Origin of the sequence: Actinomyces bowdenii (genome assembly GCF_017592395.1) — a bacterium.
In the GTDB taxonomy this organism is placed as follows: Bacteria; Actinomycetota; Actinomycetes; order Actinomycetales; family Actinomycetaceae; genus Actinomyces; species Actinomyces bowdenii.
In genome coordinates, this window is the sequence record NZ_JAGFOU010000003.1 from 1 (window position 1) to 57,671 (window position 57,671).

General features: G+C 70.7%; 42 protein-coding genes and 1 pseudogene (1 of these 43 running past the window's edge). 27 read left to right on the forward strand and 16 right to left on the reverse strand.

Features of this window, described 5'->3' with window-relative positions:
* Positions 1-231 precede the first annotated feature (231 nt).
* Positions 232-552, forward strand: a complete 321-nt coding sequence (locus J5X07_RS01875) for an IS3 family transposase (RefSeq protein ID WP_279596004.1) — start codon at positions 232-234, stop codon at positions 550-552.
* Positions 553-1,021: 469 nt separating this feature from the next.
* On the opposite strand, the gene J5X07_RS01885 is transcribed toward J5X07_RS01875, so the two are convergent.
* Both J5X07_RS01885 and J5X07_RS01890 read right to left on the reverse strand, forming a co-directional pair.
* Positions 1,022-2,239, reverse strand: a complete 1,218-nt coding sequence (locus tag J5X07_RS01885) for an MFS transporter (protein WP_208478487.1) — start codon at positions 2,237-2,239, stop codon at positions 1,022-1,024.
* Between the two features lie 27 nt (positions 2,240-2,266).
* On the reverse strand, positions 2,267-2,857 hold the full coding sequence (locus tag J5X07_RS01890; protein ID WP_243896330.1) for a transposase: 591 nt from the start codon (positions 2,855-2,857) through the stop codon (positions 2,267-2,269).
* A 194-nt stretch (positions 2,858-3,051) separates the two neighbouring features.
* On the opposite strand from J5X07_RS01890, the pseudogene J5X07_RS13455 reads away from it, so the two are divergent.
* From J5X07_RS13455 to J5X07_RS01905, 4 genes and pseudogenes are all read left to right on the forward strand, one after another.
* Positions 3,052-3,381 (forward strand): annotated as a pseudogene (locus J5X07_RS13455) (hypothetical protein); the annotation flags it as partial.
* Between the two features lie 175 nt (positions 3,382-3,556).
* Complete coding sequence (locus J5X07_RS01895) at positions 3,557-3,856, forward strand: FMN-dependent dehydrogenase (RefSeq protein WP_124933256.1); 300 nt, start codon at positions 3,557-3,559, stop codon at positions 3,854-3,856.
* A gap of 189 nt (positions 3,857-4,045) precedes the next feature.
* On the forward strand, positions 4,046-5,449 hold the full coding sequence (tig, locus tag J5X07_RS01900) for a trigger factor (RefSeq protein WP_208478489.1): 1,404 nt from the start codon (positions 4,046-4,048) through the stop codon (positions 5,447-5,449).
* 312 nt (positions 5,450-5,761) lie between these two features.
* On the forward strand, positions 5,762-6,469 hold the full coding sequence (locus J5X07_RS01905; protein ID WP_208478490.1) for a histidine phosphatase family protein: 708 nt from the start codon (positions 5,762-5,764) through the stop codon (positions 6,467-6,469).
* 84 nt (positions 6,470-6,553) lie between these two features.
* On the opposite strand, the gene J5X07_RS01910 is transcribed toward J5X07_RS01905, so the two are convergent.
* Entirely contained in the window at positions 6,554-6,907 is a 354-nt protein-coding gene (locus J5X07_RS01910; protein WP_124933259.1) for a cupin domain-containing protein, read from the reverse strand.
* 279 nt (positions 6,908-7,186) lie between these two features.
* Here J5X07_RS01910 and J5X07_RS01915 point away from each other — a divergent pair, with 279 nt between their 5' ends.
* The 5 genes from J5X07_RS01915 (at position 7,187) to J5X07_RS01935 (ending at position 11,548) form a co-directional block, all read left to right on the forward strand.
* A complete protein-coding gene (locus tag J5X07_RS01915) occupies positions 7,187-8,134 on the forward strand; it encodes a hypothetical protein (RefSeq protein WP_243896324.1) in 948 nt (315 codons plus the stop codon).
* 196 nt (positions 8,135-8,330) lie between these two features.
* The gene (locus J5X07_RS01920) at positions 8,331-8,960 is read left to right on the forward strand and encodes an ATP-dependent Clp protease proteolytic subunit (RefSeq protein ID WP_124933260.1); all 630 of its coding nucleotides are present in this window, start codon (positions 8,331-8,333) and stop codon (positions 8,958-8,960) included.
* Between the two features lie 3 nt (positions 8,961-8,963).
* On the forward strand, positions 8,964-9,653 hold the full coding sequence (locus J5X07_RS01925; RefSeq protein WP_124933261.1) for an ATP-dependent Clp protease proteolytic subunit: 690 nt from the start codon (positions 8,964-8,966) through the stop codon (positions 9,651-9,653).
* A gap of 231 nt (positions 9,654-9,884) precedes the next feature.
* Positions 9,885-11,183, forward strand: coding sequence for an ATP-dependent Clp protease ATP-binding subunit ClpX (gene clpX, locus J5X07_RS01930; protein ID WP_124933262.1), 1,299 nt, complete (start codon positions 9,885-9,887; stop codon positions 11,181-11,183).
* Positions 11,180-11,548, forward strand: a complete 369-nt coding sequence (locus J5X07_RS01935) for a chorismate mutase (protein WP_124933263.1) — start codon at positions 11,180-11,182, stop codon at positions 11,546-11,548. Before clpX ends, J5X07_RS01935 begins: the two co-directional genes overlap by 4 nt.
* A 49-nt stretch (positions 11,549-11,597) precedes the next feature.
* Here the strand turns inward: J5X07_RS01935 and J5X07_RS01940 are convergent, their stop codons facing one another.
* Together J5X07_RS01940 and J5X07_RS01945 are read right to left on the reverse strand one after the other, a co-directional pair.
* Entirely contained in the window at positions 11,598-13,487 is a 1,890-nt protein-coding gene (locus J5X07_RS01940) for an AMP-dependent synthetase/ligase (protein ID WP_208478491.1), read from the reverse strand.
* Between the two features lie 204 nt (positions 13,488-13,691).
* Positions 13,692-15,539 carry an AMP-dependent synthetase/ligase gene (locus J5X07_RS01945; RefSeq protein WP_243896333.1) on the reverse strand — a complete coding sequence of 616 codons (1,848 nt, stop codon included), beginning with the start codon at positions 15,537-15,539 and terminating at the stop codon, positions 13,692-13,694.
* Positions 15,540-15,939: 400 nt separating this feature from the next.
* Between J5X07_RS01945 and J5X07_RS01950 the strand changes: the two genes are divergently transcribed.
* The 5 genes from J5X07_RS01950 (at position 15,940) to J5X07_RS01970 (ending at position 22,344) form a co-directional block, all read left to right on the forward strand.
* On the forward strand, positions 15,940-17,229 hold the full coding sequence (locus J5X07_RS01950) for an ABC transporter substrate-binding protein (protein WP_124933266.1): 1,290 nt from the start codon (positions 15,940-15,942) through the stop codon (positions 17,227-17,229).
* 165 nt (positions 17,230-17,394) lie between these two features.
* On the forward strand, positions 17,395-18,435 hold the full coding sequence (locus tag J5X07_RS01955; RefSeq protein ID WP_208478492.1) for a carbohydrate ABC transporter permease: 1,041 nt from the start codon (positions 17,395-17,397) through the stop codon (positions 18,433-18,435).
* Entirely contained in the window at positions 18,432-19,325 is an 894-nt protein-coding gene (locus J5X07_RS01960; RefSeq protein WP_124933268.1) for a carbohydrate ABC transporter permease, read from the forward strand. The genes J5X07_RS01955 and J5X07_RS01960 overlap by 4 nt, the downstream gene beginning before the upstream one ends.
* 169 nt (positions 19,326-19,494) lie before the next feature.
* Positions 19,495-21,294 carry a glycoside hydrolase family 13 protein gene (locus J5X07_RS01965; protein WP_208478493.1) on the forward strand — a complete coding sequence of 600 codons (1,800 nt, stop codon included), beginning with the start codon at positions 19,495-19,497 and terminating at the stop codon, positions 21,292-21,294.
* 45 nt (positions 21,295-21,339) lie between these two features.
* A complete protein-coding gene (locus J5X07_RS01970; RefSeq protein WP_208478494.1) occupies positions 21,340-22,344 on the forward strand; it encodes a LacI family DNA-binding transcriptional regulator in 1,005 nt (334 codons plus the stop codon).
* 106 nt (positions 22,345-22,450) lie between these two features.
* Here J5X07_RS01970 and valS read toward each other — a convergent pair whose 3' ends face one another.
* Positions 22,451-25,264, reverse strand: a complete 2,814-nt coding sequence (gene valS / locus J5X07_RS01975; protein ID WP_208478495.1) for a valine--tRNA ligase — start codon at positions 25,262-25,264, stop codon at positions 22,451-22,453.
* A 223-nt stretch (positions 25,265-25,487) separates the two neighbouring features.
* On the opposite strand from valS, the gene arc reads away from it, so the two are divergent.
* The 8 genes from arc (at position 25,488) to J5X07_RS02015 (ending at position 37,968) form a co-directional block, all read left to right on the forward strand.
* Positions 25,488-27,149, forward strand: coding sequence for a proteasome ATPase (gene arc, locus J5X07_RS01980; protein ID WP_208478496.1), 1,662 nt, complete (start codon positions 25,488-25,490; stop codon positions 27,147-27,149).
* Positions 27,150-27,155: 6 nt separating this feature from the next.
* Positions 27,156-29,003, forward strand: coding sequence for a proteasome accessory factor PafA2 family protein (locus tag J5X07_RS01985; RefSeq protein WP_243896325.1), 1,848 nt, complete (start codon positions 27,156-27,158; stop codon positions 29,001-29,003).
* On the forward strand, positions 28,996-29,184 hold the full coding sequence (locus tag J5X07_RS01990; protein WP_124933273.1) for a ubiquitin-like protein Pup: 189 nt from the start codon (positions 28,996-28,998) through the stop codon (positions 29,182-29,184). Before J5X07_RS01985 ends, J5X07_RS01990 begins: the two co-directional genes overlap by 8 nt.
* Entirely contained in the window at positions 29,181-30,698 is a 1,518-nt protein-coding gene (locus J5X07_RS01995) for a proteasome accessory factor PafA2 family protein (protein WP_208478497.1), read from the forward strand. Before J5X07_RS01990 ends, J5X07_RS01995 begins: the two co-directional genes overlap by 4 nt.
* 474 nt (positions 30,699-31,172) lie before the next feature.
* Positions 31,173-31,799 (forward strand): ECF transporter S component, encoded by a 627-nt coding sequence (locus J5X07_RS02000; RefSeq protein ID WP_208478498.1) that lies wholly within the window; start codon positions 31,173-31,175, stop codon positions 31,797-31,799.
* Complete coding sequence (locus J5X07_RS02005; RefSeq protein ID WP_341769374.1) at positions 31,792-34,233, forward strand: ATP-binding cassette domain-containing protein; 2,442 nt, start codon at positions 31,792-31,794, stop codon at positions 34,231-34,233. The genes J5X07_RS02000 and J5X07_RS02005 overlap by 8 nt, the downstream gene beginning before the upstream one ends.
* Before the next feature lie 148 nt (positions 34,234-34,381).
* On the forward strand, positions 34,382-36,214 hold the full coding sequence (locus J5X07_RS02010) for an ABC transporter ATP-binding protein (RefSeq protein ID WP_424924073.1): 1,833 nt from the start codon (positions 34,382-34,384) through the stop codon (positions 36,212-36,214).
* Positions 36,214-37,968 (forward strand): ABC transporter ATP-binding protein, encoded by a 1,755-nt coding sequence (locus J5X07_RS02015; protein ID WP_481736481.1) that lies wholly within the window; start codon positions 36,214-36,216, stop codon positions 37,966-37,968. The genes J5X07_RS02010 and J5X07_RS02015 overlap by 1 nt, the downstream gene beginning before the upstream one ends.
* A gap of 74 nt (positions 37,969-38,042) precedes the next feature.
* Here the strand turns inward: J5X07_RS02015 and proC are convergent, their stop codons facing one another.
* From proC to J5X07_RS02030, 3 genes are all read right to left on the reverse strand, one after another.
* Positions 38,043-38,870 (reverse strand): pyrroline-5-carboxylate reductase, encoded by an 828-nt coding sequence (gene proC, locus J5X07_RS02020; protein WP_208478559.1) that lies wholly within the window; start codon positions 38,868-38,870, stop codon positions 38,043-38,045.
* Between the two features lie 1,199 nt (positions 38,871-40,069).
* Positions 40,070-41,419 carry a Na+/H+ antiporter family protein gene (locus J5X07_RS02025; RefSeq protein WP_208478499.1) on the reverse strand — a complete coding sequence of 450 codons (1,350 nt, stop codon included), beginning with the start codon at positions 41,417-41,419 and terminating at the stop codon, positions 40,070-40,072.
* Positions 41,420-41,571: 152 nt separating this feature from the next.
* On the reverse strand, positions 41,572-42,012 hold the full coding sequence (locus tag J5X07_RS02030; RefSeq protein WP_124933276.1) for an Lrp/AsnC family transcriptional regulator: 441 nt from the start codon (positions 42,010-42,012) through the stop codon (positions 41,572-41,574).
* Positions 42,013-42,208: 196 nt separating this feature from the next.
* On the opposite strand from J5X07_RS02030, the gene J5X07_RS02035 reads away from it, so the two are divergent.
* From J5X07_RS02035 to ileS, 3 genes are all read left to right on the forward strand, one after another.
* The gene (locus tag J5X07_RS02035; RefSeq protein ID WP_124933277.1) at positions 42,209-43,288 is read left to right on the forward strand and encodes an ornithine cyclodeaminase; all 1,080 of its coding nucleotides are present in this window, start codon (positions 42,209-42,211) and stop codon (positions 43,286-43,288) included.
* A gap of 74 nt (positions 43,289-43,362) precedes the next feature.
* The gene (locus J5X07_RS02040) at positions 43,363-44,127 is read left to right on the forward strand and encodes an SDR family NAD(P)-dependent oxidoreductase (protein ID WP_124933278.1); all 765 of its coding nucleotides are present in this window, start codon (positions 43,363-43,365) and stop codon (positions 44,125-44,127) included.
* A 517-nt stretch (positions 44,128-44,644) separates the two neighbouring features.
* Positions 44,645-47,986, forward strand: coding sequence for an isoleucine--tRNA ligase (ileS, locus tag J5X07_RS02045; protein ID WP_124933279.1), 3,342 nt, complete (start codon positions 44,645-44,647; stop codon positions 47,984-47,986).
* Between the two features lie 193 nt (positions 47,987-48,179).
* Here the strand turns inward: ileS and J5X07_RS02050 are convergent, their stop codons facing one another.
* Together J5X07_RS02050 and J5X07_RS02055 are read right to left on the reverse strand one after the other, a co-directional pair.
* Positions 48,180-49,487, reverse strand: coding sequence for a tyrosine-protein kinase domain-containing protein (locus J5X07_RS02050; protein ID WP_208478500.1), 1,308 nt, complete (start codon positions 49,485-49,487; stop codon positions 48,180-48,182).
* A gap of 204 nt (positions 49,488-49,691) precedes the next feature.
* The gene (locus tag J5X07_RS02055; protein WP_243896326.1) at positions 49,692-50,459 is read right to left on the reverse strand and encodes an ATP-grasp fold amidoligase family protein; all 768 of its coding nucleotides are present in this window, start codon (positions 50,457-50,459) and stop codon (positions 49,692-49,694) included.
* A 385-nt stretch (positions 50,460-50,844) separates the two neighbouring features.
* On the opposite strand from J5X07_RS02055, the gene J5X07_RS02060 reads away from it, so the two are divergent.
* Positions 50,845-52,167, forward strand: coding sequence for a UDP-glucose dehydrogenase family protein (locus J5X07_RS02060; protein WP_124933282.1), 1,323 nt, complete (start codon positions 50,845-50,847; stop codon positions 52,165-52,167).
* Positions 52,168-52,225: 58 nt separating this feature from the next.
* On the opposite strand, the gene J5X07_RS02065 is transcribed toward J5X07_RS02060, so the two are convergent.
* The 5 genes from J5X07_RS02065 to J5X07_RS02085 all read right to left on the reverse strand — a co-directional run.
* Entirely contained in the window at positions 52,226-53,641 is a 1,416-nt protein-coding gene (locus J5X07_RS02065; RefSeq protein WP_124933283.1) for a lipopolysaccharide biosynthesis protein, read from the reverse strand.
* Complete coding sequence (locus J5X07_RS02070; RefSeq protein ID WP_124933284.1) at positions 53,628-54,611, reverse strand: polysaccharide pyruvyl transferase family protein; 984 nt, start codon at positions 54,609-54,611, stop codon at positions 53,628-53,630. The genes J5X07_RS02065 and J5X07_RS02070 overlap by 14 nt, the downstream gene beginning before the upstream one ends.
* Before the next feature lie 64 nt (positions 54,612-54,675).
* Positions 54,676-55,782 (reverse strand): EpsG family protein, encoded by a 1,107-nt coding sequence (locus tag J5X07_RS02075; RefSeq protein ID WP_124933285.1) that lies wholly within the window; start codon positions 55,780-55,782, stop codon positions 54,676-54,678.
* Between the two features lie 9 nt (positions 55,783-55,791).
* The gene (locus J5X07_RS02080; protein WP_208478502.1) at positions 55,792-56,844 is read right to left on the reverse strand and encodes a glycosyltransferase; all 1,053 of its coding nucleotides are present in this window, start codon (positions 56,842-56,844) and stop codon (positions 55,792-55,794) included.
* An 81-nt stretch (positions 56,845-56,925) separates the two neighbouring features.
* A protein-coding gene (locus J5X07_RS02085) for a glycosyltransferase family 2 protein (protein ID WP_208478503.1) crosses the window boundary here: on the reverse strand, positions 56,926-57,671 show its 3' portion. Its footprint extends 13 nt past the window's final position; the window shows 746 of its 759 coding nt (coding positions 14-759); the start codon falls outside the window, past its right edge; its stop codon occupies positions 56,926-56,928.

A 57,671-nucleotide genomic window follows, 5' to 3' on the forward strand; every position in this document is an offset into this window, starting at 1 on the left:
TAACCAAGCAGTACCCCTACCTCATGGCGCACTGGGCCTGGGTCCACTCCTTTTGGTGACCAGGAATGACAAGAGCCGTGTAACGGGAGACTGTTACGCACGGTTCCGTGGGAGCCCGGGGGTGAGACTCCCCCGGGCCACCCGACCGACGGCCTTCTTCGCGAAGGAACAGCAGTGACCCAGAAGTATGAGCTCATCAATCGCGAGGAAGGCAACTATCCCATCTCCTCGATGTGCCGCTGGTCGAAGGTATCCCGATCGGGCTACTACTCCTGGAGGGATAGGCCTCAGTCCCGCCGGGATATCAGGAGGCAGGAACTAGCCTCCATGATCGAGACCGAGTTCAAGGCCTCCGATGGAACCTACGGCTACCGCCGTATCACCGCCCGGCTGGGGCGCCGGGGAGTGAGCACCTCAGGCGACACCGTGCGCGGCCTCATGCGGCGGGCCGGCCTGGTGGCCACCTGTCCGCGCCGAAAGGTCCTTACCACCACCCCGGCCGCCGACCTGGGAGTCAGACCCGACCTGGTGGAGCGCGACTACCGCCGCTAAGACACCGGGAAGGAAATGGGTGGGAGACATCACCCTGTATCCGCACCTGAGAGGGATTCGTCTACCTGGCCACCGTCCGAGGTCGAACGCGAGCTCCTGGGAGACCAGAAAGCAGCCTGACCAATACAACAACCACAGTCCGAAAACACCCATCACTCCAAGGGCCAACGCCCTTCTCAAAGGATTCAAAGCCCCGAGAAAAGAAAGTCAGCCCGGACCCTTCCGCGACAACATCCATAGCCCTCGCAGCCCTAGTCATCCTCCACCTCCACAACCAACCCCGATGAGAAAGGCTCATGTGACAGGTTCCACAAGTTGCGAACCCGCCCCCACATCGACCCAGAATTCCCGGGATGTTGGCATCGCGCGCGAAAGCTATGACGCTGTCCGGGTGATCCACCTGAACGATAACAGGCTCGTCTGCCGAGAGGCTAAAGGTTATGGTTGGAAGGCGCCCACAAAAGTATCTTCATGAATTGCCGCCAGCCATTACCTGTTTCCTAGATGAAATGAAAGAACCGAAGATGATGAGCCCGCCGGCGGCCGCACTGAATATCACGGCTACCTGTGTGCCCATAAGGGACCCCAGAATCCCGGCGCGAAAGTTTCCCAACTGCGGACCGGCCATGGAAATGATGTTCTGAACGCTTCCCACTCGACCGAGCGAGGCGGCTGGTGTCTGCACCTGCACTACCGTCTGTTGAATAATTACGGACCACACATCCAGTGCGCCCATCGCAAGTATCGCTGCTAGGGCCACCGAGAGAGTGGAGGTCATTCCGAGAATCGCGACTACTGCACACCAGAGGCAGGCGATAGTCACGACCGCCTTGACTGGCTGGCGAATTCGCTCAAGTTGGCCGGAAAAAATTGTCCCTAAGAGCCCTCCAACACTTAGTGTCGTCAATAGTGAACCGTAACTTGTGGCATCTCCTTCTAATATCTCTTCGTTCAGAGCGGGAAGTAAAGCCGTAGGTAGGGCGATGGACGTGGCCAAGAGATCTGTGAGCAACACTGTGCGAACATCATGCATATTCCAGGTAATTTTGAGGCCGGAAACAATAACTGAGATGCCCGGTCTTTCTTGAGATGCTGCCTCAATGTTTGGTAGGGTTGCAATAGATAGGAAATACGGGATGAGTGCTGTTGCGTGGATGGCAAATATTAACCCTATTGCACTTTTATCAAGCAGTAAACCGCCCAGGATTGGGCCAATAATTTGCCCCATGTTCATGCTTAACATGTAGAGACTCATCGCAGCCGGGATAGAAGAGTTGGCTAATAGGTGGCTGATGTATGGACGCCGAGTGGGGGATGTAATTGCGCCGAATGCTGACTGAGCAAAAAGTGCGGTATAGAACAGTATTAGCGAGAAGCCTATGAGGACTGTTGTCACCAAGAGAGCCGAGGCCACCACGACCTGCCCGCCGGCACCGACCAGGCCAAGTCTGCGAGGGCGACAGGTATCGGTTAGTGCTCCGCCGACCAACCCGAATACCAGCGTAGGAAGGCCGATAGCCAATCCAAGGCCGCCGACCGCGAGAGATGACTTTGTCTCATCGTAGACGGTCCAGGCGATCGCCATCTGCATCATTTGAGCAGATACGCTCAAGAGCACCCCAGCTGACCATAGCCGCGCGAATGGGCCCGACTCGTGCAGGGGGCCGGTGTTGATCAGAAGACCCATTCAACCAGTATAAGGGGTAGATCGACGTCAAGCCGCGTCACGCGTAAAGGGTCTCTTCTGTGTTTGGGGGCGCGGTAGGTGGGGCTTATCGGTTGGTTTAGGTGGTTGCTTTGAGTTGGTCCTTGAGGTGTTCGGCGTGGATGAGGTTGCGGGTGGTGTAGTGGGGCAGGTTCCTGAATCCCAGGACGATGCTCGCAGGTGCTCCAGGCGCCCGCCCACGGCCTGGATGGGGCCGTTGGGTGTGTGGGGGCGCTCGAAGTGGGCCAGGATGCCTTGGCTGCGGCTGGTCAGGGTCTTGGCCAGTGCCGTGATCTCCTCCAATCCGGCCGGGATGGGCCGAGCCAGGGAATCGATGGCGCGTTGCATCAGGAATCGTCCCAGGCCGCGGTCCTGGTGTCGGTAGGCTTGGATCGGGCGCTGGTCGATGCCCCAGGTGGCCTGCACAGCCGCGTGGCGCTCGTGGGTGAACAGCTCCTCGAGGCGCTGCGCCTGGGGGTCGATGGACAGGCAGGCCCCGGTGCGCAGAGCGCGCCTGGCCCGGTAGAGCGGGTCGCTCTTGCGGCCCCGGCCCCCGGTGGTCTGGCGCTGGATGCGGCGCCTGCTGCCCTTCGTGTTCATTGTGGTCACCGCAACCTCCATTGAGGGCGTCGCCGGCGTCTACTACCTCCAGCGCGTGGCCCGGGGGCCTGTGGGGTGCTCCCTCCTCCTGGTGTGCTGGGCTGCGGGGACACTTGCGGGTGCCTCGCTGGGGGCGTGGCGCGGACTGAGCCCGGTTCCGTGGCCTGCGTGATCCACGGGGGACGGGGGCCTCGGTGGCGATCCTCATTGAAGGCGCGATCGCCGTGCCCGCGATCATCGCCGTTGTCCTCCTCGCCGGCGGCTTCGCCAATGCCATTCACAACATCGGTGTCCGGGACATGGTCTTTAGCAATGTGCCTGCCCGGCACCTCGGGCAGGCCTGGGCGACGGTGGGGGCCGGATTCTCCGCCTTCTCCGTGATCGGCAACCTGCTGGGAACACTGGACATCTGGGGCGGGGCGCGGCCCGCTGTGCTCATCGCCGGCGCGGCCGGCGCCCTTGCGGCTATTGCCACGATGCTGGTCCACCGCTACCGCCGGTACCCGGCCACTTCACGACGCTCAGGCCGCACGGAGGCCTCGATGATGTGGGGTCGCGAACGGACGCGCCTCCCGGCCTGTCCTGCTGCGCCACGTGATGTCCTTGCCTGCGGGAGAGGTGGGATCCGACCTGCGCCGCGGACGGGGAGGCCAGCGGAGGACGAGGGGCTGACTGGGGCCGGGGACTATCCTCGCCAGCATGCCCTCCTACCGCTCGATCCTCACCGTGACGGCTCTGCACCCCGGCCGCGACCCGCGCGATGTCGAGGCCGCGGCCCGTGGCGCCGTGGCGGCCACCACCATCGTGGAGTCCTTCGACGTCGGCGTCGTGGCCGGGCAGCCGCGCGTGACTGCCCGCTTCACCGCTGACGACGACGCCGAGGCGCGCGAGGTCCACGAGCGCGTCCTGGCCGCGGTGCGCCAGGGCGCCACCGCCCCGCAGGCCGTCCTGGCCCGGGTCAGCGGCGGGCGCAGCGTGCCGGTGCCCGCCGGCCCGTGATCCCGCGGCGCGCCCCGCGAGGCCGCCCCGGGCCGGAGGACGCGCTGCCGAGGCCCTGTGTCTAGGCTCATGAAAGCGCTGTCGCTGTGACGGTTCCCGTGCCCTAAGATGGCACGGATCGACGCCGGCAACGGGCGTCCGCCGGTGCCCGGCGTTTCCACCGACTCAGAACCTATGGGAGCAGCCCCCGTGAAGACCACTGTCGAGAACCTCGATCCCAGCCGCATCAAGCTGACCGTTGAGGTCCCCTACGAGGAGCTCCAGCCCAGCATCAATGCCGCCTACAAGGAGATCGGCTCTCAGATCCAGGTCCCCGGCTTCCGCCCCGGGCACGTGCCCGCCCGGATCATCGACCAGCGCGTGGGCCGCGGCGTCGTCATCCAGGAGGCCGTCAACAACTCGCTGTCCGATCTCTACCGCGACGCCATCACCGAGGCCGAGCGCATCCCCATGCTCCAGCCCGAGGTGGAGATCACCGAGCTGCCCAACGTCGAGGGCGCCCAGGGCGGCGAGCTGGTCTTCACCGCCGAGGTCACCGTCCGCCCCGAGATCGAGATCCCGTCCCTGGAGGGCATCGAGTTGTCCGTGGACGCCATCGAGGTCAGCGACGAGGAGCTGGCTGAGGAGATGGACAACCTGCGGGCCCGCTTCGGCTCCCTGAAGTCGGTGGGCCGCAAGGCCAAGACCGGCGACTTCGTCACCATCGACCTCAAGGCCGTCATCGACGGCGAGGAGGTCGACTCCGTCTCGGGCGTGTCCTACGAGATCGGCAAGGGCAATATGCTCAAGGGCCTGGACACCGCCCTGCGCGGCCTGAAGACCGATGAGTCCGCCACCTTCACCACCGAGCTGGCCGGCGGCGAGCACGCCGGGGAGAAGGCGGAGGTCACCGTGACCGCCACCGCCGTCAAGCAGCGCGAGCTGCCCGAGGTCGACGACGAGTTCGCGGAGATGGCCTCCGAGTTCGACACTGTCGAGGAGCTGCGCGAGGACCAGCGCCGCCAGATCACCGAGCGCAAGACCAGCGAGCAGGCCGTGGCCGCGCGTGACGCGCTTCTGGAGCACCTGCGCGAGTCGATCGACTTCGAGGTCCCCCAGGCCGTCGTCGAGCACGAGGTCGCCCAGCACCTCCAGGCCGAGGGCAAGGAGGGCGACGACGAGCACGGCAAGGAGATCCGTGACGACGTCGCCAACGGCGTGCGCGAGCAGATCATCCTCGATGTCCTGGCCGAGCAGACCGAGGTGGGCGTGAGCCAGGAGGAGCTGTGGGACTTCCTGTTCCAGACCTCCCAGCAGTACGGCATCGAGCCCGCCCAGTTCATCCAGGGCGCCCAGCAGGCCGGCCAGATCCCCGCCTTCGTCTCCGAGATCGCCCGCAACAAGTCCCTGGCCATCGCCCTGCGCCGGGTCAGCGTCAAGGACTCCGAGGGCAAGGACGTGGACCTGAGCGCCTTCATCGGCTCCGATGAGGCCGATGCCGCCGAGGCCGTCTCCGAGGTCGCCTCGCCCACCGACGCCGAGGCCTCCGGCTCGGGCTCCTCGGCGTCCTCCGCCTCCTCGGCCAGTGCCGCCAGCGCGGCCTCCGCCGGCTGAGCCCCACCGCTCCTATCGCCTCGGGCCCCCGCACCGCCTCCGGTGCGGGGGCCCGACGGTGTCCTGTGGGCCGGCCCTCCCGGGGAGCGGCGGGGGCGGGGCGAGCTGCCGGGAAAGGCGGTCCCGGATCTGGGACTAAGGGCTTCACCGGGGGCGGATGCCAACTATGGCATTCTCCACCTTCGCCGGGACGCCGAGGCGCCCGAGGAGGCGGTCATCGGCGGCATGGCGGGGATAGGTGCTCATGGGCGGCGCTGCCGCCGCTGGTGGACGTCCCAGGACGGCGCTCGCGCTCCTTGGAACAATGCCGCTATGGCACGTGTGCTTGTTGTGACACCTCCCCAGGACGTGCAGCCGGTCGAGATCCTTGGCGCCACGGCGGAGGAGGACGATTCCGGCCTGTCGCCCCAGGCGGTCCGCGACGCCCAGCTCATCGCCGACCGCCTGCAGATGCTCATCCCCTTCGATGCCACCCCCGCCCTCTACACCTCGGATCGATCCCCGGACTCCCAGGCCATGGGCCTCATCGCGGAGGCCTTCGGGGCCTGCCCCACCTATCTCAGCGACCTGCGCGCTGCCGGCCCCCTGCACGCGCGGATCGAGGCGCAGGACGGCGCCGCCGTCGTGGGAGGGGGCTCCGTGGGGCTCCCGGGTCCTGCGACGCCACCGGAGGGCCTGCCCCTGGAGCCCGCGCAGGAGGGCATGGGCCCGGCCCATGACGGCGGCGCCCTCGGCGGCCAGGAGGGCCCTGCGCAGGCCCTGTCCTCCCGGAGGGAATGGATGGAGCAGGTCTACCGCGCCACGGCGGTCATCGAGTCCGATCCCGCCGAGCAGCGGATCGTCGTCACCCACGGGGGCGCGTTCAACGGGGTCGTGGCCGCCTGGCTGCGGATCCCGATCGAGGTGTGCTGCCACATGCTCTTCCACGCCCCGCATGGCAGCATCACCGTGCTGGAGGAGGACGGGGCGCAGGACCGGGTGCTGCGCGTCCTGGGCGATACCGCCCACCTCATGGTCTAGGCGCGCCCGGCCGGGCCGGCCCGCTGCGGGCGCGAGGGGACGCTCGGGCCGGCGCCCTCCCGCACGCCCCTACCGGCTGATCCCTCAGCCCTCGTGGCTCCGATCCCCGACCTCCACCATGACCAGCTGCATCCGGCAGGCGGTCACCGCCCTCAGGGCGTGGCGGTCGCCCGGCGCCAGGTAGAGGACGTCCCCGGTGCTCATGCGCTCGGTGCGCTCACCCACGGAGAAGTCCATCTCGCCCTCCAGCAGCGTGACGACCACCGCCCTGGGGGAGGCGTGCTCGGTCAGCTCCTGACCGGCGTCGAAGGTGAACACCACTGTGCGCAGGACATCGTTGTTGACCACCACGCGCGAGGTCGTGGCGTCCCGGCTGACGGGCAGGGCCCCGCTCAGCCCGAGGGCGAACAGAGACTCGGAGACGGGGGTGGTGGGCATGCTGGCTCCTTGCTCGTGGTGGCGCATGACGCGTCCCACTCTAGAGGGCGTTACGGAGAGCGGTGGCCGCCTCCGCCCGGTGCGCCGCATTTCGCTGGGTCAGCCGCATCCCGCCCGGTCAGATCGGGTGCTCTGAGCCAGCATGATGCGTGTGAGCCAGCGGGGATCGTGTGATCGCGCGGGAGGCCGGTCTCCACAATCGAGGCGGTGGCGGGGCCGATCCACAGGGCCGGACGGGTCACCTGCAACCGACCCGTGGACAGGCGCACCGTGGGAGCCATGAACCGCCGGATCGCCTGCCCCCTCGATCTCATCACCCGCCAGGACGCCGTCATGCGGGGAGCACCGGCCGACTCCCTGAGCCGGCGCAGCCGCGGCTCCCAGGCCGACCTCATCTGCCTGCGCCGAGGCGTCTACGCGCGCAGGGACCAGTGGAGGGGCCTGCGCCCCGAGCTCCAGCACCTGGCCCGCATCTGCGCCAGCCGGGCCTCCGGACGGTCGCGGGGCGACGGCGCCGCGCTCGCCCGGGAGTCCGCGGCCATCATTCACGGGCTGCCCATGATCGGCCCCCTGCCCGATCGCCTGCAGTACGCCTCGCCGGGCGCCAGTGGGGGAGAGTCCAACACGATCTCCCGCCTCCTTCCCGCCCCGAAGGGAACCCCGGTGGAGGTGGTGGACGGACTGGTGGTGGTCGACGCGGTGAACACCGCCGCCGAGCTCATGCGCCGCAGGCCCTTCCGCTCCGGCCTGGTCACCGCCGACCACGTCCTGCGCGAGGGCGTGGCCACCGTGGAGGAGCTCACCGGGGTCCTCGCCTCCCGCCCCAGAGGGCACGGCAGTGCCCGGGCCGCGCTGTGCCTGAGGTACGCGGACCCCGCCTCGGAGTCGGTCGGCGAGTCGCTGAGCCGGGCGGTGATGATCGAGCACAGCCTCCCCCTGCCGCGGCTGCAGGAGACCTACCGCGCGCAGGACGGATCAGTCCTGGGGCGGGTGGATTTCGTATGGCCCGGGCACGGGGTCATCGGCGAGTTCGACGGGGCGGTGAAGTACTCCCGCCAGCTCGCCCTCGGCAACCCGTGGCGGACGGCCCAGGCCGAGCGGCTCCGGGAGAACCGCCTGGAGCGCGCGACCGGGATGAGGGTGGTGCGATGGACCTGGAACGACGCCTTCGAGACCGAGCCTCTTCTGAGGACCCTGGCCTCCGTCGGGCTGCTGCCCGGGCACTGACAGGGGCGGGCGCGTTCTGCTGGGTCAGCCGCATCCCGCTCGGTCAGATCGGGCGTTCTGGGCCAGCATGCTGCGTGTGAGCCAGCGGATGCCGGTTCGATAGGAACCTGCGCCGTGGGCGAAAAGGGCGGCAGCGCGGGCATGGTCGCCGTGGCCGGCGGGTTAGCGTTGGCGAGATCCATACGGAAGGACTGACGTGAGCGAGCTCTACGCGCCCGCCGCCCCCCGAGCGGCAGACGGCAACGGTGCGGGCCTCGGCCTGACCGACTCCATCTACAACCGCCTCCTCAAGGAGCGCATCGTCTGGCTCGGCTCCGAGGTGCGCGACGACAACGCCAATGCCATCTGCGCCCAGATGCTGCTGCTGGCCGCGGAGGACCCCGAGCGGGACATCTACCTCTACATCAACAGCCCCGGCGGCTCAGTGACCGCAGGCATGGCCATCTACGACACCATGCAGTACGTCCAGCCCGACGTCGTCACCGTGGCCACCGGACTGGCCGCCTCCATGGGGCAGTTCCTGCTCTCCGCGGGGGCCAAGGGCAAGCGCTACCTCACCCCCCACGCCCGGGTGCTCATGCACCAGCCCTCCGGCGGGGCCGGAGGCTCCGCCACGGACATCCGCATCAACGCCGACCTCATCATCAAGATGAAGCAGGAGCTGGCGGAGATCACCGCTGCCAACACCGGCCACACAGTGGAGCAGATCATCGCCGACTCCGACCGCGACCACTGGTTCTCCGCCCAGGAGGCCCTGGAGTACGGCTTCGTCGACCACATCGTGCGCTCCAGCCGGGAGATCGGCCAGCAGAACGGGGGGAACTGACCCATGACCACCCGCCCCTACTTCGACGCTCTCGCGCGCCAGGCCGAGCGCAGCGCCCAGGTCACGGGCCTGCCCGTCTCCCGCTACGTGCTGCCCCAGTTCGAGGAGCGCACCGCCTACGGCTTCAAGCGCCAGGACCCCTACGCCAAGCTCTTCGAGGACCGCATCGTCTTCATGGGCGTCCAGGTCGACGACGCCAGCGCCGACGACATCATGGCCCAGCTGCTCGTCCTGGAGTCCCAGGATCCCGACGGGCTCATCACCATGTACATCAACAGCCCCGGCGGCTCCTTCACGGCCCTGACCGCGATCTACGACACCATGCAGTACATCAAGCCGCAGGTGCAGACCGTGTGCCTGGGGCAGGCGGCCTCGGCCGCCGCGGTCCTGCTGGCCGCGGGCAGCCCGGGCAAGCGCCTGGCACTGCCCAATGCGCGCGTGCTCATCCACCAGCCCGCCATGGAGGGCATGCACGGCCAGGCCTCGGACATCGAGATCCTCGCCGATGAGATCGACCGCATGCGCGCCTGGCTGGAGGACACCCTGGCCCTCCACACCGGCCGGGACCGCGAGCTCATCCACAAGGACCTGGAGCGCGACAAGATCCTCACCGCGCAGGCCGCCCTGGACTACGGCATCGTCGACCAGGTGCTCACCTCGCGCAAGGCCCCGGCCTCACCGCACTCCTCCTGAGCGCGTGACGGCACGACCGGCGCCCGGCTCCGCGGCCGCCCCCAGGGCGCACCGCGGAGCCGGGCGCCGGTCGTGCGCGGCTGCGCCACAGGGGTGGCCCTGAGGTGAGGAACATGGCATATTGCGGACGGACACGCCGAGACGCCCAGGGCGCGCCGTCCCATCGCACCCGTAGGCTGAGGCCCGGGCCCCAGGGGCCTGGAGGTTACCCCGATCCGGAGGAGATGAAACGTGGCACGCAGCGCTGAGAGCGTCGATCTGCTCAAGTGCTCCTTCTGCGGCAAGAGCCAGAAGCAGGTCAAGAAGCTCATCGCCGGGCCCGGGGTGTACATCTGCGATGAATGCATCGAGCTGTGCAACGAGATCGTCGATGAGGAGCTCAGCGACTCCGGTGCGGGCGTCCCCCTGGAGCTGCCCAAGCCCCAGGAGATCTTCGACTTCCTCAACCAGTACGTCATCGGCCAGGAGGCCGCCAAACGGGCCATGAGCGTGGCCGTGTACAACCACTACAAGCGGGTCCAGGTGCGCGAGCGCTCCGTGGCCGAGGGCGACGGCCTGGAGCTGGGCAAGTCCAACATCCTCCTGCTGGGCCCCACCGGCACCGGCAAGACCCACCTGGCGCGCACCCTGGCCCGGCTCCTGGACGTCCCCTTCGCCATCGTCGACGCCACCGCCCTGACCGAGGCCGGGTATGTGGGCGAGGACGTGGAGAACATCCTGCTCAAGCTCATCCAGGCCGCCGACGGCGATGTCAAGCGGGCCGAGAAGGGCATCATCTACATCGACGAGATCGACAAGATCGGGCGCAAGGCGGAGAACCCCTCCATCACCCGCGATGTCTCGGGCGAGGGCGTCCAGCAGGCGCTGCTGAAGATCATCGAGGGCACCACGGCCTCCGTGCCCCCCGGCGGCGGGCGCAAGCACCCCCACCAGGACTTCCTGGAGATCGACACCACCAACGTCCTGTTCATCGCCGCCGGCGCCTTCGCCGGCATCGAGGACATCGTGCGCCAGCGCCAGCGCAAGGAGTCCGGCTCCCAGTTCGTGGGCTTCGGCGCGGACCTGTCGGCCTCGCGGGATGAGGACGTGTTCTCCTCCCCGGTCCGCCCCGAGGACCTTCACAAGTTCGGCCTCATCCCGGAGTTCATCGGCCGCCTGCCCGTCATCGCCACCGTGCAGAACCTGGGCGTCCCCGAGCTCGTGCGCGTGATGACCGAGCCCAAGAACGCCCTGGTCTCCCAGTACCAGTACCTCTTCAGCCTCGACGGCGTCGAGCTGGAGCTGACCGAGGAGGCCATCGAGGCCGTCGCCTCCCTGGCCCTGGAGCGCCAGACCGGGGCACGGGGCCTGACCTCCATCGTCGAGGAGGTCCTGGGCCAGGCGATGTTCGAAGTGCCCTCCATGCCCGAGGTGGGGCGCGTGGTGGTCGACGCCGACGCGGTGCGCGGTGAGGGCAGCCCCCGCTATGAGGCGGGATCGGGAACCCTGAGAGCCGCCTCGAAGGCGGGGGAGAGGACGCGTACTGCATGAGCGACCAGAGGAGCGCGGGCCACGGCTGGGACAACGTGCCCGTCGTCGGCGGGTCGGCGACCGTCCGCGAGGTGCCCCCGCAACTGGCCCGCTACCGCTCCACCATCGACAACCTCGACGCCGCTCTGGTGCATCTGCTGGCCGAGCGCTTCCGCTGCACCCAGCAGGTCGGCCATCTCAAGGCCGAGCTGGACCTGCCTCCGGCCGACCCTGAGCGGGAGGCCCGCCAGATCGCCCGCCTGCGGGCCCTGGCCCACGAGTCGGGCCTGGACCCGGTCTTCGCCGAGAAGTTCTTCTCCTTCATCGTCGCCGAGGTCATCCACCACCACGAGCAGATCCGCATCGGGGGCGGGCAGGCGCGCTGAGAGCGCCGGTGGGCCGCCCCCACCGGCCGGTGTCGGCGGCCCACCAGCCTCAGGCCCGCCTCCCGCGGTCGGGCAGGCGCGTGTAGAGCTCGTCGATCTCCTCGGCGAACCGGGTGAGCGCCTCATCCCGCTTGACCTTGAGCGAGGGCGTGAGCAGGCCGTTGGCCACCGTGAAATCGGTGGGCAGGATGGTGAAGGTGCGGATCGACTCCGCCCGCGAGACCGACTCGTTGGTGCGGGCCACCGCCCGCTCCAGGGCCGCGCGCACCCTCGGATCCCGGGTGGCATCGACGACGTCCATCTCCGCCAGCCCATGGGAGCTCAGCCACAGGGGCAGCATCTCGGCATCCAGGGTCAGCAGTGCCCCCACGCAGGGCCGGTTGTCCCCCACGACGAGCACCTGGCTGACCAGCGGGTGGCCCCGCAGCCGGTCCTCCAGGGGGGCCGGGGCCACATTCTTGCCATTGGCGGTGACGATGATCTCCTTCTTGCGGCCCGTGATCCGCAGGAAGCCGCCGGCCTCGAACGATCCCAGATCCCCGGTGCGCAGCCACCCGTCCTCGGTGAAGGCGGCCCGGGTCTCCTCAGGCGCCTGGTGGTATCCGCTGAAGGTGCCGATGCCCTTGACCAGGACCTCGCCGTCATCGGCCAGGCGCACCGAGCACCCCGGCAGGGGCAGGCCGACAGTGCCGATGCGGGTGGCGCCGGGCAGGTTGACGGTGCACGGGCCCATCGTCTCTGTCAGGCCGTAGCCCTCCAGGACGCTGACCCCCGCCCCCCGGTAGAAGTGCCCCAGGCGCTCGCCCAGGGGCCCGCCGCCGGAGATGACGTAGGAGACCCGCCCGCCCAGGATCGCGCGCAGCCTGCTGAAGACCAGGCGGTCGAAGGCCGCGCGCTGGGCACGCAGGCCCCGCGAGGGGCCCTCGGGGGTGTCCAGGGCGCGGGAGTAGGCGATGGCCGTCTTGGCGGCCATGCGGAAGGCCTTCTGCCGCGTGCCGGTGGCCCGGGCATCGGCGGCGTTGTAGATCTTCTCGAAGACGCGGGGCACGGCCAGGACCGCGGTGGGGCGGAAGGACTCCAGGTCGGTCACCAGGTTCCGCACATCGGGCACATGCCCCAGCACCCCGGAGGCGGAGCACACGATCGCGATCTCGATGAAGCGCCCCAGCACATGGGCCAGGGGCAGGAAGAGCAGGATGCGCACCTCCGGCGCCTTGAGGACCTCGGGGACGTGCTCGCACACATTGACGCACAGCTGGACCAGATTGCCGTGGCTGAGCTCGGCCCCCTTGGGGCGGCCGGTGGTGCCCGAGGTGTAGACGATCGTGGCGGTCGTCGAGGAGGTCAGGGCCGCCGTGCGGCGGTCCAGCTCGGCGGGGTCGACACCCTTGCCGGCCTTGGTCAGCTCCAGGACCGCCTCGCGCTCCAGGCACAGCACCTGGAGGTCGGCGAGCTCGGGGTCACTCAGGCGCAGGGAGTCCACCATGGTCTCCATGGCCTCGTTCTCCACCAGTACCAGGCGCACGGACGAGTTGGTGAGGATCCAGTGGGCCTGGTCGGCGGAGGAGGTCTCGTAGATGGGGACGACGACGAGCCCCGCCTCCCAGGCGGCGAAGTCCATGAGGGTCCACTCATAGGAGGTGTGGGCCATGATGCCCACGGCCTGGCCGGCCTGGAGCCCCTTGGCCACCAGGCCCGCGGCGACCTCGCGGACCTGGGCGCGGAAGGCCCGGGCGCTGACCTCGCGCCAGCTGCGCCCCAGGGAGGCCTTGCGGGCCATGAGGACCCCGTCGGGGTTGCTGCGCTCGCGCTCTGCCAGCGCCCAGGGGGCGGTCATGCCCGAGTGGACGGGCAGGGCCAGGCGGGTGGAGAACTCCCGGGCCTGCGTGGACTGGGCGGTGCCGGGCTCGGAGGGCCGGGGGGAGGTGCGGTCGGGCATGGGGCAAGTATGCCGCCTCCTGCGGCGCGTCATGGAGGTGCGCTGACGGCGTCCGGTGGGTGGAGCCGCGGGCGCGCGTGCGCTCCGCGGTGCAGGGCGGTTCCTGTGGGGCCCGGCGATCAGGTCGCGTCCGCACCAGTGCCGCAGGCCGCGCACCCACTGCCCCGGCGCTTCCTCCTGGAAGGGGAGGGCCGGGGCCGGAGGTCAGGAGTCGACGGGGCCCTTCCTGGAGCCGCTGTAGATCTCGGCGATCGTCTGGGCGTGGGCCCGCATGACCTCGGCCCGCTTGACCTTGAGGGATGGGGTGAGCAGGCCGTTGGCCTCGGTGAAGTCGGTGGTCAGCACCCGGTAGGAGCGGATGGACTCGGCGCGGGAGACGGCGCGGTTGGTGCGCGCCACCGCCCGGTCCAGGGCCGCCAGCACCTGGGGGTGGGTGGAGGCCTCGACCACCCCCATCTCGGGCAGCCCGTGGTTGCGCAGCCACTGGGGCAGCATCTCGCGGTCCAGTGTGATGAGGGCGGAGATGAAGGGCTCGCCGTCGCCCAGGACGACGACCTGGCTGACCAGCGGGTGGCCGCGCAGGCGGTCCTCCAGGATGCTGGGCGCCACGTTCTTGCCGCCGGCGGTGATGATGAGCTCCTTCTTGCGCCCGGTGATGCTCACATAGCCGTCGGCGTCCAGGGAGCCGATGTCGCCGGTGCGGAACCACCCGTCGGGGGTGAAGGCCTCGGCATTGGCCTGGGGGTTGTTGTGGTAGCCGGAGAAGACGCCCAGGCCGCGGACCTGGATCTCGCCGTCCTGACCGATGCGGATCTCATTGCCGCACACGGGCGGGCCCACGGTGCCGATCTTGTTGAGCCAGTCGGGGTTGACCGAGACCGGGCCGATGGTCTCGGTCAGGCCGTAGCCCTCCAGGATCATCAGGCCCATGCCGCGGTAGAAGTGCCCCAGGCGCATGCCCAGGGGGCCGCCGCCGGAGATGATGCAGCGCGCGTGGGGGCCCAGCAGCGCACGGATCTTGCGGAAGACGAGGCGGTCGGCGACGCGGTGGGCGCTGCGCAGGGAGCGCGAGGGGCCCTCGGGGGTGTCCAGCGCCCGGGAGTACTCGATGCCCACCTTCGCGGCCCAGCGGAAGAGCTTGAGCCGGGCGCCGCTGCCGGCCTTGGCGTCGGCGGCGTTGTAGATCTTCTCCAGCACCCGGGGGACGGCCAGCACATAGGTGGGGCCGAAGGAGTCGAGGTCGGCCAGGAGCGACTTGACGTCCGGGGTGTGCCCCAGGACCCCGTCCCCGGCCAGGGAGAGCAGCTGGAGGCAGCGCGCGTAGACGTGGGCCAGGGGCAGGAAGAGCAGCAGGCGCACGTGGGGGCCCTCCAGGACCCCGGGCAGGTAGCGCACCCCGTGGTAGGGGATGCCCACCGCGTTGCGGTGGGTGAGCTCCACGCCCTTGGGGCGCCCGGTGGTCCCGGAGGTGTAGATGATCGAGTACAGGTCATCGACGTGCAGCGCCTCGGTGCGCTCCTCGACCTGGGCCGCGGTGATGTCGCGGCCGGCCTCGATGAGCACGGTGATGGCGTCGGAGTCCAGCGCCAGGGCATCGACCTCCTGGCCCGCGCGCTGCGCGGCGCTGCGCACGAGCTCGGCCAGGGCCCCGGTCTCGGTGATGACCATGCGCACCTGCGCATCGGTGAGGATCCACTCGATCTGCTCGGCCGAGCTGGTCTCGTAGATGGGCACCGAGACCAGGCCGGCGCGGGCCACGGCCATGTCCAGCAGGAACCAGTCGTAGGAGGTATGGGCCATGATGCCCACGGTGTCGCCCGCCTGGAGGCCGCGCCCGATGAGGCCCGCGGCCACGCGCACCACCTCCTGGCCGAAGCTGCGCGCCGAGACCTCCTGCCAGGCGCCGGTCACGGCCGACTTGCGCGCCACCAGGGGCGCCTCGCCGCTGCGGGCGATGCGCTGGGCCAGCATCCAGGGCACGGTCCAGTGCGCCTCGGGGGCGAAGGGGATCTCAGTGGCCGAGACCCCGTCGACGACGGCGGCCGGGTACAGGGACGGCCTCGCGGTGGCCTCGGGGGTGGCGTCGGTGCGGGTGCTCACCCGGTCATTCTTGCAGGGGAGGGCGGGCGGTCAGGCTGCCCCGGGGACACAGAAGCGCGGCAATGGTGTGAAGGATTTCACGTCAGTGCTCCCGGGTGGTGGGCCCCGTGCGGGGAGGCGCCGGGGGCGTGGCGGGCGGACGGCGGATGGGAGGGCCGGTCGGGGGCGATCGGCCCTGGGCCCGGACCGGGGGCGGGGGCCCTCGTCGGTGGCCGGCAGTGGACAGCGTGTGGAATTGACCATGCCATCACTCCGCGGTAACGTGTTGTCCGACACACAGTCGACGCGCGTCGACTGGGGACGGGGCGGCGGTCTGCTGTTCCCGCCCGCGGGAGTTTCAAGGAGGAAACACATGGCTCACCTTCCCCGTCGCCGGTTCATGCAGGGCTCGACCCTGGCGATCGCCCTGGCCTGCGCGGCCGCCTGCTCCAAGGAGAGCTCCGGCTCCTCCGGCGGTCCCGTCGCCTTCGAGGGGACCGGCCCCATCACCTGGGTGCAGGGCAAGGACAACTCCGGGGGCAAGGTCCAGGAGCGCATCGATGAGTGGAACAAGCTCTACCCCGATGAGGAGGTCACGCTCATCGAGCTGTCGGCCGAGGCCGACCAGCAGCGCAGCGAGTTCATCAACAACGCCCAGACCGGCTCCAGCACCTACGACGTCATCTCCGTGGACAACATCTGGGTCTCGGAGTTCGCCGCCAACCAGTGGATCGTCGAGTTGCCGGCCGATGAGCTGAAGAACGACGACATCATCCAGGCGGTGTGGGACACGGGGGTGTACCGCGAGAAGTTCTACGCCATGCCCTTCGCCACCGACGCCCCCATCATGTTCTACCGCAAGGACCTGCTGGAGCAGGCCGGCGCGAAGGTCCCCACCACCTGGGATGAGGTCAAGGCCGCCGTCGACGCCGTGCGCAAGTTGGAGGGCTACGAGTCCATCGGCGGCTTCGGCGGGCAGTGGGCCAAGTACGAGGGCCTGACCTGCAACATCTCGGAGTTCATCCACACCGCGGGCGGGGCCTTCTACGACGAGCAGGGCAAGCTCCTGCTCAACTCCCCCGAGAGCATCGCCGGGATGAACAACGCCGTCAACGGCTTCAAGGACGGCTACATCCCCAAGGAGGCCCTGGAGTGGAAGGAGGAGGACGGGCGCAACGCCTTCGAGTCGGGCAAGGTCCTCTTCTACCGCCAGTGGCCCTACCAGTACGCCAACAACCTGGAGAACCTGGGGACGGACAAGTTCGGCGTCGCCGCCCTGCCCAGCATCGACGGCAAGGACTTCGTGCCCACCCTGGGCGGACACAACTGCGGCATCACCGCCAACTGCAAGAACAAGGCCACCGCCCTGAAGTTCGTCAAGTGGTTCACCAATGAGGAGTCCGAGCGCTACGCCCTGGACACCCAGACCCTGGCCCCCATCCTCGGCTCCCTGTACGAGGACGCCGAGATGCTCGAGAAGTTCCCCTACCTGCCGATCCTCAAGGAATCCCTGGACAAGGCCAAGGGCCGCCCCCACGCCGTGCAGTACGGGGATGTCACCGCGGGCATCCAGGACGCCACCTACCCGGCGATCAAGGGGGAGACCACCGCCGAGGATGCCATCAAGGCCATGGAGACCACTCTCCAGGGCATCGAGAGCTGATCTCGAGCCGAGCTGTCAGCAGACCCAGATAGTGCGGGGCGGCAGGCCCGCGCCCACCACGCGCACGCCGCTGGTGCTGGTCAGAGCACCGGCACCAGCGGCCTGCGGGGGCGCCAGGACGCCGCCCCGGCCCGCGCAAGCGGGGACGGCACGCGAAGGACACCCATGACCACCCATACGCCGGCCCAGGCGGCCGATCCGCACCACCGCTCCAAAGGAGCCAAGGCCCAGTCGCGGCTGGCGATGATCCTCATCGCCCCCACCGTGCTGGTCCTCACCGTCGTCATCGTCATCCCCATCATCCAGTCCCTCATCCAGTCCCTGTACGGCAAGCCCGGGCTCGACCCCGAGACCGGCTTCTACACCGAGGGCGAGCCCTTTATCGGACTGGAGAACTACACCAAGATCTTCACCGAGGCGGGCGGCCGCTTCTGGACCGCCATGTTCAACACCACGCTCTTCGGCGTGGTCACCGTCCTGCTGGAGACGATCCTGGGGGTCGCCATGGCCCTCATCATGCACCGCGCCATGAGGGGCCGCGGGATCGTGCGCGCCTCCATCCTGGTGCCCTGGGCCATCCCCACGGCCGTCTCGGCCATCCTGTGGGGCTGGATCTTCAACCAGAACGGCGTGGCCAACGCGATCCTGGGTCAGCACATCATGTGGGCCTCGGGGAACTGGGGCGCCAAGTGGGCGATCATCATCGCCGATGTGTGGAAGACCGCGCCGTATATCGGCCTGCTGACCCTGGCCGGGCTCCAGGTCATCCCCGATGAGGTCTACGAGGCCGCCAAGATCGATGGCGCCAACGCCTGGAGGCGCTTCACGGCCATCACCCTGCCCCTGGTCAAGCCGGCCCTGGTGGTGGCGGTCCTCTTCCGCGCCCTGGACGCCCTGCGCATGTTCGACCTGCCCTACATCCTCATCGGGCCGCGCAAGGCCTCGGTGGAGACGATGTCCATGCTGGTCCAGGATGAGGCCTCCAATACCCGCTACGGCAGTGCCGCGGCCTATGCGCTCATCCTCTTCCTCTACGTCTTCATCATCGCCTTCGCCTTCGTCAAGATCCTGGGAGCCGACCTGGGCGCCTCCACCGAGCGCAGGCCGCGCAAGGGCGCCAAGCTCCCCGTCACCGCCTTCCTTCCCAAGCGCCGCCGTCCCGCTGACGCGCCCGTGGCCCAGGGAGCGAACAGGAGTCAGTCATGAGCACCCCAGTCGCAGCAGCTCCCGCCTCCTCGAAGGCGGATAAGCCCGCGGAGTACCGCTTCAAGCGCCACATCTGGGGCCAGGTCTTCTCCACCCTGGGCATCGGGCTCATCGTCATCTACTGCCTGGCGCCCTTCTACTGGATGCTGGTCTCCTCCCTGCGCCCGGACTCCGAGATCTTCGACAACAGCTGGTGGCCGGCCAACCCGTCGCTGGAGAACTACGAGGCGGTCTTCTCGGCGAAGAACAACTTCGTCTCCGGCCTGGTCAACTCCCTCATCGTCTCGGTGGCGGTGACGATCATCGCCCTGGCGGTCGCCACCTTCACCTCCTACGCCCTGGCGCGGCTGGACTTCCGGGGCAAGGGCATGCTGCTCATGCTCATCATCGCCACCTCGATGTTCCCCCTGGTGGCCATCATCGTGCCCCTGCTGAAGAACTTCTCCAACTGGGGCTGGGTGGACACCTACCAGGCGATGATCATCCCGGACCTGTCCTTCTCCCTGCCCCTGGCGGTGTGGAACCTCACGAGCTTCTTCCGCCAGATGCCCCAGGAGCTGGAGCAGGCCGCCATGGTGGACGGGTGCACCCCGGGGCAGGCCTTCCGCAAGGTCATCCTGCCGCTGGCCGCCCCCGGTATCTTCACCACGGCGATCATCATCTTCATCGGTGCGTGGAATGAGTTCCTCGTGGCCGTGACGATGATCAAGAACCCCGCGATGCAGCCCGCGACAGTGCTGCTGGCCAAGTTCACCGGGGCCACGCAGTTCAACACCCCCTTCGGCTCGCAGATGGCTGCTGGAGTGGTGATGACCCTGCCACTGGTCCTCATGGTGCTGTTCTTCCAGCGCCGCATCGTGGCCGGACTGGCCGCCGGGGGCGTGAAGTAGCCCCGGCCCGTTCTCTCACAGTCACGACCGGCTCGTCGGCCTGAGCCGCCCGAGGCCCGCCTCACTGCGGGCGGCTCAGGCCGATGCCTGTCCGATCCATCCTCGCCGGTGATCGGCGGCCCCTGGCGGCCCGCCGGTGCCCGCTGCCCCTCGCCCCCTGGAGCCCGCCATGCCCCACCTCGATGCCCCTGATCGTGCCGATGCCGGCGCCTGGTGGCGCGACGCCGTCATCTACCAGGTCTACCCGCGCTCCTTCGCCGACTCCGACGGCGACGGCCTGGGCGACCTGCCCGGCATCCGCCGGCACGTGGACCACTTGGCGGCCCTGGGCGTGGACGCCGTCTGGCTCTCCCCGTTCTACCCCTCCCCGCAGGTCGACGCCGGCTACGACGTCTCGGACTACTGCGGCGTCGCCCCGGAGTACGGCACCCTGGAGGACTTCGACGCCCTGGTGGGCGACCTGCACGCCGCGGGCCTGAGGGTCATCATCGACCTGGTCCCCAACCACAGCTCCTGGGACCACCCCTGGTTCCGCCGGGCCCTGGCGGCGGGGCCCGGCTCGCCCGAGCGCGAGCGCTACATCTTCCGCCACAGCCCGCGGGCCGCGCCCAACAACTGGGGCTCCCTGTTCGGCGGGCCAGCCTGGCAGGCGGTCGAGCCCCTGACCGGTCAGGAGTGCGACCGCGGGTGGTGGTACCTCCACCTCTTCGCCGCCGAGCAGCCGGACTTCAACTGGGACAACGAGGAGGTCCGTGCCCACTTCCGCGACGTCCTGCGCTTCTGGGTGGCGCGCGGAGTCGACGGCTTCCGGGTCGACGTGGCCCATGGCCTGGCCAAGGCCCCGGGCCTGCCCGACGACGAGCTGGGCCCCGACCGCTGGAACGTGGCCGGGGCGGCGCAGGGCGGCGCCGTCGAGAAGCGCCCCGATACCGGGCCTGCCTTCAACCAGCCGGGGGTTCACGAGATCTACCGCGAGTGGCGCCGCGTCCTGGACGGGCTGGGGCCCGACCTGCTGCTCGTGGCCGAGGCCTGGGTGGAGCCGGAGGAGGAGTCCGCCCTCTACGTGCGCCCCGACGAGATGGGCCAGGCCTTCAACTTCGCCTTCCTGCGGGCCGGGTGGCAGGCGGCCGAGATCCGCCGGGTCATTGACGCCTCCCTGGCGGCCAACGGCGCCGTGGGAGCCCCGACCACCTGGGTGCTGTCCAACCACGACGTCGTGCGCCACACCACCCGCTTCGGCTACCCGCCGGGGACCGGGACCGATGCGGGCATCGGCCCGGGCGACCCCCAGCCCGATGCCGCCCTGGGCCTGGCCCGGGCGCGCGCGGCCTGCCTGCTCATGCTGGGCCTGCCGGGCAGCGCCTACCTCTACCAGGGCGAGGAGCTGGGCCTTCCCGAGCACACCACCTTGGCGGACGAGGCGCGCCAGGACCCCACCTGGGAGCGCACCGGGGGCTCCGTGCGGGGGCGCGACGGCTGCCGCGTCCCCCTGCCCTGGAGCCCGGGTGGCGAGTCCTACGGCTTCAACAGCACCGGCCGCACCTGGCTGCCCCAGCCCCAGGGGTGGGGCGCCTACAGCCCGCCGGCCCAGGAGCAGGACCCCGGCTTCACACTGGCGCTCTACCGCCGGTGCCTGGCCCTCAGACGGGAGCTGGGCCTGGGGCGGGGAGGATGCCAGTGGCTGAGCACCCCTCCGGGAGTGCTGGCGCTGCGCAACCGGGGGGTGACCATCGTGCTCAACACCACCGGCACCGACTACCACCACCGCGAGCCCGGCAGGCTGCTCCTGGCCTCCTGGGCGGCGGGCGATGAGGCCCGGGGCGGCCCCGCGGGGCAGCGGAGCGACGGCGTCGTCGTGCCCGCCAACGGCTGCTGCTGGTGGCGGGCCGAGGCGCCGGCCCTCACGGGGCAGGACCAGGGCACCGGCGGGAGCCGGGAGCCGCAGGACTCCAACGGCCCCACCCGCTGAGGATCGGCGCAGCGGTGCGGACTGGGGCGGAGCAGGAGGACGGCGATGGCCGCGACGCGCGCTGAGGTCGCCCGGCTGGCCGGGGTCTCGCCCTCCACCGTCACCTACGTGCTCACCGGGCAGCGCTCCACCACTGCCGCGACCCGGGAGCGGGTGCTGCGGGCCGTGGAGGAGCTGGGCTACCTGCCCAACACCGCGGCCCGCTCCCTGGCCTCCCGGGGGATGCGGTCGGTCGGAGTGCTGTTCCGCAGGCAGCGCACGACCATCGACGCCAATGACCTGGACTACGTGGATGGGGCGCGCGCGGCCCTGGAGAGCAGGGGCATCCAGGTGGTCCTGCCGGTGCTCAGCTCGGGGGCGGTGGCCACCGAGCTGGACACCATGGTGCGCTCCCAGTCGGTGGATGGGGCGATCCTCATGGATGTGGTGCGCCGCGACCTCAGGGAGCGGCTCCTGCGCGAGGCCGGTCTGCCCACGGTGATGATCGGGACCTCCGGGGTGGCCGGCGGGGCGCCGTCCATCGACGCGGACTTCGACCAGATGGCGCTGTGCGCCCTGGAGCACCTCAGGGCCCTGGGCCACCGGCGGATCCTGGGACTCATGCGCCGCGTGGGCGGGCGGGACGCCAACGCCTACCATGCGGCGATCCGCGGGCTGAGGCGGTCGGTCTGCCGGCTGGGTATGGAGGCGGTGATCCGGAGCGAGCCGGACAGCGCCCTGGTAGGGGCGGACCTGGTGGGGCGCGGGGGACTGGTGGAGGACTGCACCGCCGTGGTGGCCAACAATCCCGTGGCGGTCATCGGCCTGGCCTGCGCCACGCGCGCCTACGGGCTGCGCATCCCCCAGGACCTGTCCGTCATCGCCCTGGGGGTCACCGAGTACCGGGGCCGCCCGGATGCGGCCTTCAGCGAGTGCAGTGTGGACCGTGAGGCGATGGGGCGCACCGCCGGCGAGCTGCTGCTGCACCATGCGCGCGGCGAGACGGTGGCGCGGCGGGTCCTCATTCCCTCGCGCCTCATCGACCGGGGCTCGACGGCGCCGCCGGCCTGAGGCCGCGTCCATCCCAACCGCGGTCTTCCCCCTCTGGACGCGGATCCGCCCCCTGAGGATGGGCGAATCCGCGTCCAGAAGGGGAGAACCGCGGGCGCGGGGCCCTCTACTTCTTGGCGGGGGCCTGGCCCAGCTCGACGGCGGTCACGGTCACGGGGGCGCTCTCGGCCGTACCGCCGTCCGCGCCCGCCTCGGGGGCCGGAGCGGTCTCGACGGTGAAGGGACCGGTGACCTTGGCGGCCTCGACCAGGTCCGTGCGCACGGCCTCGATGGCCCGGGCATGCTCGGGCTCCGCCGCCAGGGCCACCGAGAGGATCGGCGTCCTCTGGCTGGTCTTGGCCTCGGACTTCACCTTGCGCAGCGCCGCCAGGGCCGCGCCCGCCTGGGCCACCAGGGCGGGGTCGGCACCGGCCGCGGCCCGGCGCAGGGCCTCGGCCCCGGGCCAGGCGGCGCGGTGCACCGAGCCGGTGCGGTACCAGCTCCACACCTCCTCGGTGGCGAAGGGCAGGAAGGGGGCGAAGAGCCGCACGAAGGTGTCCACCGCGATGGCCAGCGTGGTGCGGGCGCTGCGCACCGCACCGGCCCCATGCTCTCCCCCCAGGTCATTGGCGCGGTCCTTGACCAGCTCGATGTAGTCATCGCAGAAGGTCCAGAAGAAGGACTCGGCCACCTCCAGGGCGCGGGCGTGCCCGAAGTCCTCGAAGGCGGCCGTGGCCGTCTCGACCACCTCGGCCAGGGCCGCCAGCACCGCCCGGTCGATCGGCTCGCTCACCTGGGAGGCATCCAGGCTCGGGGCCGGAACCGCGGCCAGCGCCTCCTCATCGGCGTCCCACGGGATGCCCATGGACAGGGCGAACTTGGAGGCGTTGAGGATCTTGATGGCCAGGCGGCGGCCGATCTTGATCTGGGTCTCCTCGAAGGCGGCGTCCATGCCCAGGCGGGCCGAGGCCGCCCAGTAGCGCACCGCGTCGGAGCCGTACTTCTCCAGCAGGCCCATGGGGGTGACCACATTGCCCTTGGACTTGCTCATCTTCTTGCGGTCGGGGTCCAGGATCCACCCGGAGATGCCCGCATGCCGCCACGGCAGGGAGCCGAATTCCAGGTCGGCGCGGACCACCGAGGAGAACAGCCAGGTGCGGATGATGTCCTGGCCCTGGGGGCGCAGGTCCATGGGGTAGACCCGGGCGAACAGGTCCTCGTCGCCCAGCCAGCCCGAGGCCAGCTGGGGGGTCAGGGAGGAGGTGGCCCAGGTGTCCATGATGTCGAGCTCGCCGACGAACCCGCCCGGCTCGCCGCGCTGGTCCTCGGTGTAGCCCGCGGGGACGTCGGAGGAGGGGTCGACGGGCAGGTCGGCCTCATCGGGGGTGATGATGGCGTCGTGGTCGACCTCGCCGTCGGCCCCCACGCGGTACCACACGGGGAAGGGCACGCCGAAGAAGCGCTGGCGGGAGATGAGCCAGTCGTTGTTCAGGCCCCCCACCCAGTTCTCGTAGCGCACCCGCATGAAGTCGGGGTGGAAGTCCAGCTCCTGCCCGCGCTCCAGCAGCTCGGCGGCCAGGTCCTTGCCCGAGGCCGGGTTGGTCCACTGCCTGCCGCCGTTGCGGATGTACCACTGGCGGGAGGTGACGATCTCCAGGGGCTTGTCGCCCTTCTCGAAGAAGTTCGTCTGGCGCACGGTCCTCACCGGCTCCCCGCGCAGCTCCCCGCTGGCCGTCAGCTCGGCCACCAGGGCCTCTCGGGCGGAGAAGGCGGTCTTGCCCGCCATGGCCGCGTAGGCGGCGCGCCCGGCCTCGGAGGTGATCCACTCGGGGGTCTCGGTCTCGATGCGCCCGTCCTTGCGCAGGATGGCGCGCAGCGGCAGGCCCAGGTCCCGCCACCAGTCGATGTCGGTGGTGTCGCCGAAGGTGCAGCACATGGCGATGCCCGCGCCCTTGTCCCGCTCCGCGGCGGGGTGGGCCAGGACCGGGACCTCGACGCCGAAGACGGGGGAGGCCACCGTGGTGCCGAACAGGGGCTGGTAGCGCTCGTCGTCGGGGTGGGCCACCAGGGCCACGCAGGCGGCCAGCAGCTCGGGGCGGGTGGTCTCGATGCACACGTCATGGGTGCCGCCGGGGCCCTGCTCCACCGGGGCCCCGGCCGCGGCGGCGCGCTGGGCGGCCTCGGCATCGACGAGGTGGAAGGCCAGGCGGTGGTAGAAGCCCGGGTACTCACGGGACTCCAGCTCGGCCTGGGCCACGGCGGTCTGGAAGGTCACGTCCCACAGGCCGGGTGCCGCGGCCTGGTAGGCCTCGCCGCGGGCCAGGTTGCGCAGGAAGGCGGCCTGGGCCACCTGGCGGGCCCGCTCGCCGATGGTCTGGTAGGTGTGCGACCAGTCCACGCTCAGGCCCAGGCGCCGCCACAGGGCCTCGAAGAGCTTCTCGTCCTCTAGGGTCAGGCGCTCGCACAGCTCGACGAAGTTCCTGCGCGAGACCGGCACCTGGTCCCTGGCCTTGATGGACTTGCCCTCGCCACCCTCATGGGGCGGGGTGAAACCGGGCTCGTAGGGCAGGGAGGGGTCGCAGCGCACCCCGAAGTAGTTCTGGACCCGGCGCTCGGTGGGCAGGCCGTTGTCGTCCCAGCCCATGGGGTAGAACACCGCCTTGCCGCGCATGCGCTGGAAGCGCGCCACGGTGTCGGTGTGGGTGTAGGAGAAGACGTGCCCCACGTGCAGGGAGCCCGAGACGGTGGGGGGAGGGGTGTCGATGGAGAAGACCTCGGAGCGCTGGGCACCGCGGTCGAAGGCGTAGGTTCCGGCCTCCTCCCAGTGCTGGCCCCAGGCCTCCTCCAGCCCATCGGCGCTGACCCTGTCCGGCACGCGCGGGCTGTGGAGCTCGGAGGGCAGGTGGCGGGAGGTCCGCTCGGAGGAGGAGGTCTCAGACATGGGCGTGATTCTGTCACGTCCGGTGCGCGGGCCTCGACACGGCCCGCTGTGAGGTCGGCGGAGGCACCGCCCGCCGCGCTGGGGCGCTGGGCGCCGCCGCCCGAGCCGCCGCCTGCGCAGTGCCCCGGCGCGGGTGCCCCGGCCGCGCCTCTTGGTACACTCGTACCACAGCGGGATCGAGGAGGACCCCGCGGGCAGGAGACGAGCGGACACCATGGCAGGCATGATCCCGAACCCAGTGGAGGACCCATCTGCGGACCCATCCGGGCGGTCATCGGAGCCCCCGCCCGTGGAGTCCTCCGGCCACTCGGGCCGGAGCGCCGGGCCCGCCGACCAGGTCTCCCAGCGCCTGCGCGAGCTGAGCGAGCACGCCGGGGTCCTGACCCGCAAGAACACCCACCTGGCCAATGCCCTGCGCGCCGCCCGCACCGAGCTGGCCGCCCTCCACGAGGACATCGAGGCCCTCCAGCGCCCGCCCCTGGCCCACGCCACCGTCCTGGCCGTCGACGCCACCGAGCGCACCGCCGACGTGTCCATCGCCGGGCGCCGCCACCGCGTGGGCATCGGTCCGGCCGTGGTGGCCTCCGCCCTGGAGCCGGGCGCCGACGTCGTCCTCAACGAGCACCTGGTCATCACCACCCGCGCCCGGGCCCCGCGCTTCGGGGAGGTCGTCACGGTCAAGGAGACCTACGACGACGGCACCGTGCTCGTCCTGGCCCGCCACGACGAGGAGCAGGTCCTGGCCCTGTCCGGCGCGCTGGCGGCCCACCGTCCCCGGGTGGGGGACGCCCTGGTGGCCGACCTGGCCGTGCGCATGGCCCTGCGCCCGGTGGTGCGCTCCGAGGTCGAGGAGCTGGTCCTGGAGGAGGTGCCCGACGTCGGCTACGGCGACATCGGGGGACTGGGCTCCCAGATCGAGCTCATCCGCGACGCCGTCGAGCTGCCCTTCCTCCACCCCGGCCTCTACCGGGAGCACCGGCTCGCGCCCCCGCGCGGGGTGCTCCTCTACGGCCCCCCGGGCTGCGGCAAGACCCTCATCGCCAAGGCCGTGGCCGCCTCCCTGGGCGGCGGGGGCCGGGGGGAGGCCTACTTCCTCAACATCAAGGGCCCCCAGCTGCTGGACAAGTACGTGGGGGAGACCGAGCGGCGCATCCGCGTCATCTTCGCCCGCGCCCGGGAGAAGGCCGCCACCGGCGTTCCCGTCGTCGTCTTCTTCGACGAGATGGACTCCCTGTTCCGCACCCGCGGCTCGGGGCGCTCCTCGGACGTCGAGACCACCGTGGTGCCCCAGATGCTCGCCGAGATCGACGGGGTCGATGAGCTCGACAACGTGGTGGTCATCGGCGCCACCAACCGCGAGGACATGATCGACCCCGCGATCCTGCGACCCGGCCGCCTGGACGTCAAGATCCACATCGGGCGCCCCGACGCCGCCGGGGCCGCCGAGATCCTGGCCGCCTACCTCACCGCCGACCTGCCCCTGGACGAGGCGCTGGTGGAGGACTCGGGCGGCCGCCCCCAGGCGGTGGAGGCCCTCATCGGGCGCGTGGTCGAGCGGCTCTACACCCGCAGCGAGCGCACCGAGATGGTCGAGCTGACCCACGCCGACGGCCAGATCGAGATCCTCCACGCCGCCGACCTGGTCTCGGGGGCCATGCTCGCCAACATCGTGGACCGGGCCAAGAAGGCGGCGGTCAAGGACCTGGTGGCCCACGGCAGGCGCGGCCTGCGGCCCGAGCACCTGGAGCGGGCCGTCAGCGAGGAGATCGCCGAGAACGAGGGCCTGCCCGCCACCGTCCACCCCGATGACTGGGCGCGGGTCTCCGGGCGGCGCGGCGCCCCCGTGGTCTCCATGCGCGTCCTGCACCGATCCCGCCAGGAGTGAGCCGCGATGGAGATGGAGCAGGTGCACGTGGAGGGCGCGGGCGCGCAGCGGGCCGGCGGGGCCGTGGGAGGCGTGGCGGGCATGGGCGTCATGGGATTGGAGACCGAGTACGGCATCCTGGGCGCCACCGCTGAGGAGGTGGTGACCGCCTGCCTGGAGGCGGCGCGCGCCGAGGGCCGGGCCGAGGGCGTGCGCTGGGACTACTCCGGGGAGTACCCGCTGCGCGACGCCCGCGGCTTCGAGGTCGACCGCTCCGCCGTCGACCCCTCCCTGCTCACCGACACCGGCGCCTCGGTGGAGGGGCCCGTGCCCGGGCGCACCCGCACCAGCGCCGTCGTGCGCCTGACCGCCCAGGAGGAGGCCTGGCAGCGCGGCACCGCCACCTGCCTGCCCGACGGCGGGCGCCTCTACGTCGACCACGGGCACCCCGAGTACGCCACCCCCGAGTGCACCGGCCCCGCCCAGGCCGTCCTGGCCGACCGCGCCGGGGAGCTGCTGCTCACCCGCGCCGCCGCGCTGCTGCGATCCCGGGGCACGCAGGCCCGCCTGTTCAAGAACAACATCGACGGCAAGGGCGCCACCTACGGAACCCACGAGAACTACCTCGTGCCCCGCGCCATCGCCTTCGAGGACCTGGTGGCCGCCCTGGTGCCCTACCTCGTGGCGCGCCCCCTCCTGGTGGGCTCGGGCCGTGTGGGCACCGGCGTCATCAGCGACAACGCCGAGTTCCAGATCTGCCAGCGCGCCGACTACATCGAGCGCGTCGTGGGCCTGGGCACCACCGTGGACCGGCCCCTGGTCAACACCCGCGACGAGCCCCACGCCGACCCCGCCAGGTGGCGGCGCCTGCACGTCATCGTCGGGGACGCCAACACCTTCGACACCATCGCCTGGCTCAAGCTCGGCATGACCTCCCTGGTGCTCCAGGCCCTGGGCGGGGGCCCGTCCGAGGCCTGGCGCGCCCTGGAGCTGGCCGATCCCGTGGCCGGCGCCCGGGCCGTCTCGCGCGACACCGCCCTGGCCGGAACCCTGGAGCTGGCCGACGGCGGGCGCATCAGCCCCCTGGAGATCCTGGAGGCCTACCTCAACCGGGTCCGCGACCATCTGGAGCGCCGCGGGATCGAGCCGCCCCGGCCCACCGGCGACCCCCTGAGCCCCGACCTGGGCGCCCTGGCCGACGGCCTGGACGCCCAGGGCCGGGAGACCGGGGCGATCCTGGCCTTCTGGGAGGCCTCCCTCACAGCGCTGCGCGCCCGGCGCGACGGTGATGCCGGCGCCGCGGGGCACCTGGAGTGGGTGGCCAAGGAGCAGCTCATCACCGCCACCGCCGCCCGCCACCCCGGTGAGCACGGCCATGCCGTCCTGCACGCCGTGGACCTGTCGTGGTCCGAGCTCGGGCGGCCCCTGGCCGAGCGCGTCCCCGCCGGATCCCGGGCCCGCTCCCAGCTGGGGGCCGAGCGCATCGCCGCGGCCCTGGGCGAGCCTCCCGCCACCACCAGGGCCTGGCTGCGCGGCCGTCTCGTGGGCTCCCTCGAGGCGCAGGTCGTGGCCGCGGGCTGGCACTCCATGGTGCTGGAGACCGGTGAGCGGCACCACCGGCGCCTGCCCCTGACCGACCCGCTCGCCTTCACCTGCGCCCAGGTCGGGGAGCGCATCGAGGGGGCCCGCGATGCGCGCGAGGTCCTGGCCGCCCTGACCGGGGAGGACTGCGATGCGCTCGGCGGCACCACCGCCGGGGCCCCGGCCCCGGGCGGGGCGGCCGCGATCGCGCATGACGGCGGGCCCGGCGGCGCAGGCCGCCGCGCACCGCACGACCCACCAGACAACGCACCAGAGGAGACCCCGCATGAGTGAGTTCGCCCAGCCTTCCCGCATCCGCCATGAGGACCCCGCCCCCGACGACGCCCCGGAGCCCGGCCCGGCCGGCCCCGCCCGCGGCCAGGGCCTGGAATCCGTGCTGGACATGATCGACGACGTGCTGGCCGTCGACGCCCAGGAGTTCGTGCGCGGATTCGTGCAGAAGGGCGGCCAGTGAGCGCCCCTGGCCCCCGGGTCACCGGGCTGGAGACCGAGTTCGCCGTCCTGTGCGCGCCCACCGGTGGGGCCCGGGGGGAGGGGCCGGAGCCGCCCGACGTCGAGGCCGCCGCCGCCCTGCTCTTCCGCCACCGGCCGGCGGGCTACCGCAGCAACAACCTCTTCCTGCCCAACGGCGGGCGCCTCTACCTCGATGTCGGCTCCCACCCCGAGTACGCCACCGCCGAGTGCCTGGCCGTGCGCGACCTGGTGGCCCAGGACCAGGCGGGCAAGGCGATCCTGGCGGCCATGGCCGCCCGCGCCGAGGAGGAGCTGCGGGCCCGCGGCCTGAGCGCCCGCCTCCACCTGCTGGCCAACAACACCGACTCCGCCGGCCACACCTACGGCTGCCACGAGAGCTACTCCGTGCCCCGCGACCTCGATGAGGAGGCGGTCCTGCCGGTCCTGGCCTCCTTCCTGGCCACGCGCCCCCTCCTGGTGGGCTCGGGGACCCCCCTGGCGGGCCCCGCCGCCGACGGCCGGCCCGGCCCGGCGGGCGCCGATGGGCAGGACGAGGACCTGTCCTGGGCGCTGTCCCCGCGTGCCCCCCATCTGCGGGCACTGACCTCGGCGGACACCACGGGCCGGCGGGCCCTCATCAACACCCGGGATGAGCCCCACGCCGACCCCGCCCGCCTGCGCCGCCTCCACGTCACCTGCGCCGACACCACCATCGCCGAGCCCACCACCGCTCTGCGCTCCGCCCTGACCCTGGCCCTCCTGGACGCCCTGGAGTCCGGGCAGGGCTTCTCCGACCTCATCCTGGCCGACCCCCTGGAGACCCTGGCCTCCCTGGGCACCAGCTCCTGGGGGCGGGTCCCCGCCCGCACCCTCGATGGGCGCCGCCTCAGCGCCGTGGACATCCAGGAGGCCTTCCTGGAGCGCCTCCTGGACTTCGTGCAGCGCCACGACCCGCCCGCCGCCCTGGAGGGCGCCGGGCACCTCCTGAGCGACCTGGCCCCGCGGGTCATCACCGCCCTGCGCCGCCGCGAGACCAGCGGCATCGAGACCGAGATCGACTGGGCCATCAAGCGCCGCCTGCTGCGGGCCCAGCGCGAGCGCCACGGCGGGCTGGGCGGCGAGGCCCTGGAGGCCCTGCGCTCGCGGATCGACCTGGCCTACCACGACCTGCACCCGCAGACGGGGCTGGCCGGGCGCTTGGAGGCCCAGGGCGCCATGGCCCGCCTGTGCACCCCCCGGGAGCGCGAGCGCGCCCAGCAGGCGCCCCCCGCCACCCGCGCCCAGCTGCGGGGCGCCTTCATCCGGGCCTGCCTGGACAAGGGCGCCGACTTCTCCGTGACCTGGGAGGGCCTGCGCCTGGACTCCCCGCCGACCACCCCGGTGGATCTGCCCGACCCCCTGACGGCGCAGGACCCCCAGGCCGAGAGCCTCATCGAGAAGGTCCGCTCCCTGCGGCCCGAGCAGATGCGCCAGATCGACCTGGTGGGCCGAGGCGGCCTGGGAGCGCCGGGGTAGGCCCGCCTCCTCGCGCGCCAGGTCCGGCCCCGCGGCCCCCTGCTCCCAAAGCAGCGGGCGCCCCGCCTCCTCGCGCGCCAGGTCCGGCAGTGGTGGTGGCGTGGTGGGTGCGCTCATCGGGTTGGGCCGTGGCCCGACCGCGGAGGGGTGCGGCAGACTTGACGATAATGATTATCGGTAATAGTAAATGTGCTGTGGATGCGCTCTCCGCGGCCGTCGGCGCCCGGGCCCCGGCCGGGGTGCCGGCTGCGCCCATGCGCGGGACTCCCCGGTCCTGCTGTGGTCTGACTGCCGTCATGGTCTGCGGCGCGCACCCTGCAGTCGTGCTGCGGTGACCGCAAGGGCCCCGGGTCCCCTGGTGGGCCCCGGTGAAGGGTGGATATGCTTAGGCTGTCCTAACCAATAATGGTCGTCGCGGATCTTGTCCGATCAGCACTGCTGCTCACGGAACGTGCAAGGAGAGGAAGAAGGCTCATGCCCTCACAGGACCCCACGGATGCGGTGCCCGCACCCGCCGACGGCAGGACGGTGCACTCATCGGCCCGAAGAGGCCCGGCGGACTCCGCCCTGGGCACCCGCAACCTCATGACCATCGCAGCCCTGGCAGTGGTGGGCATGATCCTCCTGCTCCCCCTGAACTACCTGGCACCCGCCGCCGTGGCCGACCCCAGGACCCTATTCATCGGCTGCTCCATCATGGGGCTGTGGGTGGTGCCCTACCTCCTGCCCGCCACCGTGGTGCGCCGCCCCGGGGCGGTCATGATCGCCGCCCTCATCATGGGCATCATCTCCGTGTTCACCACTCCGGCGGGCCCCAGTGCCATCATCGGCAACCTCCTGGGCGGTGCCTTCATCGAGATCCCCCTGGCGCTCATGCTCTACCGCGCCTGGGCCTGGTGGTCCTACCTCATCGGCGCCGCCTGCTTCGGCCTCATCAACGGGCTGCTCTACATCACGGTGCTGGGAACCTCTGGTGGCGTCGGGACCTCGGCATTCCTGCTGGCGGTCTCCGTCGGCTCGGCCCTGGCCGGAGGCGGGCTGACGATCCTGCTGACCCGCCTGCTCCACCAGGCGGGCGTCGCCATCGATCACCGTGCCTGACGCCTCCACCCCCGCCCTGCAGGCCCTGGTCCAGGCCGAGGCCCTCTCGGTGCACTACCTGGGCACCGGGAGGTGGGTCCTGGACGGGGTGACCATGGACCACCTCAGCGGCACGGTCACCGCCATCGTCGGGCCCTCCGGCTGCGGCAAGACCACTCTGGTGCGCGCCCTGTGCGGGCTCATCCCCCATAGCCTGCCCTCCCAGTACGCCGGCAGCCTGCGCCTGGCCGGCACTGAGATGGCCCAGGCCGGCATCGGCTTCCTGTCCGAGCACGTCGGCTACGTGGGGCAGAACCCGGATGCCGCGGTCGTCACCCGCACCGTCTACGACGACGTCGCCTTCCCCCTGCAGAACCTCTGCCTGGAGCGCCAGGAGATCGACGGCCGCGTGCGCAAGGCGCTGGCGCTGGTGGGACTGGGCGCGCGCGCCTGGGACAGCCCCTGGCGCCTCTCGGGCGGCCAGCGCCAGCGCCTGGCCCTGGCCGTCGCCCTGGCGCTGCGCCCCGAGCTGCTCATCCTCGATGAGCCCACCAGCACCATCGATCCCGACGGCCGCCAGGAGTTCTACTCCCTCATCACCGCCATGGTGGGGCAGGGAACCGGGGTGGTCGTCATCGATCACGACCTCGACCCCATCCTGCCGGTGGTCGACCAGGTCCTGGCGCTGGATGCCCAGGGCCGCACCATCGCCCTGGGGCCGCCGCGGGAGACCTTCCTGGCCCGTCGCCACCGGCTCCAGGAGGCCGGGGTGTGGATGCCCCGGGCCCTGCGCGAGCCCGAGAGCCGCCGATGCGCCGACCAGGCGCGCCCGGGGGCCCCAGACCCGCAGGCGCCGGATGCGGGCGCGAGAGCGCTGACCTGCCAGGAGGCGGGCATCGCCATGCCGGGCCTCGACCACTTCTGCGAGCCCGATCAGGTCACCTACCACCGGCGCGGGCCGCGGGGCTGGGAGCGGGTCGCCCGCCTCGACGCCCTGGCGGGGGGAGCCCGCGAGGGCGATGAGGGGCCCAGGGGCCAGGAGGAGCCCACCGCCGTCGCCCAGATCCCGGCGCCGGGCCGGGCCCTGGTGGATCTGGACGGCCTGGAGGTCGAGGGACGGTGCCCGCCAGTGTCCATGCGCCTGGGAGGCGGCGAGCTCGTGGCCGTCATCGGCCCCAACGGGGCGGGCAAGTCCTCCTTCCTCGCGGCCCTGGCCGGCCTGGTCCCCTCACACTCGGTGCGGGCGACCGTGCACGGCATGCCAGTGCGGCGCGGGCGTCACGCGGTGGGATACGTCTTCCAGAACCCCGAGCACCAGTTCGTGACCTCCAGCGTGCGCAAGGAGCTCGCGCTGGGAGGCACCGGGGCGCAGCGGGTCGACCAGCTCATGGAGCAGTTCCACCTCGCCGGGCACCGCGACCAGCACCCCATGACGCTCTCCGGGGGCCAGGCCCGGCGCCTGTCCGTGGCCACTATGATCAGTGAGGAGCGCGAGGTGATCGTTCTGGACGAGCCCACCTACGGCCAGGACTGGGTCTGCACGCGCGAGCTCATGGCCTTCATCGCGCACCTGCGCTCCCAGGGCCGCACCGTCATCATGGCCACTCACGACCTCGAGCTCGCCATGGAGCACTGCACCGGCATCGTGGCCCTGCCCCTCCGCTCCGGGGCCATGACGAGCACAGGTGGCACCGGTGCCGCGCGAGGGCCCGCCCCGGACCCGGGACCGCGCCCCAGCGGGCGCCGCGGCCTGCTCACCGGGCTCAACCCCCTGACGCCCCTCATCGCGCTCCTGCCCGCCATGGGCCTCGTCCTGGCGCTCAGGAGCACCGGCTTCAACCTCTCCGTCCTGGCAGCCACCAGCCTGCTCATCGTCGGGGCCCGGGCCGAGCGGCGCCGTGCCCTGGCGGCCCTGGTCTGTCCCTGGGCGCTCAGCGCCCTCCTGGTATGGCTGTTCTCGCGGACCAATGCCATGGCCTCCAACGAGCGGGTGATCGACCTGGGCTCGGCCAGCGCGACTGGCACCGGGATCGGGGCGCTGGTGGGCATCGCCCTGGTCTGCGGCATCGCCACCGCGCCCGAGGCCCTCATCCGCGCCCTGACCGGGACCCTCCACATGCCCTACCGGCTGGGCGCTGCCGGCACCGCAGCCGTCGCCTTCATCACCCGCTTCCACGAGGACTTCGGCCTGCTGCGCACCGCCCGCGCCTTGCGAGGGGTGGGCCGGCGCTGGGGGCCGCTGGCGCCCCTGGTGCGCTGGGCCGGCTCCATCGTGCCCCTGATGATCCTGGCGATCCAGCACGCCGAGCGCGTGTCCCTGTCCATGGATTCGCGTGCCTTCGGCGCCCACCGCCACCGCACTGAGATGGTCCAGGAGACCTGGCGCCTGCGCGACTGGCTGGTGGTGGGCGGCACCTGGGCGCTCCTGGCAGTGGCGCGGGGGGCAGGGCTATGAGCAGTGGCGGGCACGGCGCCGTCGATGGGCCGGTCGGTGACCGCCCTCGCGGGATGGGTGATGGACGGCCCGGTGCGCCGGGTCCCGGCAGTTGCCCGCCATCAGCGGGCCGCAGCAGGTGGGACCGGGAGAGGCCGGAGGAGAACTCGTGACTGTGACCGTTTCCGATCTGGTCAGGCCCGCGCGCGGCCCGATGATCCTCTCCGGTGCCCTGACCGCGCTCAGCGCGGTGCTGTCCACCGTGCCCTACATCGCCCTGCATGCCATGGCCTCCATCTGGCTGGGGGAGAGCCGCGCCAGCGGCTGGGCGGCCCGGCCCTGGGCCTGGGCGGCTATCGCCTGCCTCAGCCTCCTGGCCTCCCAGATCCTCTACGGGGTGGGCCTGGGGATCACCCACCTGGCCGAGGCCCGGCTGCGCCGCTCCCTGCGCCAGCGGCTGGTGCGCACCCTTGGCAGCCTGCCGTTGGGCCGTGTGGAGAGGATCCCCCGCGGCGCGGTCCGCAAGATGGTGTGCGACGACACCTCCGCCATCCACACCCTGGTGGCCCACGTCCCCGGTGACGTGACCAATGCCGTCGTCGGGACTGCCGCGGGCCTGGGCTACCTGCTGTGGGTGGATTGGCGCCTGGCCCTGGCCCTGGCGGCGCTCTGGGGGCTGTCGGCGGCGGGTGTCGCGGCCTCCATGCGCGGCATGGGCGACATCACCGAGGGGTTCGGGCAGGCCCAGACCGGTCTGGCCGCGGCCACCGTCGAGATGCTCGAGGGCATCAAGGAGATCAAGAGCTTCCAGGCCACAGACACCACCCGCACGCGCTTCAGCGCCGCCCGCACCGAGTTCTCGCGACTGTCCTACCAGTGGGTGGCAGGGTCGGGGCGGGCCCTGAGCCTCATGAGCGCCCTGCTGCGCCCCTCCACCGTCTTCGCCTGCGTGGCACCACTGGCGGTGCTCTTCACCTCTGAGGGATGGATGCCGCTGTCAGCCACACTGCCCTTCTTCCTGCTGGCGCCAGGGCTGCCCTCCGGACTGCTCATCCTGGTGGGGCTGATGCAGCACCTCTACGAGTCCCGCATGGCCGCCCAGTCCACTGCCGAGCTGCTATCCCAGGACCCCATGCCCCAGGGCGGGCACATCGAGGGGGAGGGGCCCGCCCCGGGGCGGGTGGAGGTCGAGGGCGTCACCTTCGGCTACGAGCCGGGCAGCCCTGTGCTGCGGGACGTGTCCCTAGTGGCCCGGCCCGGGACCGTCACCGCCCTGGTGGGGCCCTCGGGGGGAGGCAAGTCCACCCTGGCCCGCCTCATCATGCGCTTCTACGACGTCGATGAGGGCGCGGTGCGGATCAGCGGCGTGGATGTGCGCGAGGCCGGCTTCCCCTGGCTGCTCTCCCGTGTGGCCATCGTCCTGCAGGACGTGGCCCTGAGCCACGACTCGGTCCATGACAACATCGCCCTGGGCCGGCCCGGGGCCACGCGCGACCAGGTGGAGGCCGCTGCCAGGGCCGCCTGCATCCACGAGCGCATCATGCGCCTGCCCCACGGCTACGACACCATCCTGGGCCAGGAGGGAGGAGTCCTGTCCGGGGGCGAGCAACAGCGCGTGACCATCGCTCGCGCCTACCTGCAGGACGCCCCCATCGTCCTGCTCGATGAGGCAACGGCGCAGGCCGACCCCGCCGCCGAGCGCGACATCCACCAGGCGCTGTCCGCTCTGGCTGCCGGCCGCACCGTCATCATCATCGCCCACCGCCTGTCCACCATCCGCGACGCCGATCAGATCCTGGTCATCGACTCCGGTGCCGTCGTCGAGCGCGGTACTCACGATGAGCTGATGACGGCCCAGGGGCTGTACGCCTCGATGTGGCGCAGTCAGAACGAGCCGCTGGGAGGGGAGCCCGCAGGGGAGCCGGGCACGGATCCGCCGAGCGGCCAGGCCAGTGGCGGGGCGAGCAGGGGGCACCCGCAGGCAGGAGGCGAGGAGGCATGATGAAGCGGTCGAGCATGCGAGCCCTCATGGAGGGCGTGGTCAACATGCGTGAGATGCGGAGGATCACCGCCTGGTTCGTGGCCTCCGCCCTCCTGCAGGGCACAGCCCTGGCCCTCATGATCCCCTTCCTGCGGGCCCTCTACAGGCACTCGCCCTCGGTGGGCCTCTGGCTGGCGGCCGTCATGGCGCTGGGGGCGGCGGCCTTCATCACCAGCACGATCGCCATGAACCTCTCCTACAGGGTCAGCGTCTTCGAGATCTGCGACACCATGGTGGACCATGTCGCCAATCACGTGCTGAGACTGCCGCTGGGCTGGTTCAACGCCCAGCGGCAGGCGGAGGTGGTCAACGCGACCTCCAAGGAGGTCAACACCCTGTCCCACTTGGCCTCCATGGTCGTGCCCAACCTGTGCAACGCCTTCATCGTGCCCCTGGTCATGCTGGTGGCCACCGCTGTCGTCGAATGGCCCCTGGCACTCATCATGGCCCTGTCCGTCGGCCCCCTGGTGCTGGTGTGGCGGCGCATGTCCCAGACCATCACCCGCGCCAACGAGCTGGAGGACGCCGCCTCCGCCCAGGCTGCGGGGAGGCTGGTGGAGTACGCCCGCCTCCAGCCCGTCCTGCGCGCCTCGGGCCGCACCGAGGAGGGGTGGGGGCCGGCGCTCCAGGCCCTGGAGGCCGACTCCCGCGCCACCCTGGAGGGGCTGCGCCTCAAGGGCCGGCCCGCCCAGGGCTTCACCCTGACCGTCAACCTCGCCTTCGCCCTGGTGATGGCCGTGGGACTGTCCCTGGTCAGCGGCCACGAGCTCGACGCCGTGGCCTACCTGGCCATCATGGCCGTCACCGCGCGCATGCTCATGCCCCTGACGACAGCGGCCCTGTACGCCGTCGAGTACGACAACGCCAGGGTGGCGCTGCGCTCCGTCCGCGAGATCCTCGACGCGCAGCCCCTGCCCGACCCCGAGCCGCAGGAGGTCGAGCGGCCCCGGGGAACGGCCATCGCCCTGGACGGGGTGTCCTTCGCCTATGAGGAGGGGCAGCAGGTCCTGGATGGAGTGAGCCTGAGCGCCCCACAGGGGCGCGTGACCGCCCTGGTGGGTCCCTCGGGCGCAGGGAAATCCACGATCCTGCGCCTGGCCGCCCGCTTCTGGGATGCGGACCAGGGCAGCGTCAGCATGGGAGGGGTCGACGTGTGCCGCCTGCCCGCCGCGCAGATCATGGCCATGACCTCCATGGTCTTCCAGGAGGTCTACCTGTTCGACACCACCATCGCCGAGAACCTGCGCATCGCTCGGCCCGGGGCCACCGACGCGGAGCTGGAGGAGGCGGCCCGCCGTGCTCGCCTGGACCGTGTCATCGAGGCCCTGCCCAACGGATGGCAGACGCGGGTGGGACCGGGGGGACTGAGCCTTTCCGGGGGTGAGCGCCAGCGTGTGGCCATCGCCCGGGCCTTCATCAAGGACGCGCCGATCCTCCTGCTCGATGAGATCACCTCTGCCCTGGATGGGGAGAACGAGGCGGCGATCACCGAGGTGGTGCGCGAGCTCTCCCGCGGGCGGACCGTCATCGTGGTGGCCCATCGCCTCTCCACCATCCGCCAGGCTGACCAGATCGTCTTCCTTCAGCCCACACCGCGCGGCGCCAGGGTCGCTCAGCGAGGCGGGCCCGAGGCGCTGGCACAGGTGGAGGGCCCCTTCCGCGACTTCATCGAGGCTTCGACGGCCTCCTCCCGTTGGCGCCTGACCCGCCCCTGACCCTGCGCCTTCGCCTCCTCGCGCCGAGCCCAGCATCCTCCGCCGAGTTCGGCTGGGCCGGGATGGGCAGGGCCTCAGGCGCCCAGCTCGCGGTCGCGGGCCACGGTCGCCTCGAAGGCGCGCACGACGGCGTCGGAGAATCCGGCCCGCTGCAGGGCCACCACCCCGGCCACCGTCGTGCCACCCGGCGAGCAGACGGCATCGATGAGATCGGCGGGCGTGCGGGGGCGGCCCTGGGCGGCCTCGGAATCGGCCTCGGCCTGGAGGAGCCGGGCCGTGCCCAGCACCGCCTGGGTGACGATCTCCACCGCCTGGGCCCGGGGGATGCCCCCCAGCACGCCGGCCCGCGCCAGGGCGTCGATGAAGGTCAGAACGAAGGCGGGGGAGGAGCCCGCCAGGCCCACGAAGACGGGGAAGTCCTTGTCCGCCAGGACCACCGTGCGCCCCACCGCGCCCATGAGGTCCTCGACCGCCTCCAGGTCCTGCGCGCTCACCGGGGCGCCGGGGGCCAGCGCCGTCATGGACTGCCCGACGCCGGCGGCGATATTCGGCATGGCCCTCACGATCCGGGTGCCGGCGGGGGCGAGCCCCTCCAACCGGGCCAGGGACAGGCCCGCGGCCAGGGAGACCACCAGGGGGGAGTGCTCGGCCAGGGGGGTGGCCAGCTCGTCCAGGACACCGGGGACCGCATGGGGCTTGACCCCTAGGACCACCATGTCCGCACTGGCCACGAGCTCGTCATTGGACTGGCAGGGGGCTGCGCCGATCTCCTGGGCCAGGGCTCGTGCGCTGGCCCCGCCGGCGCTGGTCAGCAGGAAGCCGGAGGTGTCCCTCCCGGCAGCGGCGGCCCCCCGGACGATGGCCCCCACCATCGAGCCCGCTCCGATGAACCCGATGCGCAGTCCCGGCATGTCTCCTCCTCAAGCACTGGGCCGCGGCAGCGCCGTGCTGCCCGCCCCGGTCAATCTACCCGGTCGCTGCCAGTGCGATGGTCACGAGGTGGGGCCCCAAGGAGCCGCGGCCCACTGCCAGCCCCATCCTGAGGAGGGTCGGCTGGTGCCGTGCTGGGCGCCTGGGGGGAAGGCGGCTCGGGGAAGCGCCGCTAGTGAGGTGTCCTTCCCCGTGATGTTGTGAATGGGGTGGGCGGGTGGGTGGGGGCCTCCGGAGGGGGCGGTCGGGGGCTCGCCTCACCCGCAGGGGCTTGGAGTACGGGGCTGTCTGGATCGGTGGTGAAGGGCCCTGGTCGGTGGCTGTTACTGGGGGGAGGTCGGGTGGTGAAGATGTGCAGTTCTGTGCTTGTTGCACATCTTCAGTCGGTGGTTGCCGGGCCGGCCTTCGCGATCACGTCGATCCTGGGGCTGGCTCCGGTCTGGGCGGTGGTGGGGCTTGGTTGGGCGTCGTTTCGCGACGGAGGCGATACCTGTAGGTGTCGCCTCCGTCGCGAAGTATCGCGCTTGTCGCGAAGTGACGTCCAAGGTGAGCCGCAGCAGCCCTCCGGGAGTAGGTGGGTCTCCCGGGGCCCCTTGTTCCTCTTGGTGCACCACCCGGGTCCTGCCTGCCCTGATGGTGCTGGCGGCCTGCCCGGGCAAGGCTGACGCCGTCAGGCCGGGGGCCGCAACAGGTCCCCAGGGGCGGTGCTCCTGGAGGGCTTTCGGTGCGATCCGTCCCCGGGTGTCTCAGGTGTGCGGGCCCTGGCCAGTATGGATGCGAGGCAGTGGATGCGGGGGGCGGGGGTGAGGGCTTCCGGGGGTGCTACCAGGGTCTGCTCCAGCGCCCTTGGGCCCAGTTGGTGGCCCGGTTGTCAGCGCGCCGTTAAAAGGTGCAACAGCCGGCATCCCCGGGTCCAGCCGATGGCCCGGCTTGTGGGACATGAGAGGCGGTTGGGTGCGCCGCCCGGGGCTCATCACCCAGCCGTCGGGCCCAGCGGCCGGAGGACCCGGCGCGCCGGGCGGGGGCTGGGCGGGCATGCCCAGCAGGCGCGCCGGGCAGGCCGGCGTCCCCAGGCCGTCCAGCGCAAGGGCCCCACACCCCGGACCACCCCGAACCAGGAAGGGCGCCAGGAGCCCACCCACCCCGATCGCAGCCTCCCGAGGAGGTAGGACTAGAGCACCATGGCGGCGCCCCAGCCGGCCAGGAGCAGGGGGATGTTGAAGTGCAGGAAGGTCGGGATGACCGAGTCGCGCATGTGGTCGTGCTGGCCATCGGCGTTGAGGCCAGCCGTGGGGCCGAGCGTGGAGTCCGAGGCCGGCGAGCCGGCGTCGCCCAGCGCCCCGGCCGTGCCGATGAGGGCCACCGTTGCCGTGGGCGAGAAGCCCAGGGCCATGCACAGGGGCACGTAGATCGCCGAGATGATCGGCAGGGTGGAGAAGGACGAGCCGATGCCCATGGTGATGACCAGCCCCACCAGCAGCATGATGATGGCCGCGGCCGCCCGGTTGCCGGAGAAGAGCCCGGCGGCGGACTCCACCAGGGACGGGATCTGGCCGGTGGTCTGGAGCACCTGGGCGAAGCCCTGGGCGGTGATCATGATCAGGCCGATGAGGGCCATCATGCGCATGCCGCCGGTGAAGACGTCGTCGGCCTCCCGCCAGCCCACCACGCGGGTGGCCATGAACAGGAGCAGGCCAGCCAGGGTGCCGATGAGCAGCGGGTCGGCCTTCGAGTCCAGGACCGTCAGAGCGGTCTGGATGGCGAAGCAGGCCACCACGGCCACCAGCGCCACGGCGATCCTACGCGGATCGATCCGCGCGGGGGCGGTCGTATCGATCCTGGCATCGACGTCGTAGTCCCGGGGGCGCCGGTAGGTCACCAGCAGGGCGATGAGCAGCCCGACCACCATGCCCAGGGCCGGCAGCCACATGGCGCCCAGGACCGGGACCCGTGAGACGTCCATGCCTGCGCTCTCGATGTTGGCGTAGAGGATGTCGTGCAGGAAGACCCGCCCGAAGCCCAGGGGCAGGAACATGTAGGTCGTGACCAGGCCGAAGGTGATGGCACAGGCCACTGCTCGGCGGTCCAGCCCCAGGCGGCTCATGACCACCAGCAGGGGCGGGACGACCAGGGGGATGAAGGCGATGTGGACCGGGATGAGGTTCTGGCTCATGACCGCCATGGCGAGGATGCCGCCCAGCAGCGTCCATGTGGTGGTGCGCATGACCCTCGCCGAGGCGCTGGCATCCCCGGCGTCCAGGCGGGAGATGAGCCGGTTGGCCAGCAGCTGGGGCAGGCCGGAGTGGGCCACGGCCATGGCGAAGGCCCCCAGCAGCGCGTAGGACAGGGCGATCTTGGCGCCGTTGGCCAGCCCCTCCTGGAAGGCGACCATGGTGGCCTCGATGCCCAGGCCGGCGCTCATCCCGCCCACGAGCGCGCCCACGAACAGGGACAGGACCACGTGCACGCGCAGGGTCGCCAGGATGAGCATGACCAGGACGGCGAGGAGAACGGCGTTCATCGGTGTGCCTTCTTCCACTGGGGGAGGCTCGGGAGGAGCCGGGGTGGGCGCGACAACCTTAGATGCCCGCCCGCGAGGATCGTCAAGGCGTCCCGCCTCCCGCGCGGCGCCGACGCCTCCGGCCCCGTCCCGGCCCTGTCCCCGCGCGGCCCTCAGACCAGCACGCTGCGCAGCAGCAGGGAGGTCTCGGAGCGGTAGACCCCTTCCAGGGCGCGGATCCGGGACAGGACGTGGTCGACCTCGGCCAGGGTGGCCACCGTGATCTCGGCGATGAGGTCCCACTCGCCGTTGGTGGCGTGCAGGCCCGTGATGGCGGGCAGCCCGCGCAGCGCCACGATGGCTGCATCGGTGTTGTGGCCCTCGATCGCCAGGTGGCAGATGGCCCGGATGGCGGAGTCGTCGGCATCGTGGGCCACGATGATGGTGAAGCCCTGGATGATGCCTCGGGCCTCCAGGCGCTCGATGCGCTTGGTGACCGTGGCCCGGGTGGTGCCGAGGTCCCGTGCCAGCTCGGCCACCGGTTTACGGGCGTTCTTGCGCAGGGCCGCGATGAGCCCGCGGTCCAGATCATCAAGCACATCTGCGGGGGACATGGGCACATTGTGCACGATCTGCATGCTGACTGTCATGAACTCTTATGCAAAATGCGCAGCATGTCTCTTGAGAGCGTGCACGCCCACGGCATACCTTGAAAGGGTGAATCTGGGCCCTTGGGCCCTTGGGCCCTGGAATTCGCGCGTCCGCACCAATGATGGCCTGCGCGGGCCGAGATCGCTTCAGGAGGCAGCCATGCGTTTCGTCGATGTCCCCCATATGGTCCGGTGGATCGAGCACACCGGCCCCCGGGCCATCATCTCCGGCATGATCGACGCCATGGAGCTGGACTTCGCCCGCTGGCACTCCTTCGAGCTCACTCCCCGCATGCCCTCCCACTCCGAGCTCGGCGTCATCGAGCTCATGCCCACCTCGGACGGGCGCACCTACAGCGTCAAGTACGTCAACGGCCACCCCTCCAACCCGTCCCGCGGCTACCAGACCGTCGTCGCCCTCGGCGTGCTCTCCGACGTCGACAACGGCTATCCCAGGCTGCTGACCGAGATGACCCTCCTGACCGCCCTGCGCACCGCCGCCGCCTCGGGCATGGCCACCCGCCTGCTGGCCCCCGCCGATGCCGGGTGCCTGGGGATGATCGGCGCCGGCTCGCAGTCCGAGTTCCAGGTGCTGGCCGCCATGGCGGTGCGCCCCATCGAGCAGGTCCGCGTCTTCGACGTCGACCGCGCCGCCAGTGAGAAGCTCGCCTCCAACCTGGCTCCCCTGGGCATCGAGGTGAGCATCGCTCCCAGCGCCGCCCGGGCCGTGGCCGGCGCCGACATCATCACCACCTGCACCGCGGACAAGCGCAACGCCACCGTCCTGCGCCGCGAGGATGTGCGCGAGGGCGCGCACATCAACGCCATCGGAGGGGACTGCCCGGGCAAGACCGAGCTCGACCCCGCCATCCTGGACATGGGACCGGTCTTCGTGGAGTACACCCCCCAGACCCGGATCGAGGGCGAGATCCAGGCCAAGCCCGCCGACTACCCGGTCACCGAGCTGTGGGAGGTCGTCACCGGGGCGCGGCCCGGGCGCGTCAGCCAGGACCAGACGACGATCTTCGACTCCGTCGGCTTCGCCGTGGAGGACTTCTCCGCCCTGACCTACCTCGACCGCTGCCTGACGGCCCCCGGCGGCGAGCGCTTCTTCACCGGGATCGACCTGCTGGCCGACCCGGCCGACCCCAAGGACCTCTTCGGCATGCTGAGCAGCGGCTCCTCCCTGCACGGGCGCCGGCCGGCCGAGGGCGCCGTGGAGCTGATCCGCTCGGCCTGAGGGCGTTACGGGCCAGGCGCCTGAGGAGCCGCTGCTCGTGACTGCGGGCGGTGGGCGGGTGATAGCGTCGACCCATGAGCCAAGTCGCATCCTCGAGCACCCGTCGCGCCGTGGTCACCGGTGCCTCCACCGGCATCGGCGCGGCCACCGTCCGCCTCCTGCGCTCCCACGGCTGGCAGGTGGTGGCCACCGCGCGGCGCGCCGAGCGCCTGGAGGCCCTGGCCCGGGAGACCGGCTGCGAATGGGTGGCTGCCGACCTGCAGGAGGCCGATGACGTCGAGCGCCTCGCCCGCGAGGCGCTGGCCGAGGGCCCGGTGGACGCGGTGGTCAACAACGCCGGAGGGGCCCTGGGCGCCGACCCCGTGGCCGAGGGCGACATCCAGGAGTGGGCCACCATGTACGAGCGCAACGTCCTGGCGGCGCTGCGCGTCAGCCAGGCATTCCTGCCCCCGATGCGCAGCCGCGGGGGAGATCTGGTGTTCCTCACCTCCACGGCGGCCCACGACACCTACCCCGGCGGGGCGGGGTATGTGGCCGCCAAGCACGCCGAGCGCATCATCGCCCGCACCCTGCGCCTGGAGCTGGTGGGCGAGCCCGTGCGCGTCATCGAGATCGCCCCGGGCATGGTGGCCACCGAGGAGTTCTCCCTCAACCGCTTCCACGGCGACGCCCGGGCCGCCCAACGGGTCTATGCGGGTGTGGCCGAGCCGCTGAGCGCCCAGGACGTGGCCGAGTGCATCGCCTGGGCCCTGGAGCGGCCCGCCCACGTCAACATCGACTCCATGATCGTGCGCCCCCGCGCCCAGGCCTCCAACACGCTCATCGCCCGGGACTCCTGATCCGCTGGCTCTGCCCGCCGAGCGCGGGGCGCGCTTCTGCCCTTCAAGACGCAGATCGGCCCTCTCCACCACTGGCAATCCGCGTCTTGAAGGGAGAAACCGCGGCGGGCCCGGGCGGGGAGCTCCCGGGGAGGGCAGGTGCCGGCCGGGCCCGGGCACTGGTGTGATGTGGGCAGGACAACTCCCACGGTGGGGCCCATCGGCTGGTGGCGCCAGCGGCGCACCACTACAATCCCCGGCACAAGGCATTGACCCGGCCATCACCGGTGAGCCTCCGGAAGAACAGGGCTGCTGGCGCCAGCGCCGTCGGCCCCCAGTAGAACCGGACGGGACAGCCCGTGACAGCTGGCAATGAAGCGGTCGCGCCCCGCTCACGGGCAGGGCGGCGGCAAGCGAGGTGGTACCGCGGCGCGGTGCACCCCGCGGGCCCCGGGCCCGCCGGTGCGACGTCGTCGTCCTCGTCCGGCCCCGGCACCCGCCAGGGGCGAGCAGGAACGAGCGAGACGAGGCACACCAGATGGCTGAGCAGACCACCGAGCAGCGCGCCGAGCACAGCGGCGCCGCCTTCTACCCCCTGCACCGCCCCGGCGAGCGGGTGGAGCCCTCGCCGTCCTTCCCCGCCATCGAGGAGGAGGTCCTGGCCTACTGGAAGGCCGACGGCACCTTCCAGGCCTCCATCGATGGCCGCAATGAGCCCTGCGACGAGTTCGTCTTCTACGACGGCCCGCCCTTCGCCAACGGCCTGCCCCATTACGGCCACCTCCTGACCGGCTACGTCAAGGACGCCGTGGGCCGCTACCAGACCATGCGCGGCAAGCGGGTCGAGCGCCGCTTCGGCTGGGACACCCACGGCCTGCCCGCCGAGCTGGAGGCCCAGCGCCTGCTGGGCATCGATGACATCTCCGAGATCACCCGCCCCGGCGGGATGGGCATCGAGAGGTTCAACGCCGAGTGCCGCTCCTCGGTGCTGCGCTACACCAAGGAGTGGGAGGACTACGTCACCCGCCAGGCCCGCTGGGTGGACTTCGACAACGACTACAAGACCCTGGACCCCTCATACATGGAGTCCGTCCTGTGGGCCTTCAAGCAGCTGTGGGACAAGGGCCTGGCCTACCAGGGCTACCGGGTGCTGCCCTACTGCTGGAACGACCGCACGCCGCTGTCCAACCACGAGCTGAAGATGGACGACGACGTCTACCAGGACCGCCAGGACAACACCGTCACGGTGGGCCTGCGCCTGGAGGCGCCCCTGCGCCAGGGGGCCCGGCGCCCCGAGCTTCTCCTCATCTGGACCACCACGCCCTGGACCCTTCCCTCCAACCTCGCCGTGGCCGTGGGTCCCGAGGTCGAGTACGCCACCGTCCACGTCGATGAGGAGCTGGACTCCCCGGTGGCGGGCCAGGAGGTCATCATCGCCAAGGACCTGCTGGGCTCCTACGCCCGCGAGCTGGGGGAGGCGCCCCAGGTTCTCGAGACCCGCACCGGCGCCGAGCTGGTGGGCCTGCGCTACCACCCGATCTTCGACTACTTCGACGACGAGGAGCACCGGGCCGAGGGCGCCGCCCCCGGGCCCCGGGCCTGGACGATCATCGCCGCCGACTTCGTGACCACCTCCGACGGCACGGGCCTGGTCCACATGGCCTCGGCCTTCGGCGAGGACGACATGATCGCCTGCACCCAGGCCGGGATCGAGACGGTCGTGCCCGTGGACGACGGGGGCTGCTTCACCCCCGAGGTCCCCGACTACGCCGGGCTCCAGGTCTTCGAGGCCAACAAGCCGATCGTGGCCGACCTGCGCGACGCCACCGGGCCCCTGGCCCGCCGCAGCGAGGAGCAGCGCGCCGTCCTGGTGCGCCAGGCCTCCTACGTCCACTCCTACCCGCACTGCTGGCGCTGCCGCAAGCCGCTCATCTACAAGGCCGTGTCCTCCTGGTTCGTGCGGGTCACCGCGATCCGCGACCGCATGGTCGAGCTCAATCAGGAGATCGACTGGTTCCCCGGGCACATCAAGGACGGCATCTTCGGCAAGTGGCTGGCCGGGGCGCGCGACTGGTCGATCTCCCGCAACCGCTTCTGGGGCGCGCCCATCCCCGTGTGGGTCTCCGACAACCCGGACTACCCGCGCACCGATGTCTACGGCTCCTACGCCGAGCTCGAGCGCGACTTCGGGGTGGAGGTCACCGACCTGCACCGGCCCTTCATCGACACCCTCGTGCGCCCCAACCCCGATGACCCCACGGGCCGCTCGATGATGCGCCGCATCCCCGATGTGCTGGACTGCTGGTTCGAGTCGGGGGCCATGCCCTTCGCCCAGGTCCACTACCCCTTCGAGAATGTGGAGTGGTTCGAGTCCCACAACCCGGGGGACTTCATCGTGGAGTACATCGGCCAGACCCGCGGCTGGTTCTACACCCTCCACGTCCTGGCCACGGCCCTGTTCGACCGGCCCGCCTTCACCTCCTGCGTCTCCCACGGGATCCTCCTGGGCAATGACGGGGCCAAGATGAGCAAGTCCCTGCGCAACTACCCGGACGTCTCCATGGTCTTCGACCGCGACGGGGCCGATGCCATGCGCTGGTTCCTGCTCTCGGCGCCGGTGATGCGCGGGGGCAACCTGGTGGTCACCGACAAGGCCATCCGCGACACGGTGCGCCAGGTGATGCTGCCCCTGTGGAACACCTGGTACTTCTTCGCCCTCTACGCCGGGGAGGTGGGGCAGGAGGGCTATGTCTCCCGGGGCGTGGACCTCCAGGACCCCTCCCTGTTCGCCAACCGCGGCGGGCTGCATGTCATGGACCGCTACATCCTGGCCCGCACCCGGGACCTGGCCGAGACCGTGGGCGCCCAGATGGACTCCTACGACATCACCGGGGCCTGCGCCACGATCCGCGACTTCATGGATGTGCTGACCAACTGGTACCTGCGCACCTCGCGCCAGCGCTTCACCGAGGGCGAGACCCCCGCCTTCGACACGCTCCACACGGTGCTGCGGGTCCTGACCGAGGTCATGGCGCCCCTGGCGCCGCTGGCCTCCGAGGAGATCTGGCGGGGCCTGACCGGTGGGCGCTCGGTGCACCTGGCCGACTGGCCGGTGCTGCCCGCCCACGTCTCCAACGCCCCCCTGGTGGCGGCGATGGACGAGGCGCGCGCCGCGGTCTCGGCGGCCCTGGGACTGCGCAAGGCCGAGAAGCTGCGGGTGCGCCAGCCGCTGCGCTCCCTGACCATCGCCACCGCCGACCCCGCGGGCCTGGCGCCCTTCAAGGAGCTGGTGGCCGAGGAGGTCAATGTCAAGGAGGTGCGCGTCCTGGACGCGCAGTCGGCCGGCTACGAGGCCTCCACGGATCTGGCCCTCAACCCGCGCGCCTTCAGCCCCGAGGTCCGCAAGCTCACCTCCAGGCTCTTCGCCGCCGTCAAGGCCGGGGAGTGGGAGCTGACCGAGGACGGGGATGTGCGCTTCGAGGGGGTCCTGCTCGACGGCGTGCCGGTGGTCCTGGAGGCCGAGGAGTCGGCCTTCACCGTGACCAGCCGCATCGAGGTCGACGATGATGCCCTGGCGGCCACGATGCTGCCCTCGGGCGCCTTCGTCATCCTGGACACGGCCCTGGACGAGGCCCTGGAGGCCGAGGGCTGGGCCCGCGACCTGGTGCGCCTGGTCCAGGACGAGCGCAAGGCCGCCGGGCTGCACGTGGGCGACCGCATTCGCATGGAGCTGCGGGTCCCGGCCGACAAGGACGCCTGGACCGGAGCCCACATCGACTTCATCAAGGGCGAGGTGGGCTGCGCCCAGGCCTCCGTGGTCGCCGAGCCGGGCCTGAGCGGGCCCGCGGTGAGGGTCACCAGGGTGGAGGCCGAGGGCTGAGCCTCGGCTGAGCTTCGGCTGAGCCTCCCGGCGCCCCGCCCACGGCCTGGGCGGCCCCGCCCACGGCCTGGGCGGGGCAGCGGCCCGCGCCCGGTGCGCCATCAGCCGCAGTCGAGAGGCCCGCGGCGGGGCATCAAGGCCTCCCTTCGCGTCGGCAGGCATCCCCGTGCGGGGCGGGCCCGCGCAGCCGCCATCAACCTGAGGCGGCCCCGTTGAGCACCACCCCGAGGACGCTGCCTCCCGCCTGCTCGACGGCGATCGTGGTCTCGGCCACATCCTCTGCGGTGGCCGATCCGGCCCCGATGACCACCAGGGTGCCGTTGGAGTGGCGGGACAGGACGGCGGCATCGGTGAAGGGCAGGGCCGGGGGCGCATCGATGATGAGGAGGTGGTCGGCGCTCAGACGCTCCAGCAGCTCGGCCATCGCCGCCGATCCGAGGAGCTCGGAGGGGTTCGAGGGCGTCCCGCCGGCCGGGATGAGGGCCAGTCCGGGCACACGGGTGCGCACCAGCGCCTCCTCCAGGCGCGCGCCGCCGGTCAGCAGCTGGCAGAGCCCGGGATGGTCGGGCTCCAGGCCGGCGCGGCCGCCCAGGGCGGGGGTGCGCAGGTCGGCGTCGATGAGGATGACCCGCTCGCCCGACATCGCCGTGAGGCGGGCCAGGCTGAGGGCGAGGCTTGAGGCGCCCTGGCCACCGCCGGGCGAGGTGACCACCAGGGCCCGAGGGCCGGCCTGCGCCGAGCGCAGGCCGGTCCGCAGCCTGCGCACCTGCTCCTCGATCCGCGGTTCCGTGGGGTCTGCGAGGTGGGCGCCGCCATGGCGGCGCATCGAGGCCGACGGCGGGATGACCGCCAGGAGCGGGGCCGCGACCGCTGCACGAACGTCCTGGGCCGCCCGCAGGCTCTTGTCGAGGGCCGCGCGCAGCAGGATCCAGCTGTAGCCCAGGACGAGGCCGGCGAGCAGGCCGAGACCCAGGTAGGTCGGCAGGTGGGGGGCGCGGGTGATGGCCGGGAGCCGGGCGGGGGTCATGAGGACGATCTCCACCGGCGAGCCCTCCCCCTCCAGCTCCTCAACCTCGGCCGCCGCCTGGAGCACCGCCTCATCGGCGATGCGCTGGGCCTCATCGGCGCTGGAGGCCGTTGCCGAGACCCTCACCGTCACCGTGTCAGGGGTGTGCTCGGCGCTCAGGGACCTGGCGGTCTGAGAGGCCGAGGCGTCCAGGGACAGGGAGTCGGCCACCCGCTGGCCGACCGCCTCGGAGGTGAAGACGGGAATGATCGCCTCGATCTTCCGGGAGGCCATCTGGGTGGCCGCGTAGTGGGAGTCCGGGTCCTGCGGAGGGTCCTGAAGGACATTGATCCGTAGATAGGCGACGGCTGAGGCCGTATAGGTCACGGGTGAGAGCAGGGCGGCTGCCACTGACACCAGCGCGCAGCTGACGGTGATGAGCGCCAGAATGCGCAGGCTCCGGCGCGTGAGGTCGAGGAGTCCCTCAAGTGTCATAGGTGGGTCACCAGCCAAGATGCATATACGGGAAGGAAATCAGGTACACCGCTGGTGGGCGCCAGGGCATCCACCAGCTGCTATCACGGGAGTGAGACTAACACGCATGATGACCCCGACGTCCTGAGAGCGGCAATGGCCCCGGGCGCGCACCCGTCATTGAGGGGGAGGGAATAACTCGTGCCATCGGTCTTGTGGGAATCCTCAGAGCATGATGCCCTTGAACGGCTTCTTATCAGGAAGGACGATCCTGTCGCCGAACTCCCGGTCATAGGATGGGGGGAGGAACTCGGCCAGGCCGTCGGCATCGGTGAAGGTCATCTCCCCGAAAAGGACGCGGCCGCCGACCTCGTACAGGTCCACTCGAACGCAGGCGAACCCCCTTCCCAGCTCCTGGGATATGGCGAGCATCTCCTCGAGCCGCCGGGGGGCGGGGACGTCCTGGGCGCGCTTGGCCTGGCAGGTGTACTCGAAGGGCGCCCTGGTCCAGTCCGGCAGGTAGGTCCCCCGGAAGGTGCCTCCGGGGAGCCGGTCCACGGTGAAGGCGAACTGCACGACGCCGTCGAAGACCATGAACTTGTAGTCCCGCAGCCCTCCGGTCCCGTCCTGCAGGTACTGCTCGCACACGATCCTGGGCCGGCAGTACTCGTAGTGCATCTCGAAGCCGCCCTTCATCGCCTGGCGCCGCGTCAGCCACTCCGCCAGTCGGCGGCGCGCATCGGCGATGTCGAGCCTGCTCCTGTCCGGGACGATGATGTTCCAGCCGGAGCCGTGGGTCACCTTGAGGACGAACTGGTCGGGCAGCGCATAGAAGTCGATCTGCCCCGGGCAGTCCCAGACCCCCAGCAGGGGGACCAGGTACTCCCGGCCGATCCGCTGGGCGACCCACTCGCGCACGAGGTACTTATCCGCCAGCCTGCCCTTGAGCGGCGTGGAGTCGTACAGTTTCATCCAGTTGATCTTGTCGATCATCGTGCGCGGCTGCGCCAGATCGCAGCGCCCGGACCCGAGCAGCCAGCACCAACGGCTCAGCTCCGCACGGTACCTGGAGGGATCCAGATGGCAATTGCGGCAGTACACGGCGTGCTTCAACCAGTTCTGCACAGGGTCGGGGAAGATTGAACGGGCCATCTTCACGGCGCTGCCTACGATCATAATCGCGACTATAATCACTCCCGCAAGGGTTGTCACTGGATCGCCTCGCCAGATCTGTGATAATCCCATCAGCCTCGTGCCCGTTCTAGCAGGAGCGGCCAATGGCGCCATAGGGACCTCGGAGGAATCCTACAGTTCCCGGGCGCCCCATGCTCCTGCCAGTTCCTGGACATATTCACGGTCTGCGTGCATAGTTCATCGCATGCGCATCTCAGTGATCGGTTGTGGGTACCTCGGCGCGGTTCATGCCGCCTCCATGGCAGAGCTCGGCCACCAGGTGGTCGGCATCGATGTCGACGCGCGGAGGGTGGGACTCCTGGCGCAGGGGCGCGCCCCATTCTTCGAGCCGGCGCTGGAGGATCTGCTGGCGCGCAACGTCGCGGCCGGGAACCTGTCCTTCTCCCAGGACGTTGCCGAGATCAGGGGCGCACAGGTCCACTTCCTCGCTGTGGGCACGCCCCAGTCGGACTCCGGTGCGGCGGACATGAGCTATGTCGACTCCGCGATCACCTCCATGCTCCCCCACCTGGGCCACTGCACCGCCGGCACCGAGGTCGTCGTCGGCAAGTCGACCGTGCCGGTGGGCACAGCCGCCCGGCTGGCGGGGCTCATCGGGCCCAGGGGAGCGGCACTGGTGTGGAACCCGGAGTTCCTGCGCGAGGGCTTCGCCGTCAAGGACACCCTCCACCCCGACCGGATGGTCTACGGCCTGCCCGCGCAGCCGGACCTGGCCGACGCGGCCACGCGGGTCCTCGACGAGGTCTACTCCTCGATCATCGCCGCCGGAGCACCGCGCCTGCTCATGGACTACGCCACCGCGGAGCTGGTCAAGACCAGCGCCAACGCCTTCCTGGCCACGAAGATCTCCTTCATCAACGCGATGGCGCTGATCTGCGATGCCGCAGGGGCCGATGTGGCCCGTCTGGCCGAGGCCATCGGGATGGACGAGCGCATCGGCCGCCGCTTCCTGCGCGCAGGGCTCGGCTTCGGCGGCGGCTGCCTGCCCAAGGACATCCGGGCCTTCCAGGCCTGCGCCTCGGAGCTGGGCGTCGGGCACGCCCTGGGCTTCCTGGCCGAGGTCGATCGGATCAACGAGGCCATGCGCGCCAGCGTCCTGGCGCAGGCCCGGTCGCACCTGGGCGGGAGCGCGGGCCGGGCCGCCGTGACCATCCTGGGCGCAGCCTTCAAGCCCGACAGCGACGACATGCGCAACTCCCCGGCCCTGGACCTGGCCCAGGAGATGGCCGGGAGCGTGGGCAGGATCGTCATCCACGACCCGGCCGCGGGCCCGATCCTCGCGGCCCGCCAGGGCCTGCCCTTCGAGGTCGGGCGGACCGTGGAGGAGGCCCTGGCCGGCGCCGACCTCGTCATCATCGCCACCGAGTGGGGCCAGTACCGCGACCTCGACCCGCGATGGGCGGCCTCACTGGTGCGCGAGCCCCGGGTCATCGATGGGCGCAACTGCCTGGACGCCGAGGCGTGGAAGGCCGCCGGCTGGGCCTACACGGGCATCGGACGGCGCTGAGGGCCGGTCCCGCGGACCAGGGCGGCCCCGGCGGCGCCCCGCTGACCGCCGTCGCGCCTCACCGCCCGCGCACAGCCGCACGCCCCCGGGCCGCCACCAGCCGGAGGGCCCCGGGATCGCTGGCCAGCAGCAGCGCCAGGCAGCCCCACACCACGACCCCCAGCCATGGTCCGCCGTCGACGGAGGTGCATACCGCCATGAGGCTCAGGAGGACGAGCTGGTAGGAGATCCTGCCGTAGGGGATCGGCATGTCGATGCGCGAGGCGATGCCGCGCACGCGCACGATCAGCACGATGAGGTAGGACAGCACGGCCGCCACCCCCGCGCCCCAGGGGCCGATGATCACGACCAGGATCATGCCCAGCAGCAGGTTGACCAGTGCCCCCAGCATGGTCGAGACCATGAGCATGCGGCTGTCCAGCAGAGCCTGGTAGAAGGTCCCGAAGAAGGTCGACATGATGCCGAAGGTCGCCGCGAGCATGAGCAGTGGCACGTAGCGCCAGGCCTCCTGGAACTCCGCCTGGAGCAGGATCCGGGAGAAAACGCGGTTCAAGGCGATGACGGCCCCGGCCATGGACAGGGTCAGCAGGGCGTAGCCGCGCAGCACACGGCCGAAGAAGGCGCCGCTGCCGGCCGATCCGATCTCGCGCGCGGTGGTGTACTGCCAGGCCTGCTGGAAGACCGAGGTGATGATGTTGATCAGCGAGGGCATCTTGCCCGCCGCGGAGAACAGCCCGGCGGCGGCCAGGCCACTGCCCCACAGGACGACGTAGCGCCCTGAGACGCTGACGATCCACCAGGAGAGCAGGTTGGGGACCAGGGGCAGGCTGTAGGCGAGCATGCGGCGCATGAGGGCGCCGTCGGGCCGCAGGGGCACCAGGAGGCGGTACTCGCGCGAGACGAGGAAGGCGATGGCGCCCGCGGACAGGTAGCCGATCGAGTAGGACCACAGGTAGCCCTCGACTCCGGCGCCGGCACCGCGCAGCAGCGCATAGGAGGCCAGGACCAGGACCAGGGCGTTGAGCAGGCCGTAGGCGACGAAGCGCCTGACGTGCCCCAGCCCCCTGGCCAGCTGGGTGGTCCCCTTGTACAGGCTGGTGGTGGCGAACAGCGCGAGGACGGCGCCGGCGTGCTCGTAGTGCCACAGCAGGTGCGCCAGCGCCGACAGCGCTGCGGCCACCGCCACGGCGCCACCCAGCAGCACCAGTGAGCTGGTGAGCAGGGCCCGCTTGTCGACGTCGTCATCGATGGCGAAACGGTACAGAGCCTCGATGACTCCCAGGGACAGCAGCGGCAGGGCGATCTCGATGCCGCTGCTGAGGAGCTCGGCCAGACCGTACTGGGAGGCCGTCAGCGCGCTGGTGTAGAGCGGCATGAGCGCCAGGGAGACGGCCTTGACCGCCAGGCTCCCCAGGGCGAAGACCACGGTGTTGCCGATGAGCGCCGAGGCGCGGCCCCCCCTACTGCCCGACATCGAACTGGGCCTTCCACCGCCTGATCCGGTCGAAGTCCAGGCCGTTGACCGCGGTGGCCCAGCTGCCCTCGATGACGGGTGCCAGATCGGTGTCGATGGCATCGCGCTCGACGAGCCTCAAGGAGTAGTCCTTGCCCATCTCCCGCGCCCGGTAGTCGATGGAGATGATGATCGCCCGGCACCCGCGCTGGAGCGCGAAGATGCCCCCGTGGAGCCGGTTGCCCACGTAGTCCACGCCCGTGTCCAGCACCGCGCCGAAGGCGCTGACGCTGGGGGCCACCACCTTCACTCCCTGGGACTGCCCCAGGGAGTGGAGGTAGGCGAGGTCATCGATGCACTGGGGCCAGAAGTGGAGGGCGGAGTAGTGCTCGCGCAGGATGGAGATCATCGCGCGGTCGCGGGCGGCGTCGGGGTGATAGGAGGTCAGAGTGAAGACCACCTCCTCACTCCTGTCCCGGGGGATGCGGGCGCAGTGCTCCGGGGACAGTCCCCACAGGGTCGGGCAGCCGGTGTTCCAGGCCTTCAGGCCCAGGTCCTCCAGGAGCATCCTGGTCCGCTCGTCCCGCACGCTGTGCACCACGTCGCGTGCCAGCACCTTGCGGTACAGCGCCCGGGTGTACAGGTTCACCGTCGCGCTGTTGGCCCCGACGCCGACCCCCAGGCAGACTGTGCCCGCGGCCATCCCGCAATTGATGTAGTTGATGTTCCAGGTGGGCAGGGGCCGGAGCATATTGGTGTAGAGGGCGTTCGTCCCGCACAGGAGCTTGATATCGGCCCGCTTGAAGGTATCGAGCTTTCTGCGGTAAAGGGCGTACTGGAGAGGCGTGTGCATCGGGGTGTGGGAGGCCATCCGCATGACATAGTTGCTGGAGAACAGCTCGGGCCAGTTAGCCCGGATCGAACGGTTGATGATCTCATCGCCCATGTTCAAGGAACCGACTGATGTGTCAAGAAGCAGTACCCGCTTCATCATGCACTCCTTGCTTTTCTATCTGAAAGACCCTGTGTCCGTTGCGACGAATACGGTGGGCGCACTACCACGGCCCTCCTTGAAAAACCGTTTGATAGGGGAAGATATGGGACCAGCCCGGCCGGTACAGGAGGATGACCGTCATATGGGCGACGGCCAGGAGGACTGCGTAGAAGGAGGCGGCCGCGTTGACCGGCCCGCGCCCGCGCGCGATGACATTCGTCAGCCCGACGACGAAGGGCAGCGTCAGGTACATCTCGAAGCGGTCCACCAGATTGAATCCCAGTGATACCAGCACGATCCCCAGGTCCGCGCCGGCCAGTGCCAGCAGCCCCCCGGTGGTGCCCGTGGAGTCCTGCCTGATGGCGGCGTTCCACCCGCAGGGCACGGCGACGGCGATCATGAGCAGCCTGACGGCCGCGCCCATGATCGTGGCGGTCCTGACACCGCCCTCGGCATACTCCGAGGTCAGGTAGTGCCCGTAGTAGCCGGACAGCCCGGCGGCCTCCACGAGCAGCCAGCTCAGGCCGCACATGGCGACCACGACGACGGCCCCCAGCCTCAGCCAGCCCCCGAAGCGGTCCAGCCTGATCGCGGGGAGGGGGTAGGCCAGGAGCATGACGATGGCCATCGCGTGGAACTGGGAGGCCAGGATGATCAGCAGGATGTACCTCAGTGCCCGGCGCTCCAGGAGGGCGGGCACCGCCAGGAGGAAGAGGGCGACGGCCAGGCCCTGCCTGGCGGTGATCATGAAGTCGTAGAACACCGACATACCGAAGGCCAGCAGAACCGCCAGCGAGTTCGATCTGGCGTATCTGTGGATGAACAGGGCCACGGAGGCCAGGTAGCAGGCGGCGATGATCAGAAGGAGGATGTTGAAGTTGTCGGTCACCCGGCTGAGGGCGTAGTTGAGCGCCACGTAACCGCTCTCGAACCGGCTCAGGGCCAGCGCCTCGGGAAGGCTGTGGGTGCGCACGATCTCCTTGAAGACCCGGTGGTACTCGATCGTGTCGTTGCCCACCGTGGGGGCGCGAAGAGCCGCCATGGCACCGAAGAGGAGGCAGGGCACGACGAGGGGCGCGGCCGGCTTGCGCGCCTCCCGGCCCTCGGGGCCCCCCGGGAGTGCCGCGCTGAGCAGCAGTGCGCCAAGGGCGAGGAAGTGGAGCCACATGGCCGCTGCTCATCTCCCCACCAGGGACTCGTAGCGCCGCAGCAGCCTCTCGGCCTCCATCGACACATCGAAGCCGCTGCGGCGGGCCTGCTCTGCCCCCTCCTCCCGCGGGCCGCCGCCTGCCGCCAGGACCCGACCGATCTCCTGGGCCCAGTGGTGGGCCGGGCTCTCCAGGGGGAGGAAGACGCACCGCCCGATGGCGATCTCCCTGGAGACCGTGTCCGCGCAGACCATGGGCAGCCCGGAGCACTGGGCCTCGACGCCCACCATCGGCAGCCCCTCGAACAGCGAGGGCAGGAGCATGAGGTCCATCGCCTGGTAGAGCTCGGGGGTGTCGTTGCGCTGGCCCAGGAAGCGCACGCGGTCCTCCAGTCCGCGCTGCCCCACCAGGCTCCTGACCGAGTCCTGCAGAGGCCCGGTCCCGATGAGCAGCAGGATGGCGCTGTCCTGCCGGCGGCGCAGCTCATCGAAGACGGAGACGAGGAAGTGGTGGTTCTTCTGGGCGTTGAAACGGCCCACGTGGCCGATGACCGTGGCCCCGTCAAGCCCCAGCTCGGCCCTCTTCTCAGCGCGGGCGCAGGGGTTGAATCGGAAGACATCGAGATCGATGGCGTTGGGCACGACATCGAAGGCCCCGGCGCCGAAGAGGAACTCCCCTGCGGCGGCCGAGCAGGCGAGGCGCATGTCGGCGTGCCGTTCGATGCCGCGGCAGGACAGGCGGTTCCTCAGCCTTCCCAGCCTGGTGTCGGAGTAGGCGGTGGCGTGGGAGTGCACGAGCACCGTCTCCACGCCATTGGCGCGCAGGACCGGGTAGAGGAATCGCGCCAGCGCGGGGTCATGGAGGTGGGCGATGCGGTAGATCCCCCCGTTCTCGCGCAGGAGCCGCCTGAGCGCGGAGCGGATCGCAAGGATGTTCTTCCCCCCATTGACGGCGTGGCATCGGCCTCCGCGCCGCTCGATCTCCTCCTGATAGTTGTCCGGAGGGTCCGGGCGGTAGCTGAAGAAGTCGAAGACCGCCCGGGAGGGATCGATATGGCGGAAGTAGTTCATGACAACGCTCATGACCCCTGAGCGCCGCGCGAGGGAGGAGTTGATATGGAGAATCCGCACATGCCCACCTTACCTTGCTGCATGCCTTCCCGCCTACTTCACCCGCATGACCTTGATGAGGCCCCAGACGGTCAGGTGGAAGGCCGACCTGATGATGCTCAGGCGTTCAATCTCCCGGTAGAGCCTCCAGTGGTACTTCACCAGGCTGAGCTTGTTCGCCGAGATGGAGCCGCCGCGAAGGCGGTAGCTCATGAGAACATCGGGCATCCCCCAGATGTACCGCTCCCGGCGGAGCATGCGAAGCCAGAGGGCATCGTCATTGCGCTTCCTGATATCGGGGACCTCGAACTTGCCCATCTGCGACACGTCATACATGACTGTGGAGTTGCCGACAGGGCAGTCCAGGAGGAGGCGGTTGTAGCCGATCCTCCTCGGGCTGCGAATCACCTTTCCCGTTGGGGCGCCCTGCTCGTCGACCTGCTCGTAGGAGGTGCAGCAGAAGCGGACGCCCCGGGTGCTCATGAACCGCGTCTGCCGCTCGAGCTTCTCGGGGTGCCACAGGTCATCGGAGTCCAGGAAGGCCATGTAGGAGCCCCGGGCCATGGCCATGGCCCGGTTGCGGGCCACAGCGGCACCGCTGTTGCGCTCCAGGCGCTCGTACCTGATGCGCGCGTCGCTGTGGGCGAGGGCCTCGACCACCTCCCGGGTGGCATCGGTGGAGCAGTCGTCGACGACGAGCAGCTCCCAGTGCGGGTAGGTCTGAGCCTGCACCGACCTGATGGTCTCCTCGATGAAATCGGCGGAGTTGTATGCCGGCATGATGATGGACACCAGTCCTG

What these genes read in the sequence shown, in the direction of transcription:
- J5X07_RS01935 (WP_124933263.1), top strand. Translation starts at nt 11,180, where the DNA reads ATGAGCGACCAGAGGAGCGCGGGCCACGGCTGGGACAACGTGCCCGTC.
- J5X07_RS01910 (WP_124933259.1), bottom strand. Translation starts at nt 6,907, where the DNA reads ATGCCCACCACCCCCGTCTCCGAGTCTCTGTTCGCCCTCGGGCTGAGC.
- J5X07_RS02015 (WP_481736481.1), top strand. Translation starts at nt 36,214, where the DNA reads ATGAAGCGGTCGAGCATGCGAGCCCTCATGGAGGGCGTGGTCAACATG.
- J5X07_RS01990 (WP_124933273.1), top strand. Translation starts at nt 28,996, where the DNA reads ATGAGTGAGTTCGCCCAGCCTTCCCGCATCCGCCATGAGGACCCCGCC.
- J5X07_RS02050 (WP_208478500.1), bottom strand. Translation starts at nt 49,487, where the DNA reads ATGACACTTGAGGGACTCCTCGACCTCACGCGCCGGAGCCTGCGCATT.
- J5X07_RS01960 (WP_124933268.1), top strand. Translation starts at nt 18,432, where the DNA reads ATGAGCACCCCAGTCGCAGCAGCTCCCGCCTCCTCGAAGGCGGATAAG.
- J5X07_RS02060 (WP_124933282.1), top strand. Translation starts at nt 50,845, where the DNA reads ATGCGCATCTCAGTGATCGGTTGTGGGTACCTCGGCGCGGTTCATGCC.
- J5X07_RS01875 (WP_279596004.1), top strand. Translation starts at nt 232, where the DNA reads ATGTGCCGCTGGTCGAAGGTATCCCGATCGGGCTACTACTCCTGGAGG.
- arc (WP_208478496.1), top strand. Translation starts at nt 25,488, where the DNA reads ATGATCCCGAACCCAGTGGAGGACCCATCTGCGGACCCATCCGGGCGG.
- J5X07_RS01885 (WP_208478487.1), bottom strand. Translation starts at nt 2,239, where the DNA reads ATGGGTCTTCTGATCAACACCGGCCCCCTGCACGAGTCGGGCCCATTC.
- J5X07_RS01955 (WP_208478492.1), top strand. Translation starts at nt 17,395, where the DNA reads ATGACCACCCATACGCCGGCCCAGGCGGCCGATCCGCACCACCGCTCC.
- valS (WP_208478495.1), bottom strand. Translation starts at nt 25,264, where the DNA reads ATGTCTGAGACCTCCTCCTCCGAGCGGACCTCCCGCCACCTGCCCTCC.
- J5X07_RS01915 (WP_243896324.1), top strand. Translation starts at nt 7,187, where the DNA reads ATGAACCGCCGGATCGCCTGCCCCCTCGATCTCATCACCCGCCAGGAC.
- J5X07_RS01925 (WP_124933261.1), top strand. Translation starts at nt 8,964, where the DNA reads ATGACCACCCGCCCCTACTTCGACGCTCTCGCGCGCCAGGCCGAGCGC.
- J5X07_RS02030 (WP_124933276.1), bottom strand. Translation starts at nt 42,012, where the DNA reads ATGTCCCCCGCAGATGTGCTTGATGATCTGGACCGCGGGCTCATCGCG.
- J5X07_RS02040 (WP_124933278.1), top strand. Translation starts at nt 43,363, where the DNA reads ATGAGCCAAGTCGCATCCTCGAGCACCCGTCGCGCCGTGGTCACCGGT.
- J5X07_RS01905 (WP_208478490.1), top strand. Translation starts at nt 5,762, where the DNA reads ATGGCACGTGTGCTTGTTGTGACACCTCCCCAGGACGTGCAGCCGGTC.
- J5X07_RS02080 (WP_208478502.1), bottom strand. Translation starts at nt 56,844, where the DNA reads ATGAGCGTTGTCATGAACTACTTCCGCCATATCGATCCCTCCCGGGCG.
- J5X07_RS01950 (WP_124933266.1), top strand. Translation starts at nt 15,940, where the DNA reads ATGGCTCACCTTCCCCGTCGCCGGTTCATGCAGGGCTCGACCCTGGCG.
- ileS (WP_124933279.1), top strand. Translation starts at nt 44,645, where the DNA reads ATGGCTGAGCAGACCACCGAGCAGCGCGCCGAGCACAGCGGCGCCGCC.
- J5X07_RS01890 (WP_243896330.1), bottom strand. Translation starts at nt 2,857, where the DNA reads ATGAACACGAAGGGCAGCAGGCGCCGCATCCAGCGCCAGACCACCGGG.
- J5X07_RS02065 (WP_124933283.1), bottom strand. Translation starts at nt 53,641, where the DNA reads ATGTCGGGCAGTAGGGGGGGCCGCGCCTCGGCGCTCATCGGCAACACC.
- J5X07_RS01965 (WP_208478493.1), top strand. Translation starts at nt 19,495, where the DNA reads ATGCCCCACCTCGATGCCCCTGATCGTGCCGATGCCGGCGCCTGGTGG.
- J5X07_RS02025 (WP_208478499.1), bottom strand. Translation starts at nt 41,419, where the DNA reads ATGAACGCCGTTCTCCTCGCCGTCCTGGTCATGCTCATCCTGGCGACC.
- J5X07_RS01970 (WP_208478494.1), top strand. Translation starts at nt 21,340, where the DNA reads ATGGCCGCGACGCGCGCTGAGGTCGCCCGGCTGGCCGGGGTCTCGCCC.
- J5X07_RS02075 (WP_124933285.1), bottom strand. Translation starts at nt 55,782, where the DNA reads ATGTGGCTCCACTTCCTCGCCCTTGGCGCACTGCTGCTCAGCGCGGCA.
- J5X07_RS02055 (WP_243896326.1), bottom strand. Translation starts at nt 50,459, where the DNA reads ATGATCGACAAGATCAACTGGATGAAACTGTACGACTCCACGCCGCTC.
- J5X07_RS02035 (WP_124933277.1), top strand. Translation starts at nt 42,209, where the DNA reads ATGCGTTTCGTCGATGTCCCCCATATGGTCCGGTGGATCGAGCACACC.
- J5X07_RS01895 (WP_124933256.1), top strand. Translation starts at nt 3,557, where the DNA reads ATGCCCTCCTACCGCTCGATCCTCACCGTGACGGCTCTGCACCCCGGC.
- J5X07_RS01940 (WP_208478491.1), bottom strand. Translation starts at nt 13,487, where the DNA reads ATGCCCGACCGCACCTCCCCCCGGCCCTCCGAGCCCGGCACCGCCCAG.
- J5X07_RS01985 (WP_243896325.1), top strand. Translation starts at nt 27,156, where the DNA reads ATGGAGATGGAGCAGGTGCACGTGGAGGGCGCGGGCGCGCAGCGGGCC.
- J5X07_RS02070 (WP_124933284.1), bottom strand. Translation starts at nt 54,611, where the DNA reads ATGAAGCGGGTACTGCTTCTTGACACATCAGTCGGTTCCTTGAACATG.
- J5X07_RS02000 (WP_208478498.1), top strand. Translation starts at nt 31,173, where the DNA reads ATGCCCTCACAGGACCCCACGGATGCGGTGCCCGCACCCGCCGACGGC.